The organism is Niastella soli, from assembly GCF_017742245.1.
In the GTDB taxonomy this organism is placed as follows: domain Bacteria; phylum Bacteroidota; class Bacteroidia; order Chitinophagales; family Chitinophagaceae; genus Niastella; species Niastella soli.
Genome location: NZ_JAGHKO010000001.1, coordinates 2885263 through 2942933, shown reverse-complemented (window position 1 = coordinate 2942933; position 57671 = coordinate 2885263). Strand labels below are relative to the sequence as shown.

The window sequence follows — 57671 nt, the reverse complement described above, 5'->3', positions numbered from 1 at the left end:
CTGATCATCGCTGTTCAGTTCGTTGCCAAAACTTCTGGTGATCAAATCGTCCAATTGCTCGCTATTCTTCATGTTCTGATGATATTACGTTTTAGAGAACACTTACCGTGACACGCGCACCTTACTTTTTTTTAAATAATTATATTGTTGATTATCATTATTATGAAATAGCCGCTCGATAAATAAGCGGCCAGCCGGATACGTAATTTTTTCAGGGCGCGCCCCATTTGGGTCTCTACCGTGTTTACCGATACATTCAGTTGCCGGGCAATCTCAGCATACTTCAACCCTTCGTACCGGCTCAGTTCAAAAATGGTACGCATTTGTTCGGGCAGTTCCGAGATCGCCGTATCAATGTCATCCTGTAATTTCTTTGAATCGTAATTCTCCTGGGGAGTGGGGGGACCGGCATTTTCGTTTCGTTGTTGAACGAAGTGTTGGAACCGTTCACGCACTTTGGCGTGGCGCAAGATATCGAGGCTGGTATTACTAATTACTTTATGCAAAAAGGCCTTTATCGGCATTTCGGGTGGTAGCGTAGCCCGGACCTTCCATAGTTTTATAAAAGCGGTATGCACTACTTCTTTGGCGATATCGCTATCGAACTCATATTTATGCTGACACCACGTACATAAGGAAGCGAAGTGTTGTTTGAAATATTGTTCAAAGGCAGCCGCATCGTTCTTTATGGCAAACATGGAGGCATCGTTGCTATCAAGATTAAATGTCTGATCAGCGTACATGTCACCCCTCACTTTTAGCAGTTAGGTTTAAAACAGTTTGTGCTTACTGATCCTAAAATAGGCATTTAAATTTGAATAGTATCCTGTGCCGTCCTTATAACGACAAAAACGCATTAAATGCAGCGGTTTACCGTTCGAGTTTAAAACCCGGTTCCAGCCGTGGCCGGTTGGCAGCATTGGCTACGGCAAAACCGGTGGCATACATCCAACGGGTCATCCTGGTGAGTTTTTCTATATTAATGGTGGCGGCTTCATCACCGGGGGTATGATACAATGGGTGTGGCAACGTACTGAAAAATACCGCGGGGATATTTTTTTTCGCATAGGGGAAATGATCGCTGCGGAAATACCAGCCCTCATGATGCGAAGCTTTATCCCAGGCTGTATCCAATTTGAATTTCGGTCCTTTTGCATTCTCCTGCAAGGCTATCTTCACCAGGTCGCTGGAATTGAGGTGCGGTGGTATAACGCCTAACAATGCGGCACTGTCTGGTGCATTCATCCCTATCATATCGCCATTCAATACTGCTACCAGCGACTCACGGGGCACTGTAGGATGTTCGGCATACCAGGTTGAACCAAACAAACCCCGCTCTTCCGATCCGTGCCATACAAACAGGGCGCTGCGTTTACCCGGTTGCTGATGAAAGGCCCGGCCAATGGCCAGCAGGGCCACACTAACGGTGGCATTATCATCGGCCCCATTCATAATTGAATCCTTTACCCCTTCAATATTTCGAACGCCATCATGGTCCTGATGACCGCTGAACAATACATATTCTTTTGCGAGAGCCGGATCGGTACCTTTTACTTTTGCCACCACATTCACGGAAGGATAAGTAAACGATTCGGAATAGATCTGTGCATCCAGGCGTTGCCCGGGTGTACGTACCAGCCCAAGCGCTTCTTTTCGTACCCAGATAATAGGAATGTCTTTCAATAAGCGACGGTTGGGAAACAGGCTGCCTTCTATTTGGTAGGAACCGCGGTTGGAATATTGCGCATAACGCGGCCATGCCTGCTCAGCCAGCTCATCGGACACAAACAAAATAGCCTTTACTCCTTTGGCGGCCAGCTTACGTGCCCAGGCCGAGACCACAAAACCACTATAACGCCAGGCAATGGTCTTGCGCGGGTCGGTTATCCCTTGCGGTGTAAACTGCAGGGCCACTACCTTGCCTTTTACTGTTTCTTCCGCAACGGTATCGGGGTTTTCTATAAATACGATCGGTGCTGCTACGGTGGCAAAGGCGGGTTCGTACACCACTACATCTTTCCACAAATTGAAAGACCGTTCGCCGATCTTTATCGTGCTGCGATCACTTATCCGTTCCCGGTTGAGGGAAAAGAATTGGAAGTAGGTACCATCATCGCCGGCTGGTTCCAACCCGGCTTTGCGCGCTTCTTCTGCAAGCCAGGTGGAAGCTTTTAACTCATCCAGTGTACCGGCTTCCCGCCCTCTGAAATAATCGTCGGCCAGGCGGAACAGGTCACGTTTCAGATCAGCTTGTTTAATAGCCTCGATAGGCGCTTTTTTAGTTTGTGCAACACTTATTGCGCATATCAAACTAACAGCGAACAGGGCGGCGAAGTATCTCATGTAATTAATTATTAGGTAAATATATAAAAAAGAAAGGTGAGCCAACGGGGGCTCACCTTTAAACGCGTTTCCAAAAAGGTGGGCCATCCGCTAGCCAGCGGATGACTCACCTTTGATGCTTATTATTTTAGTTCTTCAAGATCTTGAATTCAACACGACGGTTCAACTGACGGCCCTCATCGGTTTCGTTAGTGGCCACCGGCATGCTTTCACCATATCCTTTCGAAGTGATCCTGCTGGCAGGTATACCTTTCGAGATGATGTATTCCACGCACGATTTAGCACGGTTATCAGAAAGCCTGAAGTTATATTCGTCAGAACCTTTACTATCTGTATGCGCGCTTAACTCAATTTCAATGGCTGGGTTATCTTTCAACAATTTAACTACGCGGTCCAGCTCAACATTTGATTCCGGACGCAGGTCCCACTTGTCGAAATCGAAGAACACGTTGTTCAACCGAACCACCTGTCCAATTTCAATGGGCACCAGGTACAGGTCTTTATGAATTTCCTTGAAGCCCGCCTTTACCATAGAGTCGAGGTTCAGGTTCTCGGAAATAGCAAAGAATTTATCGGCGCTGGCTCGAATACTATAGTTCTTATCGTAGGGCAATACAACTTTGAATGCCCCATCCCTTGGGCTCGATAAACCACTGCCTGCTTCTATCCCATCGGGCAGGGTTTCATAGATAAGCGAAGCACTGAGCGGTTGTTTTGTTTTGGCATTATACACATTGCCACTTACTAACAGCACCGGGTTTGGTTTTTCTTTTTCTAACAGTTTTACCCGTACGATATCACTTTCACCATAAGAATCTTTATAACTTGTCAGGTAGGCATACTCTCCACCGGCGTCCAGTGTAAAAAAGGCATCCCAGCCTTCGGTGTTGATAGGTTCCCCTAAATTCACCGGCGTGCTCCATTTGGTCCAGCTTTTATCAAGACGCTTGGTCATATAAATATCGTTATCACCAAAACCGCCGGGGCGGTCGCTGCTATAATACATAGTCACCCCATCTGCTGCGATGTAAGGAGTCATTTCGTTGCCAGGTAAATTTATTTCTTTACCCAGGCTTTTGGGCTCCGTCCAGCTGCCATCGGGCTCGCGAAAACAAACAAAAAGATCGTTATTGGGACTACCCGGCTCGGGCGACATATACAACACCAATGCTTTCATATCTGGTGAAAGCGTAGCACCCGACACCTGGCCCTTGTCGTATTTGTCATACTTTTTTATATATAACATTTCCGGGTCGCTCCAGCGGCCATCGGCCTGGCGTGTACAAATACTCACCCCCTTTCCAAAAAAGGCGCCACCGTTACCAAATGCACCACGAATAAGAATCCGGTTCTTATCGGGCGAGATCCAATACACCGCATTATACTGAGAGGTATTCAGGGGAAATTTTAAATGACGTGCTTCCTTCCACACCCCATTTGAATCGCGTTCTGCATACCAGATATCCTGTGAATTGGGCACCGAATTATACTTGGTATTGGCGGGGTGGTTCTCACAAATAAAAAATAACAGATTACCATCTGCCGATACGGTAGGACGCAATTCGGGCAGATCGGAGTTGATGTTCTCGCCTAAATTCTCGATCTTAATGATCGTATTCTGCGTAATGATATTATCCTTTTGCGCTATTAACTTGCCAGTATCACTTGGGTTTGACATCTGGGCAGTAGCCTGTTTCAGACACAAGGCCAGGATTAAAAAGGGTACTACTCTTCTCACTAGGTTTGGATTTAATTACTTAATAACGTACAATTTAGCTATGGATTGCATAGTTTGGCCCCAGATAAAATATTTTATGGCCCAATTGCCCGCTTTTCCAAAGATATCAGGGTTAAAACACCAAACAAACAGAATAAAATTCTAAAGTGTATAATTTATACTGAATTTTATTCTAACAATAATTACCTTTACAGAACAAGGCATCGCCAACAGCAGTCCGAAGCTGTTCCTAATAACCAACACATCAACCAATTATAAATGACCCAATCAGCTGCTATACCGGCCATGCCGGTTAAAAGTAAACGCCTTCATTCCATTGACCTGCTACGGGGAACCGTTATGATCATTATGGCGTTAGATCATGTGCGCGATTATTTTCATGCAAGCGCTTTTTTATATGATCCTACTGATCTGTCCCGCACCGATGTGCCGTTGTTCTTTACCCGGTGGATCACCCATTTTTGCGCGCCTATATTTACTTTCCTCGCCGGTACTTCCGCTTTTTTGAATGGGACCAAAAAAACAAAAAACGAATTGGCCTTCTTTCTTTTTACCAGGGGTTTGTGGCTGGTTATTGCCGAAGTATTGATCGTTACTATGGGTTGGACATTCAACCCGGCATACCCCGTACTGATCCTGCAGGTAATTTGGGCCCTTGGCGTAAGTATGATGGTACTTTCAGCATTGATCTATTTGCCGTTAACGGCTATTTTAATTATTGGGCTGGCATTGATTGGCGCGCATAACCTGCTCGATGCGCCACCAAGTGCACATCCTACTTTCCTAACGGCTGCATTGCACGAACAACGCATTCTTACCATTAAGCCACTTACCATTATGATGGGTTATCCTGTTACGCCCTGGATAGGCATTATGCTGGTTGGTTATGTTTTTGGGCAATTATATCTGCCAACCTATGATGCCGGCAAAAGAAGAAAAAACCTTATAGCCTTAGGACTCGGAGCCATTGCCCTCTTCATCATCATTCGCTTTATTAATATGTATGGCGATCCGCATCCCTGGTCGGCACAAAAAACACCGGTGTTCACGCTGCTTTCATTTTTAAATACCACCAAGTATCCGCCTTCCTTATTATATATTTTAATGACGATAGGTCCTGGCATGTTGTTCCTGGCGTTTGCAGAAAGACCGTTGAACAAACTTTCAGAAAAAGTAGTGGTGTTCGGCCGGGTGCCCATGTTCTATTACCTGTTGCATATTTACTTAATACATATACTGGCTGTAATAGCTGCGGCGATCTCCGGTTTTAACTGGAGCGACATGGTATTAACAGGCTGGGTAAGTATGAATGCCCAGTTACAGGGCTATGGTTATAGCCTTGCATTTGTATATGTGTTATGGATAATTATCTTGATAGGCGTTTATCCGCTTTGTAAATGGTACGATAACTATAAGCAAGCCAACCGTTCAAAATGGTGGCTGAGTTATATATAATTTATTGTTTTAGAATAACAATTACCGCTGGGGCGGAAGGCAGGTGCAGCAAAGACCGGCTTTCCGCCCTTTTTGTTTTCACTCTATTGTAATCTCACCGTCAACATTCGGCTGCCAATGCAGCAGTTGCAAACAAGTGTTTGTCATATAAGTGATCTCCGCTCCCCCAAGCAAAAAATCACCAGACTGACGAAGTATCCAGGCTCAACTTATTTCGCACTTCAACTGCGATCCTGCCCTGCACATTCATACCCGAAAAAGAGACCCTGATTTAGGTAATGGAATAGCTATTTACAGCACATTTCATTACCAGGGATACCTTATTGTTTAACCAAACATAATACTAATCATGAGAAAACTCTTAGCACTTCTTCTTATGACCAGTATGCTTGCTACAGCATACGGACAAACGAAATCAGTAAGCGGTAAAATTACTGATCCGTCGGGCACACCGCTACCAAGCATTTCTGTCACCATTAAAGGAACGTCATCAGGTACTACTACGGGCGCCGATGGTTCGTTTAAACTGAGTGTTCCTGAAAATGCCACGTTGGTCTTTTCAGGCATTGGTTATGAATCAACTGAAATGAGCGTTCGAAACCGCACCGTTTTTGATATACAATTGTCAGCTGAAATAAAATCCCTCAGCGAAATAGTAGTGACTGGTACCGGGGTTGCTACAGAAAAGAAAAAGCTTTCCATAGATGTAGCAAGCGTGGGCAATAAGGATATGGCAAAATCAGCTATATTATCAATTGACCAGGCTCTGATTGGCAAGGTGGCCGGCGCTAATATTCAAAGCCTTTCAGGTGAACCCGGTCAAAAACCCAATATCATTCTTCGTGGTATTAATTCCCTGGGTTCTACTAATCCCATTATATTGGTTGATGGGGTTCAGGTAACAGACATCAACGGACTGGATGTAAGCAATGTTGAAAAAGTTGAAGTGGCCAAGGGACCTTCAGCCGGTATGCTGTATGGCGCACAGGGCGCTAATGGCGTTATACAGATCTTTACCAAGAAAGGCAGTAAAAACAAACCTTTATCCATTACCCTTGCATCAAAAGTAAGTATTGATAATGTTATACTTGGTGAAGACAAAACCCTGAGTGCAAAACTCCATCACTTTCAGCAGGATGCCAATGGCAATATCCTTGACCGCAATGGAGATGTTTTAAAACCCGACTCAAATGGCATGTGGCCCGAACCTGCAGAAGAAGATTTCAATACCGATTTTAGTTTAAAGAACAACAAAACCTATCCTGCTAACTTACCGTTGTACGACCACCTTGAACAGGCTTACCAAACAGCCACCTCAACCATCAATTCATTAGGAATTTCCGGAGGCGGTAATAAAACAGATTATTCATTCACCCTTTCGCATATTGACCAGGAGAATGTCTTGAATAACCACCTTCGCCGCACCAATCTTTCGGCCAATCTGGGGTTTGAATTATTCAAAGGATTTACAGCCCGCAATAATACACAGCTTATTCTACAGGATGAAAATCTGTTGTCGGGTACTTATAATGTTACGTCGCGAATGTTATTTAATGTAGATGATCTGTTTAAAGGGACGAACAACAATCGATTTGAAATGATCAACTCCTATCCCTGGATAGACTTTACAGCCAAATACCCGGGTAGCGATCTGGTGGTGGTACGGCCAAGAGATGAAAACCAGTTAAATGTTTTGTCAGAACCCGACTGGCACTCCCGATACAGTAAGGACAACCGCGTTATCAACAACAGTAACCTGAATTATAAATTCCCCCGCTTTGTTGAACTGGACTTTAAATACGGAATTGAATTATGGAATTCAGAATTTCAGGACCTCTACAAAAACCAGGAAGCATCTCCACAGGTGGACCTTGGTTTCTGGGGTAATACAGCACTTGGTTCCGTTCGGGACGACCATGCGAAATCAACTTATCAAAACGCCTTATCTACTATTTATGTAAGATTGGATTTCAACAAGGATTTCAAGATAGACCTTCCCATCACCACTACTACCCAGTTTTCTTACGACTGGCGTAAACTGGAATACAATTCTTTCTTTTCCCAGGGTGTTAACCTGCCACAATACCCTCCCGCCAATATTTCGGCCGCAGGCGTAAAAACCAGTGGCGATGGCAGCCTTGAGTACATCACATTTGGTTACCTGGTAAATCAAACCATCGATTTCGGAAACCTGTTTGGGGCAACAGGTGGTTTACGCAGTGATTATAACTCACAATTTGGTGATCAAAAGAGCCCATTCACTTTTGGCCGTGCAACGGCTTACTTCAGACCATCAGAATTGCTGAAAATAAATGTACTGAACGATTGGAAAGTACGTGCAGCCTATGGTGCAGCCGGTATCCCACCCAATGAATTTGATGGCAATTATTATTCGCGTCAAACAACCCTTAGTTCTCAGCAACTAGGCAGTGGCGTTGGTTTATACCTGCCGAATATTCCAGGAAACCCCAAACTGCAGGTACAGGAAGTAAAAGAGATGGAATTAGGTACCGATGTAACCATCTTGCCAGGCACCAAGGACTGGTTCAATAGGATCAGTTTGTCGGCCACTTACTGGAAAAAGAACAACAATAACAATATTCAATATGTTGACCAACCTGCTTCATCAGGTTTCCAACAGACCGTGGAAAATCTGATTGATCTGACCGTTAAAGGCGCCGATATAAGTCTGGATGCCAATATGTACAGCAGTAAAAAAGTTGACTGGACAATGGCCGTTCGCTTTGGTACCTTTAAAACAAAAGTTGACCGGGTAGCCAATGGCCGCGACTTTGTAAATGGGTTGTTCATAGTAAAAGAAGGGGAATCGCTGGGTAATTTTTATACCTCCAATCCTTTAACCAGTATTGACCAAACCCGGCAGTCAGACAAATCAAGGTATATACCTGAAGCCAATGCCTCACAATACGAAGTTGCCAATGGTGTTGTCGTAAACAAGACCACCAAGCGGTCCGTTCTTACCGATGCCAATGATCAGTACATAACTGGTAATGCCTATCCTAAATTCACCATGTCATTTACCAATAATGTTATGCTGTGGCAAAAGTTATCAGTTTCTATGCAGTGGGACTGGTCGCATGGCAATGACATTTATAACCTTACCAAGCAATGGATGTATCGCGACAGGCTACACAAGGATTTTGACAAGTCGCTCACCATAAACGGAGAAACAGGCTCCTTTGTAAATTTCTATAATAGCATGTACAATAGTGTTCAACGGACGGGATGGTTTGTTGAAGATGGATCATATTGGCGGATGAGAGACCTTACATTGATCTATCAATTGGGCGATCTAATTAAGGACAAAGCTTCCTGGGTTAAAGGGATAGCAGTTACTGTCTCGGGCAGAAACCTGTTAACCATTACCGATTATTCAGGATTGGACCCCGAGGCCACATCGGCACAGGATAGCCAGGGGAACCGCTCTGTAGGAGCAGGTTCAAATATTGGGGCCGATTATTTCTCTGTCCCCAACCTGCGTTCATTTCAGTTTGGCCTCAATCTTCAATTCTAACAACAAACTACTAATTATGAAACGATACCTCATATATATAATAACAATTGCTTTCGTATCGGGGGCTTGTAAAAAATCTTCCCTGGAATTGAACAACCCCAATCAGCCTTTACCCCAACAAGCATTGACAACGCAGGCGGGGTTACAGAATTTTTCATTGGGGATCTTGCAGAAAATGATCGCAGATGTACCCGGAGAAGGCAAGACCAATATTTTTCACATTGCCCTCACCAACCACAGCATTATGGGCGATGAAGCCTATGTCCCCTATGGCAATTATGGATTTCGTTGGGTGAACCAGGTGTATAAGATCACCCTGCCCAGCGGCACAGTAATAACCAACCCCAATACAGTTGATCAAAAAACACAACTACAGGGGTTTGATTCAAGAGGGTCGGGTGAACTTAACGCTTTTCAATATGAGTGGTCGAGTTGTTACTACATTATTTCCCAGGCCAACTTCCTGCTGGCGTCTTTGAACGACCCGTTACTGAAACTTAGCGGTGATGCCGACAATAAGAAAAACATTTTCAAAGCCTGGGGATTGTGGTGGAAAGCATATGCCTATTCCCGTATCGGCTCTATGTACCTGGCCGGTGTTATTGTAGATACAGCAGGCAAAACAAATGGTACTTTTGTAGATCATACGGTTATTTTGAGCGAAGCCGATAAAGCGCTGAACGATTGCTTAACTACCTTAGATGCCATTCAAGTCACCGACGACTATAATGCCATTATGGAGGCGATCATAGCCTCTTTTAACGAGAATGAAAACATAGTAACGCCCGACATGTGGAAGCGGCAGATCTATTCATTAAAGGCGCGCAATTTAATGGTCAATAAGAAAATTACAGAAATGACCACTACCGACTGGCAACAGGTAACCACCCTTGCCAATCAGGGTATTCAGGCCAATGATAATATCTTCAGGTATGGCATGGACCCCAGTGGCTCCAACGATGTTTCCCTCGGCCAATTCCATCCTTATCTATATCTGGGTGAAGTGGTGCAGTTCTCCTTTGTAAGTGAACGACTGATCCAGGACTTTAAACCAGGTGATAACCGGTTAGCAATTGGGTTCAAGCTTTTTTCACCACCAAAAGTAAATGAAAGAGGCCGGGGATTACAATTTGGTACCCGATACAATCCCATATTTATTGAGGATGGTGGCTTGTATGCAACAGGAACCAGTAGTGGAACAATTCCCTGGGCCTGCAGCTATGAAGAAACTCAACTGATGAAGGCAGAAGCATTACTGCGTACCGGTAGCCCCAACGCGGGCTTGCTGTTGGTAGATGCTGTACGTGATTTTCAAAATTCCGGCTTACCACATGTGTCTGGTACCGGTTTAAATGCCACCCAGGCGCTGGAAGAATTCAGAAAAGAAAGAAGAGTAGCGCTTTTTCTGTGGGGAACTGCGTTTTATGACGCCCGCCGCTGGGGTGTTACCAAACCCGCCTCGCAAGGTGGTGGCCGTTCAGGCGCCATTGTTATTGTTCCGGGAAATCTGTTAACTCCACAGCAAGCAGGCTCTGTTCCCACACCGTGTTTTATGGAATATAATTACATGGACTATTGGGATGTGCCACAAAATGAAATTGATTTCAATACACCAGGAAGCACAAGTCCGCCATTGAAGAATTAAAAAATAATGGTTTTTGCGAAGGTTGGCTCTCCCACCCGCCCTTATAAGGGGGCGAATAGTGGGAGAGCTTTTTTATTATTACAGGTTGTAATTACTTTATTATAACAGCTTCCACACTGAAAATAGCCAGCACATCATCTATCTTCCTGATGATCTCCGGATATTGTCCATTCTCGGCCATCAGTATAATGCTGTTATTTTCTGCGGCTGGTTGTACGCGTCTTAAAAGGCCTTGCAGGTTTACATCAATGATGTAATAATAATATCCAGCATTCAAAATCTTTGTGAAACGAAGTTTTTTCAAAGCAATCCAGCTACCGCTTTTAAACTTGGGTTCCATGCTATCACCGGTGACGGGTATCACACAATCAACATTCCCTATAACAGGCGCATCAATACGCCAGCCAACCAGCATAGGTTTATCGTTTAATATAATAGTACCGGGAACGGCATTGCCATCTGCTAAAGGAACCGCTTCTTCATCGTGGGAAAGATGAATACCGGTGAATAACGCAGGCGTTAGCAGTTTAGGTTGTTTAGTATTATTCGATTGGGGCTCCTCGTATACATAATCAGGAGAGTTTTCTATTTTATCGAGATACTCAACCAGTTTATTATACAAGGAAAAGTCACTGGGCTTGGTACCCTTCTCCCATTTATACAGGTTTTCCTTTGAAATGCCGGTTGCTTTCGCAATCGCAGGCATTTTTATATTCTTCTTTTTTCGGACGTCTTTTAACCTATCGCCAATTTGCATTGATATCAGTCAATTAAGTGAGAAGAAGTAAGAAATTACACTTTCAAATCATCTAAAATGTAATATTTTCCATTACCTTTATATAGCAAAATTACTGTACCAAATTAAGAAATAATGAAACTCAGCCAAAAAGCATTAAAGGCTATTAATACTCCAGGTACCCGTCGCAGGCTAATGGATGTGCTTGGCTGTACCGAATTCACCATTGCCAGGTACATTCAAAAGAACAGCGACAACCTAACCAAAGCAGCTGCATTACAGGTTATTAGAGAGGTAACCGGGCTACCTGACGAAGAAATACTGGAGGCAGCGAACAAATAGAAAACATCACAGAACCGGCCTTCAATCTAATCCAAAACAAGGCCTATTAAGCTTGTTTTATAATTTATTCCACTTTCAGCATTAAAAGAATAAACAGGCCCATGTATCCGGGCCTGTTCTTCTTATATAAACGAAAAATTACACTTAAGAGGTAATGCACAACGGTTACACCGTACCAGAGCAATGAAGCATAAGTGACCTCGAAAAGGATTTCCTTTCCTCAACTTTAAAAACAATCAAGCAATCCTGCTGTACTAAAAAGGACAGAAAAAAATTTAAGCTATTGGCAAAAAGAATGGAAATGTGCCAATAAAGAAGCCCAATCTTATTAAATTGTTATATATTTTATAATTTCCATATTCCCGCAATTACACGGAAGATGGCTTCAATGTGGTCCCATTGGCGTTGTATAGGTGGGAATTTATCCTGATTGGGATTATCTGATACCAGTCGTAAACTGTTTTCTGTTTGGCCTTCGTATACTCTTCGAACACTACCCTGCCAGTTTTTATCGATTATATAGTAATGCGCTCCCCAGTCAAGAATGCGGTAATTGTTGAGGCGAAAAATTACGACCCGACATCCGCTGGAGAAGGTGGGCGCCATGCTTTCGCCATTTACTTCTATAGCGCCTTCAAGAGGCCCCAGGAACGGGGCGTTCAACCGGTCTACGATAAGCTCGGGCTCATTATTAAAGAAGAAGATGGTGCCGGAGGCGAATTTACCATCAGTTTGAGGAACGGGTAACCGGTTTGGGCTTAAAGGAAGCCGCAAAGTGGTTGGCATTTGATAATCCTGTTCCAGCAGTTCCTCATCCACCTGCCCCTCCATTTTATTGAGGTAGGACTTCAATCTGAAATAATCATTGATATCACTGGGCTTGGTGCCCTTTTCCCATTTATACAGGGTTTCCTTGGCAATACCAGTTTGAGCTGCTATCGCAGGCATTTTGATCTTTGATTTCTCCCTGAATGCCTTTAGCCTTTGTCCAATGTGGTTATCCATTGATTCAAATCAAAAAATGATAATAGTTTACAATAAAGAGTTCAAATGTGCACCGAGTGGAATTCAATTCATTAACTTTATCCTATTCCACTAAATTATATAAATATTATAATAAATTCCATTTTCAGACTATTATTTGACCACGATCATTTAGACTTATCCTGCTTTATTAAATCTCAAAAAACACCTTTTATGAATACGATTACCGTAACTGTACATTTCCCAAAAGGGAAGCGCATTTCTGTTTACCAGAAGAACAAGCTCACCCAGGCCATTCTAAATACCTTTCAGCAGCAGGAAAACACCACCCGCAAACGGAGCACCCGGCAGACTGTAAAGAAAGCTGACTGTGAAAATAAAAAGCTTACAATTGTACTTGTATACTAAAATCCTCACCAGGTGACAATCTCATTATTGAAGCTATAAAGTCAAATGCTTATAATTACTTTATTGAAAATGAAAAAATAGTATACCGGTGAAGCATATCCATGGATTGCTGCTGTACTTTTAATATTTTATTAAAGATCTGACCTTTACCGTTAGGATAAAAAAAACTACATTTGGCCACTAGCAACTCCTCACTTCCATTTCTGTCCGTCTATTTAAACATAGCATTATTGGTATTTTTGGGTATAGCGCAATGATCCATGCATAGCGTTCAATATGCAACAACATAAACCTTTATCTTAAAATTATCTTATGAGCCAGAAACGCTTGAGGAGAACATTCCTGGAGGCCATACATTCCGTTAAAGACTACATTGATCAACATCCGCTGGAAATTAAAACTATTGAGGAGCTCGTTCTAAAAACCCATTCACAGATCGGCATCAATTTGCTCCATCAGGGCTTCCGCCAATTGTTCGGCGCCCGCATCAAAGAATATGAGATCAGAAAACGATTAGAAGCAGCCGCCTTATTATTGCAAAAAGACGAACTGACCATGCAGGAGATCACTGAGAAATGTGGTTACAGTTCGCAAAGCTCATTTGTACGGGCGTTTAAAGAGGTGCATGGCATTACGCCCGGTCAATGGCGTAATCAGCATGTTCCGCTATTACTCCAGGGGAATTCACGTGCCTAAATTAAGCGACTGGAAAACGCAGAAAAAGCAACCTGTTGAATTAAATTTGTATACCAGGGCGGGCCGAAAACCTGTAACAGAGTAGGCATATCATTAACCATTGAAACCTTATCTTAATGTTACCTATACAAGCTGCGCCAGCCGCTACAGCGATCTTGTCATTGATGGCATTTTATAAACTGCCATCACCTATATGCTCACTTGTAGATCTCCATTTATTTATCCAGTGCAAACAGAAGAAACAAACGTGGGATTTTGTATAAAAAAAATGCAAACAGCGAAAATATACGACCGTAAATTGCATACAGATAATTGATATCGGAGTTAAGTAGAGCAACACACAAATACGGAATTTTCATCAGGAGAATTAATCAATAACCAACGGCCTTTCTTGATCTATTATAGAAGGTTTTTAACAGTGGCTTGCTGTGCTGCCTTTTTTGTCTAATTGAGGCACCCTGCAGTAAGCAATTACAGAAACTGATTTGCACCTGGAGCGTACTGTCTTGCTTACAATAGAATGATTTAGCGTTCAGGGCACCATAACCAGGATTTGCTTTTATGGATTCTTAAGATCCTTTGATGCATCAGGCGCCTGTTCTTATAAAAATTGTTATCCTTAAAAAAACAGTGCTGCCGTCATCATTACATAAAGCGTTATCCAAATACTTCTACGCAATCATTTCCGACAGCACCGTGTTTTAATCTATATCATGTATATATTTTATCTGCATCGCATATAATTATACGAGCAAATAAGACATTTTGTACCAGTAGTAATGCTGCCCTTTGAGGATTAAATATTTCCTTCACTTCTATCATTCACTTCCAGCACATTCAACAATGTCAACACTTCTTAACCGAAAAACAATATTACGGTAATCGTTATAGAAACGCATGGCAGGTTAGTTTGTCCTAAGAGATTTTAATATATTTTTTTTCGATATGCTTACCGGTCTAAGCTGGCCAGCACCAGGCAAAAGAAAACAGCCCCTTTCTGTGAGCATGGATGCTTCCCGGATCTTGATGACCAATGCCTGTAACTACTTAAAGATCATGCAACAAGCAGACAACCTGAACCTGGAAACTTCAAACAGAAAGAGCTACCCCATTACAGAATAGCTCTTGATTTATAAAAAACAAAACACAATTATCATTTAACCACCCGTAATGGCGAAGGCTTACCGGCCGCCCTTGCTATCCTCCTTTTCCTTCGTCCTTCATGTCTTTCTATAACATGGCGGGGTATAAATCCTTCATACTTTTCTTTGTCTACACACCAGTTCTTCTTCCGTTTCTTGGCACGTGGTACTATCACTCGTTTCTTTTTAAACCCTGAGGTTTTGATTTTTTTCATTCTTGATTTACGCATAGCAATCGTGTTTAATCCGCCGGAAGCCTTTGGCATAGGCGGATTTCTTTTAAAAATACGTTTGATCTTACCTAAGTTCGGTTATCTAACGCTATCCACCAATACATTTAACAATTATACCAGTTTTCATTTTGTACGTACGGGTATACCCTTTATAGGGTATTGCATTACAACCCGGCTTTTTTTCTTATATTTATGCAGCCTGCATTCATGAAAAACCATTGGTTAATGGCTTCCTTCCCCAAAACAATAAGAAAGTACCAGGTAATGCTGTAATAGCATACCTGCTGTTCATTAAACAAAACCTTGGTTATTTCATGATACACAACGTACCAACTTGTGTTAACGGGAAGCGTCCGTTAGCCACTATCGCCTATATGGCGTTGCTTTCCCTGTTAATGGGAGCCTGCAGAAAAAAGGATGAAAAAGGCGTTACAGAAAGATTGATGAATCGCTGGACCGTTGTTCAGTTCAACGACACCTCGTTTGTTTTAAACTCGCCGTCTGTTCCGAGCAAATATGAGGGAATAAAGGAGGACTATATGGACTTCCGAAAAGATGGTAAATTATATTCTTCTATCAATAATGCGCTGGATACGGCACAATACACCTACAGTGAGCAAAATCTAAAAGTGAACGTACAGAATCTCCAATACAGGATCCTGTATTTAACAGACAACTCCATGGTGCTGTGGGACCCGCATATTGCTTCATCGCCTAACGCCACCAGCTACATCTCGCATAAAGTAACATTAAAGAGATAATAAAGGCAGACGGTCTCGGCTCAGCCGAGAGCAGACGGCAAACGGTCTCGGCTCAGCCGAGAGCAGACGGCAGACGCAGATGGCAGTTGGCGGATGGCTCACCTTGATACCAACAAAGGTGAGCCCCTCTGAAAGAGTGACCCACCTTACAAATCCCAGTTACTGGCGTAAGCGTCCGCTTGTGTCCGTTAATTTGATTCATTAATAGCCAGGAGCTTCTTCAAGGCTTCCTTTAATAACGCTGCCGCATTGGCCGTTGACAGTGTTTGCCGCCAGGCCACAAATCCATCGGGACGAACAAGCATTACCTCTCCCGCCTGCATGCGCGAAATCTCTTTCCAAGGACCATAAGCAGGGTCCTCCTGGTGAATAATATGGACCCGTAATGGGATTTGGAGCTGTTCTGCAACCTCCTTAGCAGCCAACTCCCAGGTTAAACCGGCTTCGTCTGAAATAAGCGTTAGGTGCTTCGTGGCGAGGTCGAGGGTAGAAACAGGTTGTGGTCCCTTTTGTAACCATACATGCGGTATTCGTGTTCCCGGTTGTCCGCTCAGTAAAGCGGGGACTTCCTCCTGCTCATTGTTAATAATAGCAGAAGAAGCATACCGGAAGTCTGGCAATCCTACCATGGTTACCATTTTGTCGAGATTGTATTCATTGGGTGAGGAAGAAACCAACTTCATAAATCGAGGAATGTCCAACAAACCTTTATCGTCTGCCAGCAAGCCCGACATTTCTGCCACCTGCATGCCTACTGGCTGCCGTTCGTTTGAATAGGTTTGTAACAGCTCCGCCCCTGCCTGCTTTTGTAATACCATCGCCAGTTTCCAGGCCAGGTTTTGTACGTCCTGTACCCCGGTGGCAGCGCCTTTTCCGCCATAAGGCGTCATTTGATGCGCCGCATCACCGGCCAGCAATATTCGCCCATGCTGCATCTCGTTCACCACGCTAACTGTAGGTTGCCACGGCAACACACTGATAATACGCACCTTTATTTGCGGCATTCCCAGCATTTGCTGTATCAGCTTTTCCAGCCGTGCTGACGTATAATCTTCCGGCCGCTCCCCTTTTGCCGGATCGTAATACAAATGAAACACCCATTTATCGCTGTTATTAATAGAAGTAAGAATGCCATGAATGTCCGGTTGTTCAATACGGCAGATACTGAACTCACGGCCCTTTACCACAGCCCCGAGGTCGGCGTCAAAGTAAATATTCAATAAATGTCCGTACGACCCATGGCCGCTGGTAGCAGCCTGCAATGTCTTGCGTATGGGGCTGCCAGCTCCATCTGCCGCAATCATATACTGACAGGTAATTATTTCTTCCTGGCCTGTTACGGTGTCCTGTACCTGAGCGATAATGTCACCCTCTGATTGGGTAAACAAAAGCAGTTTGGTGTTGAACCGGATATCAGCACCCCGCTCCTGGGCAGCCTGTAACAAAATGGGTTCAGAAAGGTCCTGGGTACAACGGGCGCCGGCGACCGGGCTCATGGCCGCCAGTTTTTCCAGTCCCGGAAAGTTTATAGGATGGTTCACTTTCATTTTAGCAGGATCAATATCCTTTACTATTTGCACCAACGATTCCCCCTGGTACAATCCCCAGGCCGGCGCCAGGGCTTTGCCCGCTTCTACAATTGCCTGGTGCAGCTGCAATTCTCTGAACAACTCCATCGTTCTTACATCGAACCCGCGTGCACGTGGATGGATGGAAGTAGTAGCGCGCCGTTCTATCAGCAATGATCTAACGCCATGTTTTAATAAGAACAAGGCGGCCGTTAACCCTGTTAATCCACCGCCCACTATGAGTACAGGAATTGATTTATTCTGCATACTTTTAATTTTATACAAAACTCCTGGGTTCTCTAAAGGATGGATGGCATATTCAGGAGTAATTTGTACCATAAATGCAGCTGTATGCTGCAGACCGTAAACACATACAGTGAGGCAGAAAATATATTCCGGTTATAATCGTCAATCAAGGTTATGAAAGAGGATAATGAGTTCAAACGTAAGGAAGACTTCAACCCGTTCTTTCAACTGGCAGATGGGGTGGTAAGAGAATACGCCCTGCCTTTTCCAGACCGTACCGGTACGGTGAAAATAACCGCTGCTGGTGGCATTGGCATCGTCGATAGCGTTAATTATACTACCACCATAACGGCGCCCTGGCAGCATTTTAATGCCCTGCCCTTTGTAGAAATGAATTTTATGCTGCAGGGTAACATGTATCAAACCCATGAAGGTGTGCTGGACCGTTGTTTGTATGCAAAAGACTATCACAATATACTGTTCAACCCTTATTCGTTTGAAAAGAACGAATTGATCGGCAGCGGCTCTTATCGCATGTTTGGGATCCATATACAACCAGAAAAGATGATCAATCTGCTGTTGGGTTATATTCCTGAACTGGCTGCAACAGCTGATAATATTGCCAGTGGCAGCTCCTTTGTAATGCAGGCGCCCGCCCAACAGTTGACCGCGCCCATGCGATATATTTTCGATACGATCTGGCAATGTCCAGACTCACCCGGTTTAAGATCACTTTTTATTGAATCGCAGATACTCACGCTGCTTAGCCTGCAATGTGAAGTGTTATTGAAACCTTCATCACCTGTTGCCAGGCCTGTTAAGCTGCATGCTTCAGATAAAGAAAAGATCTATCATGCCCGGGATATTCTTATGGCTCGTTGCGACGATCCTCCTTCCTTAGGGGAACTGTCCAGGCTCTGTGGGATCAATGAGTTTAAATTGAAGAAAGGATTCCGGCAATTATTTCAAAACAGCGTGATAGCTTTTGTAAATGAACACCGGCTTAATGAAGCCAAACGGCTCATTTATGAGGGCGAGAAGAATATGAGTACCATTGCCTACGAACTCGGCTATACCCATCCGCAACACTTTCAACGGGCGTTTAAGAAGCGGTTTGGCGTTACCCCGGGGAGTCTGTTAAAATGAGAAAGTGAATGGTGAGACGTGAATTGGCAGTTGTGAGTTGTCAGTTGTGAGTGGGTCCCGACAACGCTTCGCGTGTCGGGATGCCGACCGCAAGCGACGGCACTCGCGAATTGGCGGAGATAAAAAATAATAGCGAAACTACTCACCTGGTCGCCTTCGGCTCGAGCATTCTTTCGATTTCTCGCCTACAGCTCGACGCACTAATTCTCTGCGCATCAACCCATCAATTTATTACTTCCTCCCCCTTATCAACCTTATCACCCCATCAACTCTATCAACCTGTCAACGTATCAACTTCCTACCTCTTACATCCTTTATCAACCCTATCTACCCCGCAAGGCGGGGCAGGCTCTGCCTTTCTGATCAACTGGTCAACTGGTTTAACTGATCAACTTACTTGTCAACCTGTCAACGTGCTAACGAGTTAACTTCCTACCTCTTACCTCCTCCCCTCTATCCCCTTTCAACCAGTTACCCCCCACATATACCAAAAATACATTATAAACGTTATTATTAATAGGACCATCTGTAAACCCATAATTTTTTGATATACAGTTGGCGTTTACCCTTTAAAAAAGCACCCAATGAACTATCAGCAACTCGTATCAGTATGCACTTACTCCGGTATAGTAATTTTACTAGTCGCATGCCGGCCAACCCACACCATTGTTTATACCAGTGAACCGCCGCCACCTCAAACCAAGATCATTGTTGTTAAAGAACCGCCGCGTGTCGTAGAAAAAGTGGTTATCATTAAAGAACAACCGCAGCAACAACCGGTAGTAGTAAACAACCCACAAAACACCTATAATCATACAAGAAACAATACAACCAATAATACTACCTATAATAACACTACTACTAACAATAATTCAACAACCAATATAACCACTGGAAATAATACCCAGCAACAAGCCAATACGCACGTACCACACAGACCAGGATACCCTAATAATTATCCTTCCAATGTCCAGAAAGAAAAAGAACGTTTAGAAAAAGAACGTTTAGAGAAAGAGCGTTTAGAGAAAGAACGTTTAGAGAAAGAACGCATTGAAAAAGAACAGAAAGAGCGGGAAGAAAAAGAACGCCAGGATAAAATAAAACATATTGGCTTTAACCAGGGTCACTTTGGACAAAATAACCAGGCGGCCGAAAAAGAACGCATCGAGAAAGAAAGACTCGAGAAAGAAAAGAAGGACAAGGAGGAAAAAGACCGGATAGCTAAAGAACAAAAAGATAAAGAAGACAAGGACCGCGCCGACAAGGAAAAGAAAGACAAAGATGAAAAAGACCGCATAGCTAAAGAACAGAAAGATAAAGAAGACAAGGACCGCGCTGACAAGGAAAAGAAAGACAAAGATGAAAAAGACCGCATAGCTAAAGAGCAGAAAGATAAAGAAGACAAGGACCGCGCCGACAAGGAAAAGAAAGACAAAGATGAAAAAGACCGCATAGCTAAAGAGCAGAAAGAGAAAGAAGACAAAGACCGCGCTGACAAAGAAAAGAAAGACAAAGATGAAAAAGACCGCATAGCTAAAGAGCAGAAAGAGAAAGAAGACAAGGACCGCGCTGACAAAGAAAAGAAAGACAAGGAAGAAAAAGACCGCATAGCCAAAGAGCAGAAAGATAAAGAAGACAAAGACCGCGCTGACAAGGAAAAGAAAGACAAAGATGAAAAAGACCGCATAGCTAAAGAGCAGAAAGATAAAGAAGACAAAGATCGCGCTGACAAGGAAAAGAAAGACCAGGAAGAAAAAGACCGGATAGCTAAAGAGCAGAAAGAGAAAGAAGACAAAGACCGCGCTGAAAAGGAAAAGAAAGACAAAGATGAAAAAGACCGCATAGCTAAAGAGCAGAAAGATAAAGAAGACAAGGACCGCGCTGACAAGGAAAAGAAAGACCAGGAAGAAAAAGATCGCATAGCTAAAGAGCAGAAAGAGAAAGAAGATAAAGACCGAGCTGACAAGGAAAAGAAAGACCAGGAAGAAAAAGACCGGCTAGCTAAAGAGCAGAAAGAGAAAGAAGACAAGGACCGCGCTGACAAGGAAAAGAAAGACCAGGAAGAAAAAGACCGCGTAGCTAAAGAGCAAAAGGAGAAAGAAGATAAGGAGCGCGCAGAGAAAGAAAAGAAAGACCAGGAAGAAAAAGACCGCTTAGCTAAAGAGCAAAAGGAGAAAGAAGACAAGGACCGCGCTGACAAGGAAAAGAAAGACCAGGAAGAAAAAGACCGTGTAGCCAAAGAGCAGAAGGATAAAGAAGATAAGGAGCGCGCAGAGAAAGAAAAGAAAGATCAGGAAGAAAAAGACCGTGTAGCCAAAGAGCAAAAGGAGAAAGAAGATAAGGAGCGCGCAGAGAAAGAAAAGAAAGACCAGGAAGAAAAAGAAGCCAAAGAGAAAAAGGAAAATGAGGAAAAGGGCAAAGGCGGAGAAGGCGGTGGAGGAAACGGAAAGAAGGATTAGTTACAATAAAAAACCCCGACAGCTTATGCTCGTCGGGGTTTTTAATAAGTTGTATATAGGTTAATCTTGTTCCGGCTGTACCATGCTCATGATGCTTTTCATTATTGCCGGATCTGGTTTAAGCATCTGATATAATATTTTAGTCGATTCCTTTTCAGAGTTCACCAGGTCGTGAAGCGTTACTTTATCCAGTAATTGGTCAAGGGTATACTGAATCATTTGCCACAACGAACGGGCCGAACAATCCACCGAATTGGTACATAACTTCATGGTACCGGAATGTGAACCACAAAAGTTATTGTTGAACATTGGTCCACCCAGGGCTTTTAACGCATCATTGATCACAATTTCCTTTGCAGACCTTGCCAGCTCATAGCCGCCTTTATTACCCGGCTTACTTTTTATAAACCCTTTCATCCGCAGAATACGGGTAAGCTTGGCCACATAAGTGCCAGTGATCCCTTCCGCTTCACTCAACTGCGGAATACTCATTCCATTCGGGTCCTTGCATGCCGCAAGGCGGATCAATATACGCAAGCCGTATTCTTCCTGTGCAGTTATTTTCATGTAATCTTTTTTGTCGTGAAACGTGAAAAAATCGCTTTATTCAATCAGTCTCACTATTTGTCAGATTATCCTTTCGGGTTTTTCTTTGCCGTCTCATCCGCTAGCTGGCGGACCGATTGCCGATTAAAGAAATCCTAGTTGTAATTGTGCTGCTTCCGACATCATGCTTTTGTCCCAGGCCGGAGTCCAGGTTACAGCCACATGTACATCGTTCACACCTTCTATTTCGCGTACCTTCTGATCAACTTCCACGGGTAACGACTGGGCAGCCGGGCAACCGGGCGCCGTTAATGTCATCACTATCTGAATGTTGTTAATAGGTAACACATTTATTTCGTAAATCAAACCCAGTTCCCAAATACTTACCGGTATTTCAGGATCAAAAATGGTTTGCAATACCTCAGTTACTTTTTGTTTCAGCGCTTCGTTCTCCATGCGTCGTCGAGTTTTTTATTTTATAGGCCAGTGCAAAATTCTTCATCTGCTTAACCATCGACAGCAGCCCGTTTGCCCGGGTTTGCGCCAAATGGGTTGTCATGCCAATTTTTTGAATAAATCCCAGGTTAGTCTCAATGATCTCATCAGGCGTATGGCCACTCAGCACCCTGATCAACATACTGATCAATCCTTTCACAATCACCGCATCACTATCGGCCTTGAAGTATATTACGCCATCTTTATATTCACTCACCAGCCACACTGTACTTTGACAGCCACGCACCTTGTTTTCATCGAGCTTGTGTTTGTCTTCCAGTAAGGGTAGCTTCTTCCCCATGTCGATAATGTACTCATACTTATCTTCCCAGGAATCGAACAGCGAAAACTCTTCTACTATTTCATCTTCTGTCTGCTGTATGGTCTTATGCTCGCTCATTTTTATAACAACATTTTTAAAGCCTTATGCAATCCTTCTATCAGCTTATCCACTTCTTCTTTGGTATTGTACATGGCAAAGGATGCCCTGATGGTGCCTGGTATACCATAGCAATGCATCAAAGGTTGTGCGCAATGGTGACCGGTCCTTACAGCAATACCACGGTTATCGAGCAAAATGCCAACATCCTGTGGATGCACTTTATCGATCACAAAGGAAGCCACACTCACTTTATTGGCAGCCGTACCAATGATCCTTAACCCTGGCAATTGCACCAGTTGTTCGGTAGCATATGCCAGTAATTCATTCTCATGGTTACGGATCTTTTCCTTACCGATCTTATTCACAAACTCAAGCGCTGCCTTTAATACAGCCGCATCGCCAATATTAGGTGTACCGGCTTCAAATTTGTAAGGCAGGTCGGCATACGTGGTTTTTTGCAACGTAACTTCCTTGATCATTTCACCCCCACCCTGAAACGGCGGCATGGCTTCCAGCAAATGCTTTTTACCATATAACACACCTATACCAGTTGGGCCATATACTTTATGAGAGGAGAATGCGAAGAAATCGCAATCCATGGCCTGCACATCTATATCAAGGTGAACGGTTGACTGGGCGCCATCTATCATAACCAATGCGCCCGCCTGATGCGCCAGCCTGATGATCTCTTCTACCGGGTTCACGGTCCCTAATGCGTTGGATACATGCACTACGGATACCAGTTTTGTTTTTGAACTCAGCAGCTTTTTATATTCATCCAGCAATAACTCCCCGTTTTGTTGGGGAATCATTTTCAGCACGGCGCCTTTTTCTTCACACAGCATTTGCCAGGGAACAATATTGGAGTGGTGCTCCATTTCTGTGATTATGATCTCGTCCCCTGCTTTTATATTTTGACGTCCCCAGGTATAAGCTACCAGGTTGATACCTTCGGTAGTACCCCGGGTAAAAATGATCTCTTCCCTTGAAGCAGCATTAATAAATTGTTGGGCGGCATTGCGACTGGCTTCAAAAGCAGCGGTTGCTTCTTCAGCCAGCGTATGTATACCCCGATGCACGTTTGCATTATAGTTGCTGTAATAATCAACCAGTGCATCAATCACCACTTGCGGCTTCTGAGTCGTAGCGGCATTATCAAAATATACTAATGGATGTCCTTTCACCTGCCGGTCCAGCGCCGGGAACTGTTGCCGTATGGCCTGTACATCCAGTCCCTTTTTAATGGTGTTGCTTTCTATCATGCTAAATCAAATTCCAAACGTTCTGAAATCAGTTTATCAACATACTCGCGAATGGGTGCCAGTTTGATCTGCTCCAAAATGTCAACTGCAAACCCATGTAATAACAATGACTTGGCAGTGGCTTCTGTAATACCTCTTGAACGCAGGTAGAACAAACTTTCCTCATCCAAACGACCAATGGTACAACCGTGCGAACATTTTACATCATCTGCAAATATCTCCAGCTGCGGTTTGGTGTTTACACTTGCTCCTTCAGACAGTAATACATTTTTATTGCTTTGGTAGGCATTGGTCTTTTGTGCATCCTGTCTTACAAAGATCTTACCATTGAATACACCGGTACTTTGATCATCTAACATGCCTTTGTACAGCTCATTGCTTTCGCAATGTGGTTTGGCATGGTCAACCACCGTATGGTTATCAATGTGGCTTTGTCCATGTTGTAAATAGATACCGTATAAATGCGCTTCGCAATATTCCTCGTCAAGCACAATGTTCAGGTTGTTACGGACCAATCCTTCATTCAGGGAAACCGTAACAGTATGCGTAACGCATTTACCTATTTGTTGAATATGGGTAGTCGCTACCTGGCTGGCATGCGAGGCATCAGTTTGTAATTTATAATATTCCGTAATGGCGTCTTTTTCCACCACGATCTCGATCACGCGGTTGGTAAAGCTTTCCTGGTTACCCAGGGTGTTGAATGTCTCAACAAACTTCACCTGTGCATTCTCGCCAACATAAACCAGCGTACGGGGTTGTGCCAGTACATTGGCCTGACGAGCATCAGTGATATTATAAATGTATATGGGATGTTCAATGATCTGGCCTTTTTTGATGTGTACGAATACGCCATCCTGTACAAAAGCAGTGCTCAGGGCAATGATGCCATCTTTTAAATAATTGCTGCTGTGACCCAGGTGTTTTGAAACAATATCCTTGTATTCGTTCTTTGAGGCTTCCTGTAATGACTGTACAGTGAGACCTTTTGAACGGATCACAGACAATTCGGGAGAATAGTGTCCGTTTATATAGAATAACTCATTCGCCTGCTCATAGGCTGGCAAACGTACAGGCGCCAGGTCGGCCTCGCTAAACGTACCGGCAGTATGGTATTTATATTCTTTATTGAAGAAACTGCCAATACGGGTATACTTCCATTCTTCATGACGGGTGGTAGGAATACCCATTTTATTTAACGCATCAAATGCTTTTTGACGAATAACGCCCAAACCATTCTGCTCGTTTACAGTAGGAAGTTGACTAAACCGTTCTTTTATATATTCTAAATTGTTCATTGTGTAAATTTTGTGCCGGCTAACAGGCTCTGCCTGTTGAGCGTTTACGCTTCTGCCTTAAACTGTTCTTTGATAAAATCGTAGCCTCTTTCTTCCAGCTCAAGCGCCAGTTCCTTAGGGCCTGATTTTACGATTTGACCATTGTACAATACATGTATAACATCTGGAACGATATAATCCAGCAGGCGCTGATAGTGGGTAACTAACAGTACTGCGTTATCCTTGCTGCGTAATTTATTCACCCCATTGGCTACTATGCGGATGGCATCGATATCGAGACCTGAATCGGTTTCATCGAGAATGGCGAGTTTAGGTTGCAACATAGCCATCTGGAACACTTCATTTCTTTTCTTTTCACCACCAGAGAACCCCTCGTTCAGCGAACGGCTCAGCAACGTTTGATCGATGTTCGTCATTGCCATTTTCTCTTTCATGAGCTTTAAAAAAGCAACTGCATCCAGCGCTTCTTCGCCCCGGTACTTGCGTACTTCATTCACCGCAGTTTTTATAAAATTGGTGGTACTTAAACCTGGTATTTCAACAGGGTATTGAAATGCGAGGAACAAGCCTTCACCGGCTCTTTCTTCAGGAGATAATTCCAGCAGGTCTTTCCCATTAAAGGTAACGGAGCCATCTGTTACTGTATAATCTTCACGGCCGGCCAGTACCGACGCCAGGGTGCTTTTACCAGATCCATTCGGTCCCATGATGGCATGCACTTCACCTGGTTTAATTTCGAGGTTAATACCTTTCAAAATTCTCTTTTCGTCAATACTTGCATGCAAGTTGTGAATTGATAACATAATAAATGATATAATTTAATCGTGAATCGCTTTTTTAATCGGCAATCGGTAATCCTGAATCGGCAATATGCCTAATTTCTTTGCCTCGCCACTAACTTGTTAACTCGTCAACTTTTAACCAACACTGCCTTCTAAGCTAATCGCCAGCAGTTTTTGAGCCTCAACGGCAAACTCCATTGGTAACTGGTTCATTACTTCTTTGGCAAAACCATTAATGATCAGGGCAACGGCAGTTTCGGTATCAATACCGCGCTGGTTGCAATAGAAGATCTGGTCTTCACCAATTTTTGAAGTAGTAGCTTCATGCTCCACTACGGCTGTATTGTTCTTCACTTCAATATAAGGGAAGGTATGGGCACCGCATTTGTCGCCTAATAATAAGGAGTCGCATTGGGAGAAGTTACGTGCATTGGCCGCGTTCTTACCAACATGCACCAGACCGCGGTAACTGTTGTTACTTACACCCGCCGAAATACCTTTCGATACAATACGGCTACGGGTATTTTTACCCAGGTGCATCATTTTAGTACCGGTATCTGCCTGTTGGTGGTTATTGGTAACAGCTACTGAGTAAAACTCACCTACTGAATAATCACCTTTCAGGATCACACTGGGATATTTCCAGGTAATAGAAGAACCGGTTTCAACCTGCGTCCAGGAGATCTTGGCGTGAGCTCCCTGGCAAATTCCGCGTTTGGTCACAAAGTTGTAAATACCGCCTTTGCCATCTTTATCGCCAGGATACCAGTTTTGTACAGTTGAATATTTGATCTCCGCATTCTCATGGGCAATCAATTCAACCACCGCAGCGTGTAACTGATTTTCATCACGAATGGGTGCAGTACAACCTTCGAGGTAGCTAACATAGCTGCCTTCGTCGGCAATCAGCAGGGTGCGCTCAAACTGACCTGTACCTTCTGCATTTATGCGGAAGTAGGTTGACAATTCCATGGGGCAACGCACGCCTTTCGGAATATAACAGAATGAACCATCGCTGAAAACAGCTGAGTTTAATGCCGAAAAATAGTTATCGGTAATAGGAACAACAGATCCGATGTATTTCTTTACCAGTTCAGGGTGTTCCTGAATAGCTTCGCTGATAGAGCAGAAGATGATGCCCAGTTCAGCCAGTTGTTCTTTAAAAGTAGTACCTATAGATACGCTGTCGATCACCGCATCGATGGCCACACCGGAAAGGCGCTTTTGCTCATCGAGCGAAATACCCAGCTTTTCGAATGTTTTGCGTAATTCAGGATCTATTTCATCGAGGCTGTTGACCTTCTTTTTCTGTTTGGGGGCAGAATAATATTTAATGTCCTGATAATTAATAGGGTCATATTTAATATTGGCCCAGTTAGGCTCCTGCATTTTAAGCCAGTGGTTATAAGCTTTCAGGCGCCATTCCAACATCCACTCCGGTTCGTTTTTTTTGGCAGAAATAAAACGGATGGTGTCTTCATTTAGTCCGGGAGGTGCTTCATCCACTTCAATTTCCGTTACAAAACCGTATTTGTAATCGGTGAGAACCGTTTTTTCAATTGCACTAAGCTCATTATTCATCTGAAAAATATTTAATTTTTGGGGCCGGATGGAACTCGTCACGACAAAATTTTCATAACCAAATACTATAATGAAAATTTTGTAGCGTCTCGTTTCATAGCAAATCTTTTAAATTGACCTATTTCTGTTTAGGGCCACAAAGGTACGACAATCTATACTAAAAAGTATAAACAGGGATATATCATTTCTTTTTATTGTGGGATAGTTATTATTTATCAAAAACAAACGCTGATTATCAATTGGTTTGAATTAAAATGCGCCCTCGTACACGGGCTTCTTATGATAAGTCGGTCCAGCGGGTGAAATATTGTAAGGACAGCGGTTTGCGCCGCAAAGGTAGGTCAGAAATGGTTTTCTGCCTCATATTAAGGAATATTTGGGTTGTTTTTCACACCAGCACTTTATCAGTTGACTTTTCAACCGGGATATTTTCTTTTTTGGCACCAATGATCACGCGCATTACAGCATCGTAGCTGAGGTAATTCCAGATCCAGTTTACAAATACCATCAGGCGGTTCTTAAACCCTATAATTGAGAACAAATGCACAAACAACCATATGAACCAGGCGAAGACTCCCTGGGTACGAATTTCTTTATTAAAGATCTTTACATCGGCCACAGCCTTTTTACGGCCTATCGTTGCCAGGGCGCCCTTATCGGCATATACAAAAGGTTTTAGTGGTTTACCTGCGATCAGTTTTGGTAAATTATCTCCCAGTAAACGCCCCTGTTGAAGCGCAGGCTGGGCCAGCATTGGATAGCCTTCAGGTTTTTCAGCAGTAGCCATTTCGGCAATATCCCCAATGGCAAAAATGTTCTCATACCCGGTTAATCTGTTATATTCATCTACCTTCAGGCGGTTGCCGCTGGTAATACATTCCTCACTCAATCCTTTAATAGGCGCCCCCGTTACCCCGGCAGCCCAAATGAGCGTACGGCTGCATAACTTTTCACCATTATCTAACGTCACCGTGTAGCCATCGAATGATTTAACACGCCGGTTCAGCCATACCTGTACACCCGCCGCCTTAAGAAAATGCAATGCCTCCGTAGAAGCTTCCTTCGACATACCCTTTAAGATATGATCACCACTTTGAATAAGGTGGATATCCATTTTAATAAAATCCAGCTCCTTGTAATCTTTGGGGAATACATGTTTACGCAACTCGCTTAATGCACCCGCAATTTCAACCCCGGTAGGGCCGCCGCCTACAATTACAAAATCCATCAAACTGTTTAGCTGTTCTTCGTCTCCTATTTGCAAGGCTTTTTCGAAATTGCAGAGGATGGTATTACGTAACATCAGTGCATCTTCAACACTCTTCATAGCTATGGCATGGCGTTCTATCTGTTCATTGCCATAATAGTTGGTAGTGGCGCCGGTAGCAATTACCAGGTAATCATAGTGCACCAGACCAATACTCGTTTCTATGATGCGTTTAACCGGGTCAACCGATTCTACTTCTGCCAGCCGGAAGAAAGTATCCTCTCCTTTTTCAAGAATTTTGCGATAAGGATATACAATAGAAGGTGCATTTAACCCTGCGGTTGCTACCTGATATAACAAAGGCTGGAACGTATAATAATTGTTTTTGTCGATAAGTACTACCTGCAATGGAGCTTTTGATAATTTTTTAGCCAGTTCAGTTCCCGCAAATCCGCCACCCACAATTACAACACGGGGATTTTTTGATACAGGTAATTTTGCCAGGGTTGTTGTCACAGTATTGGTTTTTAACATTCAAAAGGTAGAGCTGCAAGATACACGACAAAAAGCAAGCTTACTACTCTTTACAACAATCCCTGTAGCACCCGCCACACATTTCCGGCTACGATCTTATGTCCCTGGGGGTTAGGATGTATGCCATCGGCCTGGTTCAAATGACTGATGCCGCCGACATTTTCCAACAGAAAGGGGATCAGGTCCACATGATTATTAGCGGCCAGCTGCTGAAATGCCACCCTGAACGCAGAAGCATAATTACGTCCCATATTGGGCGGCACCTGCATACCCGCCAGTATTATTTTAACGTTGGGATATTTTTCCCTTACCCTGTCTATAATGGCTTGCAGGTTCTTCGCCGTTTCTGCAACAGGGATACCGCGTAATCCATCATTGCCACCCAGCTCCAACACAAAAATATCAACGGGTTGCCTAAGGATCCAGTCAATCCTGCTTTTACCACCAGCTGTAGTTTCCCCACTCAACCCGGAGTTTATTACTTTATAAGGTAATTCCAGGGAATCTATTTTTTCCTGCACCAGCGCCGGGAAGGCCTCTGACGGATCTACGCCATAACCAGCGGTTAAACTGTTTCCAAAAAATACGATCGTTTTGGCCTTTTCCTTTCCGGCTTCCCGGGGCAATTGTTCCCGCTTTTGTTTGTTTGAATTTGATGTTTTATCCTCATTATTGCCACAACTGCCCAGTACTGACAACAACAGTATGCCAACAATTAAATATTTACCGCTCATATAAATACCATTAAACTTTTTCATGGGATCCCCTTTTTTAATCGTGAAACGGCAATCGGCAGTCGGCAAACCGCGACGCGTTGCAATTGATTTCTCGCCTACGGCTCGAAAATCTGTAATTCGAGACTCCCGCCACCTGATTGCCCGCGAGAATTCAAGAACTCAAAAACTAAAGAACTAATAAACTGATTGCTGGTATTGCCTCATCAACAGGTCAACTGGTTAACTTCTAACTTCTTTCCGCCTGTAAGTTTACCCTCAAAATAACATTAATTTAAACAACATTATCACCTAATAATTGTAATAAAAAGTTTAAAGGTGTAACTTATTCCTGGCATCAATTTGCAATTTCAACATTCGTCATGGAAACCATCCTCAACGTAAAGAACGTAAGTAAAATGTACCAGGGTGCCGGTGAAACCCTGACGGTGCTCAATGATGTGAATTTTTCGGTAGAAGCCGGTTCTACCCTGTCTATTGTAGGCCCCTCGGGCAGTGGAAAAACAACACTGCTGGGTTTATGCGCCGGTCTCGACCGCTCCAGCAAGGGTTCGGTGGAACTGAATAACATTAAGCTCGATCAGCTAAGCGAAGATGAGCGGGCACAGGTACGCAATCGTTATGTTGGGTTCATTTTCCAGAACTTTCAATTGTTGCCCACCCTTACAGCACTTGAAAATGTGATGGTGCCCCTGGAGTTGCGCGGCGAAAAGAACATACGCGCACGATCGATCAGCCTGCTCGATAAAGTAGGACTGCGTAACCGTATGCATCACTACCCGGCCCAATTATCGGGTGGTGAACAACAACGGGTATCACTGGCCCGGGCTTTTTCCAATAGTCCCCGGATATTATTTGCCGATGAACCAACCGGCAACCTCGATGTGGAAACCAGTGATAAAGTGATAAAATTGCTGTTCGACCTAAACCAGGAAGCCGGCACTACTTTAATAATTGTAACACATAACCTGGAACTGGCTTCTCAAACCAAACGTATTATCAAGATCAAAGGCGGCCATCTTGTAGCAGACGAACTCAATTAATTGCTGATTTTGAGATTTCGGGATTTTGAGATTTGAAGGCAGTCCCGGATAAATGAAACCCCGAAATCAAAAAATCCCAAAATCAGAAATACCAGCATGGATATAGAAAGGTTCAAATACAAAAGACGACTCCGTTTCAGGTGGCTATTGAAAATGGCCTGGCGCGACAGCCGGCGTAACCGGTCGCGTTTGTTTCTGTTTATATCCTCCATTGTGCTGGGGATTGCTGCATTGGTGGCTATTTTTTCATTAGGAGATAATGTGCGAAGCGATATCGACTCGCAGGCAAAAAGCCTGGTGGGCGCCGATCTGGTCATTGAAAGCAATAAAAAAATCAGTTCCCGGATAAGACCGCTACTCGACTCCCTGGGTGACCAGCGTTCCGTTGAACGCACGTTCGCCTCCATGATCTACTTTACCAAAAACGATGGTACCCGTCTGGTACAGGTAAGGGCCCTCGAAGGCGATTACCCTTATTATGGTACTATTGAGACCACGCCGGCGCGCGCTGCCAAAACATTTCGTACAAACCGCCAGGCGCTGCTTGATAAAACTTTAATGCTCCAATACAATGCGCAGGTAGGAGATTCCATACAAATTGGGGATGTAACATTTGCCATTGCCGGCGTTATCACAAAAGCACCGGGACGAACCGGTATTTCCACCACTGTTGCGCCACCGGTATATATTCCACTCAAATACCTCGATTCAACCGGCCTCATTCAAAAAGGCAGTCGCATTGCCACTTCATATTACTATAAATACAATCACCCCGCTGAAATTGAAAGCGTAATTTCGGATATAGAGCCCCGTTTAGAAAAAGAAGGGCTCGATTATGATACTGTTGCTGAAAGAAAAAGAAATACCGGCCGCGCATTTGAAGATTTCAACCAGTTCCTGACCCTCATCAGCTTTATTGCGTTGTTATTAGGTTGTATAGGTGTGGCCAGCGCCATTCATATTTACATCCGGGAAAAGATTGCGTCTATTGCCATCCTCCGTTGCCTGGGGGGCAATTCGGTACAGGCGTTCCTGATCTATTTAATACAGATCGTTGGCATTGGGTTAATAGGTTCGGTGCTGGGCGCGGTGCTGGGTATTGCCATTCAACAACAACTCCCCGCCGTGCTGAAAGATTTTCTACCAGTGACAGTAACCACTACCATTTCCTGGAAAGCTATTATCCAGGGCATTATTTCAGGCGTGGTAATATCTTTATTATTTGCCTTGCTGCCCCTGGTTAGTGTACGGAATATTTCGCCATTGTATACCCTGCGACTGTCCGTTGAACACATAAAATTGCGCGACCCGCTTAAATGGCTGGTCTATGGCCTCATCCTGTTTTTTGTAGCCGGTTTCACCTGGTGGCAGATCCATGACTGGAGGCAATCCATCATCTTCACGGGTAGCATTCTGGTAGCCTTTCTGTTATTATCGTCGGTAGCCCTTACCCTGCGTTGGCTGGTACGCCGTTTTTTCCCCGCCTCCTGGAATTACCTTTGGCGGCAGGGGTTCGCCAATTTGTACCGCCCCAACAACCAAACCCTTATATTGATCGTGACCATTGGGTTGGGCGCAGCGTTTATCGGAACATTATATTTTATTCAGGACATCCTCATCAGCAGAGTAACCTTATCGGGCAGCGGCAATCAGCCCAACATGGTATTGTTCGATATTCAAAACAGCCAGAAAGACAGTGTAGCTGCATTGGCCAAAAATTATAACCTGCCCGTAATGCAACAGGTGCCTATTGTTACTATGCGGGTAGAAGAGATCAACCACCAAACAGCTGCACAGGTAAAATCAGATTCCGGAACAGGTTTTCGTACCGAAGCTTATGAGTGGGAATTTCGCGTAACCTACCGGGATACCTTAACCAGCACCGAAACACTGACCTCAGGTAAATTATACGGACCGGTTACCTCACCAGACGATGTGATCTATATTTCCATGGAAGACAGGTATGCCAAACGCATCCATGTTAACCTGGGCGACCATATTATTTTTAACGTGCAGGGCACCCTCATCCCCACTGTAGTTGGTAGCCTGCGGCAGGTTGACTGGCAGCGGGTGCAAACCAATTTCAGAGTGGTATTTCCTACAGGCGTGCTGGAAGAAGCACCCCAATTCCATGTACTGGTTACCCGGGTGCCATCGCCCGAAGTGTCTGCCCGGTTTCAGCAGGCGGTAGTAAAAAAATATCCCAACGTATCAATCATCGATCTTAACTTAATACTTACGGTACTTGATGAAGTGCTCGACAAGATCGGCTTTGTGATAAGATTTATGGCCGGGTTCAGTATTATTACCGGTTTAATTGTGTTGATCGCTTCAGTGCTCATCAGCAAATTTCAACGCATCCAGGAGAGCATTTTATTGCGTACGCTGGGCGCCAGCCGAAAGCAGATCTTATTTATTACTGCACTTGAATATTTCTTTTTAGGCGCCCTGGCAGCCGCCACCGGCATTTTATTATCGATGGCAGCCAGTTGGGCATTGGCAAAATACAGTTTTAAGGCGCCCTTTACGCCACATTGGTTACCTGTTGTAATTCTATTTGCCGCCATTTCGCTTTTAACAGTGATCATTGGCCTGCTCAATAGCAGGAGCATCTTAAATAAACCACCTTTAGAAGTATTGCGCAAAGAAGTTTAACAATACCTGCATTATTTTATATTATATACCAATCGAATACCGGCGGGTACAGCGACAGTTACGTGGGTATGTTTATCAGAGGTAATCGCCCTTATGGGAATGATAAAACTAAAACCATTACCATACTCACTACCGGGTTCATTATACAGGTTTTCTTCTCTATAGTGAAGCCCCACTCCTATATAAAACTCCAGGTACCAACGACCGTTCTGGGTAATAGACTCTTTTCCTCCAAATGTGATTTGTCCGCCTGACACCCGCTTTTGTATCTGAAATTTTTTATACTCTTGAAATGTTGGCACATTATTCACCACATCTTTATCAAGCCAGCCATTTACGGTATAGCGAACACCTTTATAGTGAAACTGGAGGTCAATAAACGTATTCCTGTATTGACCCAAAGTCAACCTGATGCCCGGACGAAATATAATGCCGCTGGTCTTTTGGATCCTGGGTAAATATGCTGAGTAACAAATATAACCGGCATCCATTATCACAGACAATCTTTTGTTCAATGCAATTTCGCCCCCAATGGAAACATTCCCGTCGTACAGATCCGCTAAACCCAAAAAATTCATTCTGAGCTTTACTTTCCCGGTGTCGCCAAAATATGTTTTAGACTTATATTTTTGTGCATTACCAATTACTGTTACCAGCAAAAGCAACAGGCATAAAAAACAGGTACGGTACATTATTTAATTTTTGTAATTAGGGTAGGTTCCAAACGCTTAGTAATATCAAACAGGTTCATTCCATCCTGCATCTGGCAAATAAGCGTATTGTTGAATGGGATTACATCCATATACCATTCATTCGGGATCTGTTTAACCAGTTGGGGGGCAAAGGCTTTCTGAATATTAAAAACATACAGTCCATAACGGTCACACACATACAAAGCAGTATCGGCATATCCGAGTCCATAAGGTTCAGAAACCGGAAAGGTTGCCTGCTGTATTGGATTGGTAACGTCTTTTATGTCATAGGCAGCAAGTACGCTTTGCGTACCCCCACACATAGAGTTGGTACGCAGGGTGGCATAAGCTACCGTATCTTTTGCCACTACCGGATCGCAACGGCGGATAACCTCGGGCGAAATGGCCGTGCTTAATTTCCGGGGTTCTTCGGGATTATCTACTGAAAAGATATGCACCACACTGGTTGACCCAATAAACAGTTTATCTTTAAAAGGATAGATCGTTTCAATCTCAAACCCAACATGCACAGTGTTTTTTAATACCGGGTCAGCCACATTTGAAATATTGAACATCTTCAGGTTTTCCCGATCAACCGTATACAAATAGTTGCCCAGAATGGCAAAACGGGCGGTTGAACCGCCACTACCAGCATTGGTTGTACTGGAAGTAGACGACTTCTGGCATTGGATAGCCCCAATAATCACGGCAAGCAGCAGTATATAAAGTAATGATTTTTTCATGTTACTATTTTTAGCGTTTGCAGTTAGGGGATTTAACCATTTGCAATTCCCAATCTATCACCATGCCTTTTTCAGGATCGGGGCAAACAAAATAACCAGGTTGCGGCGGGTATTTTTGTTCAACATAGGGGAAGGCATCTTCCATCCGTTTTACCACCACCGGATGCTTCACATCATGTATATCTACCACTACCAGGTCGTTCCCATTGTTGGCGTAGATAAAACTGCCCTTTACGGCAAATTCGGTATTGAAGGGAATGTTCAGAAAGGCGATCTTTTGCGGGTGCAACCGGTCGGAATTATCTATAACGTGAATGCCTTTGTTCTGGTCGTTCTGAAAGATGTAATTGCCCCAGGCATATATTTTACCCGCGTTAGTGGTTGATCGTGCATCGGAAACAGTGATCTCGCTTTTTTCAACGTCCGACTTATACACCGGCACATAGGCTTGGGTTTCACCGCTAGGGGGGCTCTCGTACTGCGGGTTGCAGCTATTCAGGCACACGAATAGCCCTATGCCGGCAGCAGTTAGCAATGGTAGTTTCATGAGTTTAATTTTCAAGGGTGTTGACATCGGTTTTTTACCGGTTGTTGCAGCCATGAAGATACAGCGCTGGTGTTTAGGAATTCCTTAACGTTTTGAAAAGGCAGCAGGGGCAGGGCAATAGGCAATGGCAATCAATGTCATTTTAGTTAAGCGAATAGGAGAGCTAAATCCTCCCGATGCATCGGGAGGCCGCAGCGTGCCGCACATAAAGACTGATGATAGGGATGGGTATTAATTTGATTAATCTAGAATAAACCCACCCCTACCCCTCCCAGGAGGGGACTCCTTAAAACACGCATTAACTAAACGACATTGAATAGGCAATGGGCAATAAGGGCCTCGTGAATGGGCAGATGGTAGATGGTAGATGGCAGACGGCAAGGGACTTTCGCTATCCACCAAAGGCGGACACGCGCTCAGGTCAATGGTAAACGTGTTTTTTAAAAAGAAGATATGGGCTGTCCTGGCAAAACCTGCCTGTAACACCATAAGAAACCATTCTGGCCCTTATTTTACCTTAACAAACCCAACATCATTTGGCGTAACCAAAGGCTTTTTATGCCTTTTATCGATTAGATGCTACCGGTAGAGGTGTAAAACCATACTATGACAAGGCTAATTGGTAGTGAAGTCCTGGTCATCCTCCTGTTTACTTCCAGTCAGATTCTCTCCAGATGTAGTCCTACAGGCCATTTCCCGCCTGAAAACGCCACCAAAACGCCACCGAAATGCCACCAAAAGGCCACTGCTCAGTGGCATTTTAATGGGGTATTTCTTGCCTATTGGTGGGATATGTAGTATATAAGTGATATATATCACTAGAGTCTGCACTATGTCTGACTAGGGGCTTGCCCGGCTTTTATTACGCTTTTACCACCATATCAAACAGTTATGTTTAAACCCCAACTTTTGTGATTTTTACAGCTGTCAACCATATTCCGTAACAATATCCGCTTTTGTCAAACTTTTTCAGTGTAAGACACTCCACAGCAGGCACATTTGCAACAAGGAACGCTCAAGAAAAGATGGAAACCAAAAACTAAAAAACAACGAACCAATCCTAATCAAGACACTGATATGTAAAGTTTTAGCAGTATACATGTAAAGCTATAACCGTAAATTGAAAATGTAAAGCCATATCCGTATCATTGTAAAACGCTGTAAAGTCAATTCTGTATTTATTCTCCCACCTGTAAGGTTTTTTCAGTATAAGACATGCCTGTTCTGTTCGGGATTGCTCCGGTCTTGCTGCGCATTTGGTTCGGGTGTTGTTCGGACTTTGTTCGGACTCTCCCTGGGAATGTTCGGGTGTACACAGGGAAAACCCGAACAAAGTCCGAACAAAGTCGGGCGCAAACCCAGCTCTATACCGAAGCAATCCCATACAAACCAATGATTTAAGCACAAAAGCAGCTGACTGTTGTAACATAATGATGTGAAAATGGCGGGGATAGGTAGCAAACTGGTCGCCAGACAGCCTGGATATTGCCTTAGAGTACTCTAAGGGTGCTCTGGAGACTCTAGTCCGCCTGAGCACTCCCTGACCACTCTTAGACCATTACCAGACCATTGCCTGAGCATTCCACGGCAACTGCACATACAGTTTCACACACATTCACCAGCACGATTGCGGCGTGCACATGAACGTCCGGAAACAACCAATAAAAACACAGTATAATTTTAAAAGATAGCAGACTACAAAGGATCGTGGTCCTTTGCCTTGATCTTGTAATCATTGAACATGGGAAGTGGTTCCGTTTTGAACAGCCTGGCAGGAGCATTGAGGGCAATCGTTTCTTTTTCGGCAGCCGTGTTACGGATCTCAGCAATTACTTCTTCGTTCTTATAAACCATTCTCAGCGTTGTGGATTCAATGGCGGCCGGAAGGGAACTGAGTTGTTTATTATTCCTTTTCATGAAATGTGCATTTAGTAAGTTATCAGGGCGTTACATAGTATAAAAAACAGACCACATTTTTTCATACCAGGCAGCTCATCATTTGCACTTACTATGTTGCTATTTTTCCTCAGATGTAGAAAAATAAAAACAAGGCAACGGTCACTAATCAGGCAATAGTTCCACAGCTCCTTTTTCGTGTATAGTTATAGTATTACCAACGCTTATTATTCCATTGCCTTTATACAACAGGTTCTGACCAAACAGCACCTTGTTGTTCTTCATACGATAGGTGCTAAGTGTTTTCAGCGGTTCTTTAGCCTTTGCCCCTGATTGCTGATCGATTGTTGTAATTACACAACGGGCGCAAGGTTTCGCCCCAAAGAAGGTGATGCCATTGATGGTGAATTGTTTCATATCGTCTTCCATAAAAGCAGTTCCACCGGTAAATACCAGATTGGGTCGAAATCTGTTCATGGGCAATGGGTCCGTTAACCGGTTGTTAAGATCATCAAGCGAAGCCTGGCCTATCAACAGTAACGGGAACGCATCTGAAAAACTGGTAATTTCTTTATTGTGTGCATACCGGCCGTCAACAAACCGGTTGGTGCTGTTGGGCATATACATCAGTTTGCAGGACATGCCCAGTTGTTTGCTGAACCAGGTATCGGCTTCGGCACTTACCCGTTGGGCCCGGCAATGATTGCTCCAAACCGTAACCATGGAAGTTTCGTTGGTAGTGGGTTCAAAAGGGACCAGCAACTCCTCTCCTTTAACCCGGCTATTCTGTATTAAAAGTCCCTGTTCGGTGATCTGCACTTTCAACAAAGCCATGGCATTTACTTCCCGCTGGGTAATGAACTGGTTATTGTCGTCAACCAGCATCCATCTTCTATCATATTCAAAGCCACGATCGGTCAATGTGGCGCTGTTCAGGGAAATGCCGCCCAATGATTTTATGGGGTAGATATATAATTCGCTCACTGTAAGCATACTGCTAAGGTAAAATAAAAATCCCGACGGTGACCGTCGGGATCCTGACACTTGTCAGCAGATATTTTGATGGATCGATACTCCAGTTAGGCGATACTAACCGAAAGTGTCCATGAATATTCTGTAGATTTCATGAATACCTCCTTTTCTTTGGTGAACTGTAAATATACGCAAAAAACGTCATTTACTTTTAGCAAAAACAGGTGCCATTTCATAAAAATTGTTTGTGGCTGATCTTGTTGCTGTTGCCTGCCTTTTCATAGTAAAAAATTTCTGGTATTAACTTTGCATTATCAGAAAACCTGATATTAAAATACTAGTGCGATCCGGATAACATTGGTAAAAGTCTGAATTTCTATTGCAGAATTCTACGCAAACTCTTTTCTATGATTATTTCGCCTTCGGCAAAGAACATTTGCAACACCTGTGGTGTTCGGTATGGCACTTCAATTATTCCTTCCATTTGCGAGATCTGTGCAGACGACCGGCAATACCTGGGTTTTACCGGCCAGGTTTGGACGAGTTACAATGAACTGGCCACTAAAAGTACCATCCGGTTTTCCCGCTTACTATCAACAATATACGATTTAAGGATAATCCCTTCATTCGCCATAGCACAAAAAGCGCATCTGGTGTTATCCTCTTCGGGCAATGTATTGTGGGACTGTCTTCCATTTATCGATGACCAAACCATTGCTTTTATCAGGTCGCTGGGAGGTATCAGCGCCATTGCCATTTCGCACCCGCATTATTATAGCCTGATGCAGGACTGGGCTACCGCTTTTGATTGCCCTATTTATTTACATGCCAATGATAAAGAATGGATTAAAGATCCCGGTGGATATATTGAATTATGGAATGGCGCTTCCAAAAAGTTATGGGACAATATCAGCATTGTTCATGTAGGCGGGCACTTTCCGGGAAGCACCGTATTACATTTACCCGATCATGGCAGAGCGGGTTGTTTACTAACCGGCGACAGTATTTACATAGCGCCCAGCCGCCGGCATATGTCTTTCATGTATAGTTATCCTAATCATATACCCCTGCCCCAAAAGGATATTGAGTTTATTTATGAACGGGTACATCCCCTTCCATTCGATGGCATGTACGGCGCCTTTGAATGGATGAATATTGCCGAGGGCGCCCGCGCCATCTTCGAAAAATCCATCAGCCGACATCTTTCCATCTTCTGACCGCCCATTTTTTACCATTTCCTGACAAAAGCCCCCTACCGTGCTTTCACTGGAAAAATCAGTTAAACCATTTATTGGCAATTAGAGGAAACACTTAAGTCAATTTTTAATATATTTTTGTAAACTTGCATCCCGCCGTTAGTTGCTTCCGGGATGAAGCGGGTAACGTGCAATTCTGGTTCCACGAACTGCCCTGATTTTAGCAACCTCCGTTATTTTGAAACTGGATAGTTATTCCTGTACCATTAGCAATTTATTGATAGTCATTAACCTTATCATTTATTGACCTTCGGTAAACACCGGCAAGGTGGTTAGACATATGTTGCCATATCGGTCCCCGATACAGATGATCATAAATTGAAACCAGATGAAGAAGAAATTATTAGAAAAGGATGATTGGCTCGCAGCATTTAATCAAGGGAACAATGATGCTTTTCGAACAATTTTCGAAAGCTACAACAAGATACTTTTTTCCAGCACCATGCAACTGGTAAAGGACAAAGAGCAGGCTGAAGATATTGTTTCTGAGGCCTTTACAAAACTCTGGCAAAGGCATGAGAACTTTCAGACCGAAGATCACATAAAAGCATTCCTGTTTGTTGCCACCCGCAACGCCAGCCTAAATTACCTCAGGCATATTCAAAGAAGAACTGCATCCCAAAGCGAATTGTCTTATTTGCAAAAAGACAAAGACGATCAGGATATAATAACAGATATAATAGAAGGCGAACTGTTGCGAAAAATATATCCTTTGATCGAAACCCTCCCCAACAAATGCAAAACCATTTTTAAACTCATTTATTTCGAAGACGCCAGTACCGATGAGGTGGCAGAAAAACTACACATTACACCCCGGAATGTCTTAAACCAGAAAAGGCGGGCCATTCAATTGCTGAAAAAGAGATTACTGGTGGCTGTGTTTATTAGCCTTTGCCTCAACGGGTCTATTGCTTTTAAGGTGAGATCTGAACACATCGCCGAAAACATAACGGCTTTTTTACATATACTCTAACCACAAGTACCTTTATTTATTTTCATCATTTTTTTTGTCAAAAATACCCCTTCGTTGTTTTTATATAAGTGGGTTTAAAAGGCTCAGTGAGCTTGGCGCTTCCATGTGAAATAAAGGCCTTGTTCTCAAGTTTTAAATACCATAATTATGCAGGAAAAGGTAAATAGGATCACAAGTCTGATAGAGAAGTTCCTGGAAGAGAAGATAAGTGCGGAAGAAGAAAAGGAGCTTAACGCATGGCGGGCAGAATCCGAACATAATGATGCATTTTTCAAGCAGATCACTGATAAAAATGAACTGCGGGAAAAATTAAAGCACTATGCAAGTGCTGATAGTGAAGCAATGTGGAAAAAAACGGTGCAACGGATCAACAGTGGCGCCAAACTGATAGATCTCTATCCGGAAAAGAAAACGACCAGATTACCATTTTTCAAAATTGCGGCTGCTGCGGCTGCCATCTTGCTTGTGTTGGCTGGCACCTGGTATTTTACCATCCAGAAAACATCCAACCAAACAGCCAATACTGACAACAAAAACAACAATTCCAATAGTAGCAAAAAATCCAGGATCGTTCCTGGTGGTAATAAAGCCACACTGACGCTGGCCAATGGCGAAACGATCATGCTGAATACTGTGCAGAACGGGAGCCTGGCCGATCAGGGGCACATGCAGATAACCAAGACTGATGGACGGTTAATATATAACAGGAAGCCGGATTCTGATGGACTTAACAATGGAACCGATTTATATAATACGGTTACTACCCCGAGAGGAGGACAATATACGATCACTTTACCTGACGGAAGTAAAGTATGGTTGAATGCGGCTTCATCATTGCGTTTTCCTATAGCCTTCGCCGGGAACGAGCGAATTGTTGAGCTCACCGGCGAAGCTTATTTTGAAGTGAACCCTCAGATCCAGCCTGGCGTAAAACAGGAAAAAGGTAAACCAGCCAAAACTCCGTTTATCGTTAAAATAAACACTCCTGCCGGAAACAGAAACGAAGTGGAAGTACTGGGCACACATTTTAACGTAATGGCGTATACAGAAGAAGGCGCTATCAAAACAACCCTGGTTGAAGGGAAGGTAAAAGTAACATCCGGCAACAGTTATCAAACTATACACCCCGGTGAACAGGCAAAACTGGGTGCAGGCAACATCTCAGTTCAACATGTTGATGCAGAAGATATAATTGGATGGACAAACGGTTATATTCCGGTTGGCGGCCACGACCTCGAATACACTATGCGACAAATAGCCCGCTGGTATGATGTAAATATTGTATATCAGGGAAAAAAGCCTGAGATCGCGTTTGAAGGAAAACTACCCCGTGGCGGTAGTATTGAAAGCATAATCAGGCTGCTCAATCTCAATAATATAAAAGCCAGATTGAACGAAAAAGAAAGAACGATCATAGTAACGTCATAGTCAACGTATTAACAACACCTATAATAGGGTAAAAATAATTGCTCTCCCGTTAATCATTAAACCACATCTAACGCTGTTCTTCCATTTAACGAAATGGCCAGCGTTGAGCCCAAAAGCTACCCTGCGACCATGAGCTTACTCGCTCATGGTTCGCAGTAAGGTGGCTTAATTTTTTTATATATTAACCGCGCTTTCAATATGAATTTATAATTTCATCAATCGGATATTGTAGGTAGTTACCCATAAGGGGAAATGCTATATTTAGTCAACTTTTCTCGGTTTATTCGAGCAATTGGTTGACTATTTTTATTTTTACACAAAATAAAGGTGGCAACGAAAAGTGTATTTCTGACGGCATTTCGCAATTGGAGGAGGTTCTGATTATGAAACACATAACTGCTTTTCTGATCCTTGCTTATGTGCTTACAAGTGTACCCGCACTTGCTCAGATCACCTTTTCCAAAAAACATGTAACCATTAGTGAGCTGCGTAAGGTATTGGAAAAACAGGCAGGCTATACCATCTTCAACACCAACTCCATTTCCTCACAAATAAAGCCTGTAAATATTCACCTTACCAACGTCACCGTTGAACAACTGCTTGATGAATTTTTCAGGTACCAGACCTGTACCTATACCATTATCGACAAAATAGTAACTGTTATTCCAAGAGGCAGACAAACCGCCATTGGTAAAAGACTCGCCAATATTAAGGGCAAAATATTAAATGAACAGGGAGAACCTATACCGGGTGCAACCATTACCATAAAAGGCAGAAACCAGCAAACCAGTACCAACGAAAACGGTGAGTTCAAATTAAACGGGATAGATGAAATTGAATTGAACATTGTTGTTACCAGCATCAATTACGAATCGGAGGAAGTGAACTGGCAGGGTGAATCAGAATTGAATGTCAGGTTAAAACAACACGTAAGTGAATTAAACAAAGTGCAGGTAGTTTCAACCGGTTACCAGAAAATCTCAAAAGATAAAACGCCCGGCTCTTTCGTAAAAATAGATAACGAACTCTTCAATCGACGGGTATCTACCAACATTGTTGACCGGCTGGAGGGCATTACCAGTGGGCTGGTGTTCAATAAAAATGTAAATACTACTACCAACCAGACAAACATTGCGATCCGGGGAAGAAGCACCATTTATGCCAACGCCAACCCCCTGATTGTAATTGACAACTTCCCTTATGCCGGGGATATCAACAATATTAACCCCAATGATGTTGAAAGCATAACGGTATTAAAAGATGCAGATGCCGCCTCTATCTGGGGCGCCTATTCAGGCAACGGCGTTATTGTAATTTCCAGTAAAAAGGGCAAATATAACCAGCCACTAAAACTTTCCTTCAACAGCAATGTAACGGTAGGGCAAAAACCTGATCTGTTTTATAGACCTATTTTGAGCCCCGCTGATTATGTAGATGTGGAACATTTCTTATTTGACAGCGGATTTTACAATTTTCAGGAATCAAACCAGCTTCGCCCCGTGCTATCGCCGGTGGTGGAAATACTCATTAAAGAACGAGACAAAGTGATTTCCCACAGCGAGGCTGAAAGACAGTTAAATGAATTAAAAGGTCAGGATACCCGAAAAGATCTTGACAAATATTTTTACCGGTCCAGCGTAAACCAGCAGTATGCGCTTAATGCCAGCGGCGGCAGCGCTAACAACAATTATTATCTTTCATTGGGCTATGATAAAAACCTGGCAAACCTGATCAGGAACGATTATGATCGTTTAACCCTAACCGCCAACAATTCATTTACCTGGTTAAAAAAGAAGCTCGAGTTTAACACTGGAATCATATATACTGATACAAGAGTACAAAATAATAATACGGGATTGCCTAACCTTATTCTCCCCTATCTCGATCTGGTAAATAAAGATGGAAATGCGGTAACAGTACCTGCAGATATCAGGCAGGCATTTAAAGACACCGCAGGCAGATCGTACCCGGATCAACCGTATCTATTAGATTGGGACTATAAGCCCTACAACGAGCTGAAGTACAGCAATAACTTAACCAAAACAACGGATTATCGCATTAATGCTGATATAAAATACGCGCTATTTAAAGGACTCAATGCTGCCGTACTGTACCAGTACAATAAAGGATTTGTTGACCAGGAAAATTATAATAGTCAGCAATCTTATTTTACCCGTAATCTTATAAACCAGTTCACAGAGTTTGATACCGCAGGACAAGTGATCAGACACATTCCCTTAGGAGGGATCTTAGACCAGAATACAGTTAAGTACGAGGCGCATAATGTTCGTACCCAGTTTAACTATAATACTAACTGGTATAACCGCAACCATACCACCTATCACCAGATCACAGCATTAGCAGGTGCAGAAGTAAGGGGTACTAAAACATTCTATGAGGGCCTTCGCACCTATGGGTATAATATAAACCTGCCAGCACTTTCGCCTGTGGATTATGAGAATCCCTTTCCCTTATACTATGCACCTTTTGCCACTAAAAAAATTGAGTACCGGAACAGCAGCCGTACCCAGACAGATAACTATGTTTCCTACTACCTGAATGCTAAATATATTTTCCAAAGAAGGTATATTTTATCAGGCAGTATCCGGAAGGATGAATCAAACCTCTTTGGCGTAAAAACCAATCAGAAAGGGGTACCACTTTGGTCGGTTGGCGCCAGTTGGGAAATTAACCAGGAACAGTTTTATCAAATAACCTGGTTACCCTATTTAAAATTGCGGATCACCAATGGTTACAAGGGAAATGTTGACAGAACTGTATCCGCCTATACAACAGCAAGCATAGATGCAGTTAATTATTATAACATATTGTCTGCTTCTATTGACAATCCTCCCAACCCTTCACTTCGCTGGGAAAAGAATCATATGATCAATTACGGGGTCGATTTTGCCACCAAAAAAGGTATACTTGAGGGTAGCCTGGAGTATTACACCCGCAAAGGAATTGACTTGATTGGTAACAGCCCGCTTGACCCTACCACCGGCGTTACAACGTTCAGGGGCAATACAGCTGACATGAAGGGCAAAGGCGTTGACATTATGCTGCGCTCAAAAAACATCAATAAGCAGTTCAAATGGATCAGTACCTTGCTGCTAAGTTATACAGTAGACAAGGTAACAGATTATAAAGTACAACAAAGCGCGGTTTGGTATTATTGCGAACCGCAATATATGAGCCCGCTAAAAGATAAGCCCCTTTATTCTATATACAGCTTAAGATGGATGGGGCTTGACCCCAGTACAGGTGACCCACGTGGTTACCACAACAAGGAGCTCAGTACTAAGTACAGCGATATAACTTTATCATCAGATCTATCTGAACTCATCTATAGAGGACCTGCAAACCCGGTTTATTTTGGGAGCCTGCGAAATAATTTTAGCTATAAACAAGTAGAACTCTCGTTTAATATTTCCTGGAAATTGGGCTATTATTTTAGAAGACCTTCCATAAATTATACAGACCTGTTCAATGGCCGAAGCCGAGGTAATCCGGATTTTGAACAACGCTGGCAAAAACCGGGGGATGAAAATTTCACCTCAGTACCCTCTATGGTATTTAATGAAAGCGCATATAGAAGTAATTTTTACGCATATTCGGATGTATTGATTGAAAAGGGCGATCATTTCCGGTTACAGGACATTCAACTTAGTTATCAGGTAAATAAAAGCGAGACCCGGTGGTTGCCTATAAACCAGTTCAGAATATATCTATATGCCAATAATTTGGGGATCCTTTGGAAAGCCAATCACGCAGGTATTGACCCGGATTATATTTCAGGGATACCGGCACCCAGGACCATTGCAGCAGGAGTAAAAATAGATTTCTAGTCAATTAATTCCTTTTCCAATGAAAGTAAAAAATATTTGCGGCTGTCTTTTTATACTTTATTTGGGCATCATCAGTTGCAACAAAAAGGAATTTCTGGATGAGAAACCCAATTCAAATGTAGTTGTACCAACCACCCTTGACGATTTTCAGCAATTGTTGGATAATGAGGTGCTGTTGGGTTTGACACCAGCATTGGGCGAACTCTCTGCAGATAATTTTTATATTATGCCTGGTTACTGGCAATTACTCAGTAAAAAAGAAAAAAATGGGTACATCTGGGCAGCTGATATCTATGAAGGAGAAGGGAAAGTAACAGACTGGAATACACCATACGAACAGGTCTTATATGCCAATGTGGTACTGGATGGGTTGAAAAACGTTGATATTACCCCCGATAACCAACAGCAGTGGAATTTCCTGAAAGGGTCTGCGTTGTTTATCAGGGCGTATGCTTTTTATAACCTTGCCCAGATTTTTGCGTTACCATACAGAGCTGAAACGGCCACATCAGATCTGGGTATACCGTTAAAACTAACGCCGAATGTTGACGAAGTTATTAAACGATCAACCCTGGAGGAAACTTATTCGCAAATATTGAATGATCTGAGTGCGGCCAAAGATCTTTTACCTATACCGGTAACCAGTTATCTAAACCGGCCAAACAAACCAGCTGTCAATGCCCTGCTGGCCCGGGTTTATTTAACCATGCGAAAATTCGATGAAGCAGGTGCCGCTGCAGACAACTGTTTACAACTCTTTAATGGAATTATTGACTACAATATAAAGGACCCTTCTGCACCAAGACCCTTTGAACGCAATAATGTAGAAACCATGTATCAAAGCAGGTTTGTTGAAACCAACGTGGTAAAACCCAGTAGCACTTGTATTGTAGATACTAACCTTTATAGTCTGTATGCCCCGAACGACCTGCGGCGGACGCTGTTTTTTACCGTAAACTCAGCCGGCAGGGTCAATTTTAAAGGCGGTTATAATTCAACCAGCTTTGGTTTTACCGGGTTGGCCACCGATGAAATGTATCTGACAAGAGCTGAATGCCGGGCCCGGGCAGGGGATGTTATCAATGCCATGAATGATCTTAACACCCTGCTAAAACAACGTTGGAAAACCGGCACCTTTGTTCCCTATACTGCCACCACAAAAGAAGAAGCATTAATTAAAATACTTATTGAAAGAAGAAAAGAAATGCCCTTGCGCGGTATACGCTGGACAGACATCAGGCGGTTGAATGTGGGAAATGCAAACATTGTTCCTAAAAGGATCTTAAATAACCGGCTGGATTCTTTACCTGTTAACAGTCCATTATATGCGTTGCCCATTCCACCCGATGCCATCCTGATGGGGCATTATGAACAAAATGTCAGGTAATAGTTTCATCATATAAAAAAACCAGTCATACTAAAATGACTGGTTTCCAGGAATGTCTTTTACTTTCTAATTGATGTCAGGATACAAGGTGAGTATATACCCACATCAATTAAACAGAGCATTAACTAACCATTACAGCGGGAACCATGACCCTTCGTGGCAGGGTGCATAAACGTTTGGCTGACCAATTGGATCGGGGATCCAATAGGTACAAATACCTCCGGCCACAAAGCAATCCCAATCTTCTCCATATAAGCCTACACGCATATAACCAGCTCCGGTCCAGATATACTGTGGTGAATTTTCACATTGTACGCAAGTGGTACCAAAGGCACCACCAACGCCTGCAAATATTGCAAACGCAATAAAAGCCACTTTAACTTTGTTCATACTTGTTCTTTTTCTAAATGGTTAATTTTAACTTTGCCTACTCTATTATGCAGGTTTTCGGCTACGCCTGACCTGTTATTCCCGCACACACCTACTCCGGAATAAGTGCTACAGCAATTAAAACAGGAAAAAGTTATGTATTTGACTAGTGTATTTATGCTTCAACAGCACGTACCGCAGCTACTGGTTCCCGCTTTTTAAGCCAGATACCCAGTATTGAGATCCCAACAAAAAACAGATTAAAGACTAGGTGTTGTGGCCAGGTGAGCTTTTTTATTACGCCCCCACAGGAACAGGGAATATACAGGAACGCATGACATAATACAGCCACTGTGTAGATTGTAAAGGCCATCATCAGAACTAATGATGCATACAAGGCAGGCACTCTGGTTTTCTCGAATATCAATCCAATTGCAATAAGTACTTCAATAAATGGAATACTCCATACCAGGTAGGGAGTCATCCAGTTAGGGAACGGCTGGTTATTCATATCGCCAATAAAAGTCCTAAAAGCAAGCCATTTGCTTACACTGGCGTACAAAAAAAGCAATATCAATAAGGAAGATATTATTTCAATAATAATCTTTCTTTTCATAATATAAATGGGTATTAAGGGCGCAAGGCATTATTGACGAATGGAAGCATTCCAAAATCACTGATTCCTGCTATACGTTAGATGTAGATTAGAATAAGGCGTTCTGAGGGATAAGGCAGGTCGGGAAGCGATAGAACTAAAGTTATATACTAATAGACTATGTTCAAAAATTTATATCAGTTATTTTTAGATTATTTAAGTGCCTGCATGTAGCTTTTGTTCTCAGCTCATATACCTATTACATATTTTTATTGTTCGTTTCATTTCCATTACTGATCATTAATTCTGCTAAGTGTAATGAGATATAAATGAAACCACTTAAACAACCCATCTCACTTAAACCATTTCATTTCAACCATCAAACTACATAAAATAAGCAGGTGAATAATATCAAATAAGATTTATTAATAAATAATTCATCATAAATTATTCAAATAAAAACTTTGTATAATAAAGGTAAGTCTCACGATTATTAAAAAAACAGGCTATGCATCAATGATAGTAATTATCACTGAAAGTACACAATGCAAAATCATGCAAAATGTTAGACTGATAGCCAAAGTAATGGTTTCCCATTATGCACGGCTACATATTTCGGGCTATACCGTTATATAACCCGTTAAAACACGGTATTTACAGAAAGCCTATTGTATGGTTGGTACATATACTCCCTGGCGGGCTGGCAAATATTGCAGGGGATGGCCTACCGGATCGGGCTGGTAATAGGTACAGGTATCTGTAGAGTCGTGGCAATTGTAGTTAACCCCCAACTCTCCAGCTGGTTTAAAAGAGTTATTAACGGGGATGTATTGAGGCTGGTCATTGTCGTTCAGATAAAAGCGGGTGGCGAGGGCGCCCGCAATGGCAATTGTAATGGCTGTAACATTCAAAGCAATTTTGATCTTTTTCATACTCAGGTGTTTAATGGTTAACAGTAATTCAGTGATGCAGGGATCATATGCAAGCATATAATGCTTGTATATAACGAGTATTCGAATACCCCACGTATTCAAACATGCGATTATATAATCTGCCTACCTTAAAATTAGTATTGCAAAAAGCTTTACAGTTGGAGAGTCACGTTAGTCAGAAACCGGCAGACTACCCATATGAGTTATGAATACAATCAGGCCGAATACCTGCTTTGAGGTCTTGAAGTGTTACCAGGGAATCTGAATAAAAATAAAGAAGAAAAAGATCTTATTCAAATAAAATCACCAAACAATGTTCTTTTCAAATCATTGTAAACGTTATATATCTGTAGTATACAGGCCTTCATTAAATTAATGCAGTATGCTAGGAGTTTTGTTCTTCCTCATCGTTATTATGCAATTGCTTTATTATGGCATTCATGATAGGAAAACGTATTAACCGGCTTCTGGTTACCCAAACAATAATACCCAGTAACATATAAATACCGGCCACAATTAAAAAACCTGCATAGGGTTTTCCTATCCAGTCGCTCAAGGCCCAGGCGCCCGCAATGCTTCCAAAAACCAACACAAATAAAAAGAACAGGGTCACTATAGTAACAGCGATTATCTGGCTAACAACCCGCGATGTTTTTTCAGCAATCGCTAGTTTGGCTAATTCAACTCTTATATTGATATACTCTTTTACATGGTCAGTTAACCCTTCCCATTTTTTGAATGACTCACTCATAAGACCAGTATTAATGTAAATTATCCGATTATGCAAAATCCTCCTGTTGCTGCTCCATATCATCTTTTACCGCATTCATTTTTTCTTTCATTTCATTGAACTTATTCTTAATGGCATCGGACATCTTTTTACCTTCTTCATTAATTTTTTTCCGGGTTTCGGTGCCTTTGTCAGGGGCAAACAAGATACCTAATACAGCACCTGCAGCAGCTCCAATAATAAAGGCGGTAAGAATTTTACTACTGTTATTCATAACTAAACATTAGATTAAAAATAAATTAGAATGGTCACTCCATTACAAAGTTAACTGCCTGTGGCTTACCTTGAACTGATTGATATCACTCTTCTTACCTCAATGCACCCCATTTTTTGCCAGGTTTGTAGAAGCCAAGGGGGGTACAATAGAACTGACTGTAGTACAGCTCTTTACATAATAGCCAACCTCCAACTCCTGTTGGCATAAAATTTTAAAACCATATATTATACGTTACTCTCGAATATGAAATCAAAAGAAATGCCGCAGTTAAAAAGAACAAATAATGACCCCGAATTGTCGTCACTGCCCCAGGCAGTTCCCGAAAACAGTTCGTACCCCGAAGGCACAGGCGGCTTTAAAAAAACGAAAAACTTAGTTGAAACGGTTCCCCAAACAACAAATGCAGCTAAAGAAATAGAGGCGCAATATCAACAACTCATTCAGGCTTTGCCTGCTGCCATTTATATCTGTGACGCCAACGGCTTTATTCGCACCTATAATAAAGCAGCTGTTGAATTATGGGGGCGGGAACCCGAAATAGGAAAGGATACCTGGTGCGGGGCGCAGAAAATATATACTATAGATGGAAAATCGCTGCCAATGGATCAATGCCCCATGGCCATTGCAATAAAAGAGGGCCGGGAAATTCAGGATGCAGAGATCATTTTCGAACGTCCTGATGGCAGTAAGCGAATTATAATGCCACATCCCAAACCTTTTTTTAATACCGACGGAAAAGTGACCGGCGCGGTGAATATGCTGGTTGATATTACCGGCTATAAAAGTAATGAAGAAAGTAACGGCCATTTTGCAGCCATTATTGAATCCTCTGACGACGCCATTATCAGTAAAACGCTGGAAAGCATTGTCACCAGTTGGAATAGCAGCGCAGAAAGGATCTTTGGCTATACGGCCCAGGAAATGATCGGGATTTCTATAACCAAAATTGTTCCTCCCGACAGGCTGGATGAAGAACCTAAAATACTGGAACGCTTAAAAAGAGGTGAACGCATCGAGCACTTTGAAACCAAACGCCTAACAAAAGATGGCAGGCTGCTCGATATCTCGCTCAGTATTTCACCAGTTAAAAACAGTAAAGGGACCATCATAGGCGCTTCAAAGATCGCCCGTGATATTACACAACAAAAAAGAGCTGAGCAACAGATCAGAGAAAGTGAAGAACGGTTGCGGCTGGCCATAGAAAGCGCCGACCTTGGTTCTTTTACCTGGAATATGCTCAATAAAGAATTTAATTTTTCAGAACGGCTGGCAAACATTTACGGGTATTCGACCTCCACTGTTCTCTCCTATAATGACCTGCTGGCAGCCATAGATTTTGAAGACCGGCCTATCGCTGACAAATCGTTCGAAAAAGCATTACAAACAAGTCTGCTGAAATATGAAGTACGTATTGTATTGCCTAATGCCACCAATCCCATTCGATGGGTTCGCCTGAATGCAAAAATATTGTTCGATGAAAAACAGGCACCTGTAAAAATGCAGGGCATTGTACTGGATATTACCGAACAAAAAGAAGCCGAACAACGCATAAAGGATAGTGAAGAACGGTTACGGCTGGCGGTAACAGCTGCAGAAATAGGCCTGTGGGACCTTGATCTTACAACAGGTTTAACCATTACGTCGCCCGAGCACAGGAAAATAGTAGGGCACTCATTAGTACTATGGAGCCGGGAATTGTTTATGAAATCGGTTCATCCGCTCGATCGCGGCTGGGTAGAACGGTCATTCCAGGTTGGATTGATAACTGGCAGCCTGGCATATGAGACCCGCATCATCAGGGAAGACAAGTCAGAACGATGGATCAGGATAAATGGAACAACTGTTTATGATAAAAAACAAAATCCAGTGCGTATGCTCGGCACGGTACTCGATATTACCGACCAAAAGAAAGCCAATGATGACCTGGAAAAAATGGTACTTGCCCGTACCAGTGAGCTGCTCACGTCCAACTCAGAACTTGAAAAATCGAATCATGAGCTGGAACAGTTTGCCTATATCGCCAGTCATGATCTGCAGGAACCGTTGCGCAAAATTCAAACTTTCGCCGACCTGGTAAAGGAACATCTCAACGACCGTGAGGTGATCGAAAAATATTTTACCAAAATATCTTCCTCTGCCAAACGCATGTCAACCCTTATCAATGACGTGCTCAACTATTCCCGGCTTACCAAAACCGGTGAACAATTTCAAAAAACAGACCTTAATCAGGTATTGAACGACGTACTTTCTGATTATGAGTTACTCATTGAACAAAAACAGGCATCAGTAACCTATAATAACCTGCCGGTCATTAAAGGCATTCCATTACAGTTACACCAACTGTTTGCGAACCTGGTCAGTAATTCACTAAAGTTTTCAGAAAACAAACCAATTATTAACATTAGCTCGAAAATATTGCCGCCTTCAGAAGTACATAATTATCCGAAATTGCATGAAGGCAACGAATATGTTCAAATCTCTTTTAGCGACAATGGCATTGGCTTTGAACAACAATATGCAGAACAGATCTTCATTATATTCCAAAGATTGAATAACATGCGATCTTACAGTGGTACTGGAATAGGCCTGGCATTATGTAAAAAAATTGTTGACCACCACGATGGAGCTATTACCACGAAAAGTGCACCAGGTATGGGGGCCACCTTTACCATTATATTGCCAGTTAACCACTAGGTAGACCCTCTTACTATTAATTTTGCATCGAGCTCTATTTCTGTTTTGGTCATTTTATTTTCCGGACTTTCACAGAAATCCATCAACAACGCTACTGCTTTTTTAGCAATGGCTTCAACCGGTTGCTGAATGCTGGTAATTCCAGGTGGGTAGATGCGGAAGATATCGTGATCGTCAAAGCTTATAACGGCAATATCCTCAGGCATATTCATTTTTAACCGGTTGATGCTCTCCAGCCCCAGTATTGCGAGGTAGTTGGTAGCAAAAAACAGGGCATCCAACTGAGGATTATCTTTCAACAAGCCAGCTATCAAATCAACCGATTCATCGCGATTATGTGTATAGGGAATTTTCAGGATGATATCCTTATTCAACCGGATGCCTTCTTTTGACAGGGCGCCAAGATAGCCATCCAGCCGCTGCTCCATTTGTATAACGTCGAGGTCTACCGTAACAAACCCTATCTCGCGATACCCGCGGGAAAATAAATGTGCCATTCCCTGCGCCACCGCCTCGGTATTGTTCACCAACACATGTGACGCTTCCACTGTAGGCAAATAGCGGTCAATTAAAACAACAGGCCGGTTTAGCTGAACCAGTTGTTGAATATCATCTTCCATATGCGGCGCGGGGGTTATCAGGTAACCATCCACCTGCCGTTGCGACAACATATTGATCAACTCTTTACCTTTTGATGCATTGTTCTCCGTACTACAATACACTACCCGGTAACCATATTGCTCCGCTTCTTCTTCAATTGTTTTTGCTAAGGTGGCAAAAAATGGATTGCCAATGTTCTCTACTATCAGCCCCAGCGTTTTTGATTTGCCGGTTCGCAGGCTAATGGCCAATTGGTTGGGGTAATACCCTGCATTACGGGCTACTTCAATCACCCGTTTTTCAACCGTTTCGCTGATGCGCATTTTGCGGGCTTTACCGTTCAATACAAATGATACGGTTGACGATGCCACGCCCGCCATTTGAGCAATATCTTTTATGGATACTTTTTTCATATGGTAATTGTATTATCGGGCCAAAGCCTGGGATACTGAAAATGGAAATGCCGCCGGTGTTGTTCCCCGGGTATAAGAAGGCTTGTTCTTCACATCGTATATCAATGTGCCGCCTTTTTGTAATTGACTGTGGTCGATCCAGTTCTTTGTATGTGCAACTCCGTTCAGTGAAATATTATGAATATAAAAGGTGTTTTTGTCTGTTGCAGGCGCCTGTATTATCAGCTTTTTACCATTTTCAAACGTGAGCGTCATTTTGCGGAAGAGCGGTGTTCCAAAAACGTATTGGGTTGTACCAGGACAAACCGGGTAAAAGCCCATGGCTGAAAAAACATACCAGGCAGAAGTTTGTCCATTGTCTTCATCGCCACAATAACCATCAGGTGCCGCATGGTATAATTTATTCATCACCTGCCGTATCCAGTATTGTGTTTTCCAGGGTTCGCCGGCATAGTTGTACAAATAGATCATATGCTGAATAGGCTGGTTACCGTGGGCATATTGTCCCATGTTCATGATCTGCATTTCGCGGATCTCATGTATAACGCCCCCGTAATAGCTTTCATCAAAAACCGGTGGCAGAGCAAATACGGTGTCCAGCATTTTGGTGAACATTTTTGAACCACCCATAAGGTTTGCCAATCCCTGCACATCATGAAAAACACTCCAGGTATAATGATAGCTGTTGCCTTCGGTAAATGCATCGCCCCATTTAAACGGATTGAATGGTGATTGAAAACTACCGTCCTTATTCTTTCCACGCATCAACAGCGTTGTAGGATCGAACAGGTTACGGTAATTCATGCTCCGATGGGCAAAACGATCAACTTCTTCCTTTGGCTTGTTTAATGCTTTGGCAAGTTGGCTGATCGTAAAGTCGTCATAAGCATATTCGAGCGTACGGGCTGCATTCTCATTGATCTTAACATCATATGGTACATACCCCAATTCATTGTAATACTTAACACCTTTTCTTCCTACCGAAGTAAGCGGACCTTCATTTTCAGTATTCTTTAATATTGCCTCATACAATGTATTGATATCGTAACCACGTATTCCTTTTATATATGAATCTGCGATCAAAGAGGCTGAGTTGGAACCGACCATACAATCACGGTGGCCAGGGCTCGCCCACTCGGGCAACCAGCCGCTTTCTTTATAGGTATTTGCCAGCCCCTGCATGATCTGACTGTTCAGGCTGGGATACATTAAAGTAAAAAATGGAAACACGGCCCTGAAGGTATCCCAAAAGCCATTGTCGGTAAACATATAGCCAGGCAATACCTGTCCGTTGTATGGGCTATAATGCACTACTTCATTAGCCTTGTTGTACTCATAGAATTTACGGGGAAATAAAAGGACCCGGTACAAGCAGGAATAAAAGGTTTGCAGTTGATCAGGCGCACCGCCTTCTGCAAGCAACCGGCCTAATTCATTGTTCCAGGCCTGGCGCCCTTTTTTACAAATATTATCAAAGGACTCATTGCCTAATTCGCGTTGCGCATTTAATTCGGCTTGTTCAAAACTGATAAATGATGAGGCTGTCCTTACATGCACCTGCTCGCCTTTGGCGGTCTTGAAACCAACAATGGCACCAGTATGGCTGGACTGGTATTCCAGTGTATCCTTTGCCAGTGTTTTATCATGCCAGGCATGAGCTACCGTAAAATCTTTATCGAAATAAACTACAAAGTAATTTTTGAAACCGGCAGGAACGCCACCACTATTGGCTGATGAGTAGCCAATTATTTTTCTTTCACCAGGAATGATCTTTATATAAGAGCCTTTATTAAAAGCATCTATTACTATAAATGAACTATCGCAGGCGGGAAATGTAAATCGTAACTGGGCTGCACGTTCAGTGGGCGTAATTTCAGTGGTTACATCTGCATCCGCCAGATAAATACTATAATAGTAGGGTGTTGATTTTTCTGTTTTATGGGAGAACCAGCTGGCGCGTTTGTCCTGGTCGAAATTCATTTTTCGGGTAACCGGCATAATGCTAAACTGGCCGTAATCATTTATCCAGGGCGAGGGCTGATGGGTTTGTTTGAACCCTCTGATCTTTTCGGCGCTGTACTGATAGGTCCAGCCGTCACCCATCTTGTTCGTTTGAGGTACCCAAAAGTTCATTCCCCAGGGAAGCGCAATGGCTGGGTATGTATTTCCGTTGGAAAGCTCAACCCTTGAATCGCTGCCCATCAACGGATTTACATAATCCACGGGTTCAAGCTGGTTTTGAGTCATTTGAGCAAAGGAACCAACGTAACAAAACGTCAATAGCATGCATACAATCGTTCTCATGTAATCAGTTAATTTAAATATACCCATAAAGTGTCGGTATGAGTAAACAGGTAACAATAATACATATCTAAAACGATTTTGCAAAATTAAAAAAGCAAGACCGGCAGATATTTTTTTCCTGGATCAGGTTGGGAGCGGAAGAAAACGGAGTATTCTTGTTTTTGGAACAAATATATAAGGTCTACATCATCAATTAGTATGATGACCTTGCCTATGCAAACAGAAGAAAAAGTGTTTCTTCCTGCTATTTCAATTTTTCACACATCGAAATCCGGTATGTTCGAGGCCGGTATCGGGTGAAGTTTTCATCCTTGCCGATACCCGGTAACTGGCGCAATAAGAGGCATGACACAAAAAAGAGCCTCCACGTACTACCCTTTTGGGGACCGTGGGTTCGTCCGGATCGTAACTGGCAGCAGGCCCTATCGGGTTCACTGACTGTTTTGATGCAGCTTGCGTGTAATAATCAGAGCGGTACCAGTCAGCACACCATTCCCACACGTTGCCGGCCATATCATACAAGCCATAGGCGTTGGCTGCAAATGATCGTATCGGGGCTACACGCGCAAAGCCATCGGCCACTGTATTTTGATCGGGAAAATGTCCCTGCCAGATATTTGCTTTAGGTTGTCCCTTTTCAACAGCCTCATTGCCCCAGGTATAGGGTTGATTGGTTAACCCCGCACGGGCGGCCCACTCCCACTCTGCCTCCGTCGGTAATCGCTTGCCGGCCCATTTGGCGTAGGCCATTGCATCGTCCCACGAAACCTGTACTACAGGGTAATTCTCTTTTCCTTTAAGGTTGCTGCCGGGTCCCTCAGGATGTTTCCAGTCGGCGCCTTTCACCCATTGCCACCACTGGCTTACATCATTCAACGCCACAGGTTTTACAGGGGGAGTAAAAACTAATGAAGCGGCCACCAGCAGGCTATCGGCTGGTTTGGGCGTTCCTGGCGGCAATTGTTTTTTTAATTCCTCCCAATCGGGTGTGCGTTCTGCAGTTGTGATATATCCTGTGGCTTTTACAAACTCCAAAAACTGGGCATTGGTCACTTCGGT

Annotated in this window: 49 protein-coding genes (2 of these 49 only partly in view); 18 read left to right on the top strand and 31 right to left on the bottom strand. The window is 43.1% G+C overall.

The genetic code is table 11. The features are described from left to right. The 4 genes from J7I42_RS12085 to J7I42_RS35560 all read right to left on the bottom strand — a co-directional run. Positions 1-72: the 5' portion of a FecR family protein gene (locus J7I42_RS12085; RefSeq protein WP_209139039.1), read on the bottom strand. Its footprint begins 1047 nt before the window's first position; only the first 72 of its 1119 coding nucleotides appear in the window; the start codon lies at positions 70-72; the stop codon falls past the left edge of the window. Positions 73-131: 59 nt separating this feature from the next. Next, entirely contained in the window at positions 132-743 is a 612-nt protein-coding gene (locus tag J7I42_RS12080) for an RNA polymerase sigma-70 factor (protein WP_209139038.1), read from the bottom strand. 127 nt (positions 744-870) lie between these two features. Beyond that, positions 871-2343: a M28 family metallopeptidase gene (locus J7I42_RS12075; protein WP_209139037.1), complete on the bottom strand. Its 1473-nt coding sequence runs from the start codon at positions 2341-2343 to the stop codon at positions 871-873. A 127-nt stretch (positions 2344-2470) separates the two neighbouring features. Then, positions 2471-4081: an OmpA family protein gene (locus J7I42_RS35560; protein WP_209139036.1), complete on the bottom strand. Its 1611-nt coding sequence runs from the start codon at positions 4079-4081 to the stop codon at positions 2471-2473. 258 nt (positions 4082-4339) lie between these two features. Here J7I42_RS35560 and J7I42_RS12065 point away from each other — a divergent pair, with 258 nt between their 5' ends. The 3 genes from J7I42_RS12065 to J7I42_RS12055 all read left to right on the top strand — a co-directional run bounded on the left by J7I42_RS12065 (position 4340) and on the right by J7I42_RS12055 (position 10716). Further along, positions 4340-5536 (top strand): DUF1624 domain-containing protein, encoded by a 1197-nt coding sequence (locus tag J7I42_RS12065; protein WP_209139035.1) that lies wholly within the window; start codon positions 4340-4342, stop codon positions 5534-5536. A gap of 349 nt (positions 5537-5885) precedes the next feature. Next, positions 5886-9071, top strand: coding sequence for a SusC/RagA family TonB-linked outer membrane protein (locus J7I42_RS12060; protein ID WP_209139034.1), 3186 nt, complete (start codon positions 5886-5888; stop codon positions 9069-9071). A gap of 16 nt (positions 9072-9087) precedes the next feature. Then, a complete protein-coding gene (locus tag J7I42_RS12055) occupies positions 9088-10716 on the top strand; it encodes a RagB/SusD family nutrient uptake outer membrane protein (protein ID WP_209139033.1) in 1629 nt (542 codons plus the stop codon). Positions 10717-10807: 91 nt separating this feature from the next. Here the strand turns inward: J7I42_RS12055 and J7I42_RS12050 are convergent, their stop codons facing one another. Beyond that, the gene (locus tag J7I42_RS12050) at positions 10808-11473 is read right to left on the bottom strand and encodes an XRE family transcriptional regulator (protein WP_209139032.1); all 666 of its coding nucleotides are present in this window, start codon (positions 11471-11473) and stop codon (positions 10808-10810) included. A 114-nt stretch (positions 11474-11587) separates the two neighbouring features. Between J7I42_RS12050 and J7I42_RS12045 the strand changes: the two genes are divergently transcribed. Beyond that, entirely contained in the window at positions 11588-11794 is a 207-nt protein-coding gene (locus tag J7I42_RS12045) for a hypothetical protein (protein WP_209139031.1), read from the top strand. A gap of 345 nt (positions 11795-12139) precedes the next feature. Here J7I42_RS12045 and J7I42_RS12040 read toward each other — a convergent pair whose 3' ends face one another. Next, entirely contained in the window at positions 12140-12799 is a 660-nt protein-coding gene (locus tag J7I42_RS12040) for a LexA family transcriptional regulator (protein ID WP_209139030.1), read from the bottom strand. 192 nt (positions 12800-12991) lie between these two features. Here J7I42_RS12040 and J7I42_RS12035 point away from each other — a divergent pair, with 192 nt between their 5' ends. From J7I42_RS12035 to J7I42_RS12025, 3 genes are all read left to right on the top strand, one after another. Next, positions 12992-13186 carry a hypothetical protein gene (locus J7I42_RS12035; protein ID WP_209139029.1) on the top strand — a complete coding sequence of 65 codons (195 nt, stop codon included), beginning with the start codon at positions 12992-12994 and terminating at the stop codon, positions 13184-13186. A gap of 312 nt (positions 13187-13498) precedes the next feature. Further along, complete coding sequence (locus J7I42_RS12030) at positions 13499-13882, top strand: helix-turn-helix transcriptional regulator (protein ID WP_209139028.1); 384 nt, start codon at positions 13499-13501, stop codon at positions 13880-13882. Between the two features lie 945 nt (positions 13883-14827). Beyond that, positions 14828-15004 (top strand): hypothetical protein, encoded by a 177-nt coding sequence (locus tag J7I42_RS12025; protein WP_209139027.1) that lies wholly within the window; start codon positions 14828-14830, stop codon positions 15002-15004. Between the two features lie 31 nt (positions 15005-15035). Here J7I42_RS12025 and J7I42_RS12020 read toward each other — a convergent pair whose 3' ends face one another. Further along, positions 15036-15239: a hypothetical protein gene (locus tag J7I42_RS12020; RefSeq protein ID WP_209139026.1), complete on the bottom strand. Its 204-nt coding sequence runs from the start codon at positions 15237-15239 to the stop codon at positions 15036-15038. A 332-nt stretch (positions 15240-15571) separates the two neighbouring features. On the opposite strand from J7I42_RS12020, the gene J7I42_RS12015 reads away from it, so the two are divergent. Beyond that, the gene (locus tag J7I42_RS12015; protein ID WP_209139025.1) at positions 15572-16018 is read left to right on the top strand and encodes a hypothetical protein; all 447 of its coding nucleotides are present in this window, start codon (positions 15572-15574) and stop codon (positions 16016-16018) included. Positions 16019-16206: 188 nt separating this feature from the next. Here the strand turns inward: J7I42_RS12015 and J7I42_RS12010 are convergent, their stop codons facing one another. Beyond that, positions 16207-17853, bottom strand: a complete 1647-nt coding sequence (locus tag J7I42_RS12010; RefSeq protein WP_209139024.1) for an FAD-dependent monooxygenase — start codon at positions 17851-17853, stop codon at positions 16207-16209. Between the two features lie 153 nt (positions 17854-18006). Here J7I42_RS12010 and J7I42_RS12005 point away from each other — a divergent pair, with 153 nt between their 5' ends. Both J7I42_RS12005 and J7I42_RS12000 read left to right on the top strand, forming a co-directional pair. After that, positions 18007-18978, top strand: coding sequence for a helix-turn-helix transcriptional regulator (locus J7I42_RS12005; RefSeq protein ID WP_209139023.1), 972 nt, complete (start codon positions 18007-18009; stop codon positions 18976-18978). A gap of 584 nt (positions 18979-19562) precedes the next feature. Continuing rightward, positions 19563-21437 (top strand): hypothetical protein, encoded by a 1875-nt coding sequence (locus tag J7I42_RS12000; RefSeq protein ID WP_209139022.1) that lies wholly within the window; start codon positions 19563-19565, stop codon positions 21435-21437. Positions 21438-21497: 60 nt separating this feature from the next. On the opposite strand, the gene J7I42_RS11995 is transcribed toward J7I42_RS12000, so the two are convergent. The 9 genes from J7I42_RS11995 to J7I42_RS11955 form a co-directional block, all read right to left on the bottom strand. Then, positions 21498-22004, bottom strand: coding sequence for an RrF2 family transcriptional regulator (locus J7I42_RS11995; RefSeq protein ID WP_209139021.1), 507 nt, complete (start codon positions 22002-22004; stop codon positions 21498-21500). Positions 22005-22127: 123 nt separating this feature from the next. Further along, positions 22128-22439 carry an iron-sulfur cluster assembly protein gene (locus J7I42_RS11990; protein ID WP_209139020.1) on the bottom strand — a complete coding sequence of 104 codons (312 nt, stop codon included), beginning with the start codon at positions 22437-22439 and terminating at the stop codon, positions 22128-22130. Further along, positions 22405-22878 (bottom strand): SufE family protein, encoded by a 474-nt coding sequence (locus J7I42_RS11985; RefSeq protein ID WP_209139019.1) that lies wholly within the window; start codon positions 22876-22878, stop codon positions 22405-22407. The genes J7I42_RS11990 and J7I42_RS11985 overlap by 35 nt, the downstream gene beginning before the upstream one ends. 2 nt (positions 22879-22880) lie before the next feature. Then, entirely contained in the window at positions 22881-24122 is a 1242-nt protein-coding gene (locus J7I42_RS11980; RefSeq protein WP_236065416.1) for a cysteine desulfurase, read from the bottom strand. After that, positions 24119-25420: a Fe-S cluster assembly protein SufD gene (gene sufD / locus J7I42_RS11975; RefSeq protein WP_209139018.1), complete on the bottom strand. Its 1302-nt coding sequence runs from the start codon at positions 25418-25420 to the stop codon at positions 24119-24121. The genes J7I42_RS11980 and sufD overlap by 4 nt, the downstream gene beginning before the upstream one ends. 44 nt (positions 25421-25464) lie before the next feature. Beyond that, entirely contained in the window at positions 25465-26223 is a 759-nt protein-coding gene (gene sufC / locus J7I42_RS11970; protein ID WP_209139017.1) for a Fe-S cluster assembly ATPase SufC, read from the bottom strand. Between the two features lie 114 nt (positions 26224-26337). Then, complete coding sequence (gene sufB, locus J7I42_RS11965) at positions 26338-27783, bottom strand: Fe-S cluster assembly protein SufB (protein ID WP_209139016.1); 1446 nt, start codon at positions 27781-27783, stop codon at positions 26338-26340. A 388-nt stretch (positions 27784-28171) separates the two neighbouring features. Beyond that, positions 28172-29506, bottom strand: coding sequence for an NAD(P)/FAD-dependent oxidoreductase (locus J7I42_RS11960; protein ID WP_209139015.1), 1335 nt, complete (start codon positions 29504-29506; stop codon positions 28172-28174). Positions 29507-29574: 68 nt separating this feature from the next. Then, positions 29575-30282, bottom strand: a complete 708-nt coding sequence (locus tag J7I42_RS11955) for an arylesterase (RefSeq protein ID WP_209139014.1) — start codon at positions 30280-30282, stop codon at positions 29575-29577. A 338-nt stretch (positions 30283-30620) separates the two neighbouring features. Here J7I42_RS11955 and J7I42_RS11950 point away from each other — a divergent pair, with 338 nt between their 5' ends. Both J7I42_RS11950 and J7I42_RS11945 read left to right on the top strand, forming a co-directional pair. Beyond that, positions 30621-31301, top strand: coding sequence for an ABC transporter ATP-binding protein (locus J7I42_RS11950; protein WP_209139013.1), 681 nt, complete (start codon positions 30621-30623; stop codon positions 31299-31301). A gap of 96 nt (positions 31302-31397) precedes the next feature. Further along, positions 31398-33956, top strand: coding sequence for an ABC transporter permease (locus J7I42_RS11945; RefSeq protein WP_209139012.1), 2559 nt, complete (start codon positions 31398-31400; stop codon positions 33954-33956). A gap of 11 nt (positions 33957-33967) precedes the next feature. On the opposite strand, the gene J7I42_RS11940 is transcribed toward J7I42_RS11945, so the two are convergent. The 5 genes from J7I42_RS11940 to J7I42_RS11920 all read right to left on the bottom strand — a co-directional run bounded on the left by J7I42_RS11940 (position 33968) and on the right by J7I42_RS11920 (position 38827). Further along, positions 33968-34648, bottom strand: a complete 681-nt coding sequence (locus tag J7I42_RS11940) for a DUF3575 domain-containing protein (RefSeq protein ID WP_209139011.1) — start codon at positions 34646-34648, stop codon at positions 33968-33970. Beyond that, the gene (locus J7I42_RS11935; protein ID WP_209139010.1) at positions 34648-35391 is read right to left on the bottom strand and encodes an LVIVD repeat-containing protein; all 744 of its coding nucleotides are present in this window, start codon (positions 35389-35391) and stop codon (positions 34648-34650) included. Before J7I42_RS11935 ends, J7I42_RS11940 begins: the two co-directional genes overlap by 1 nt. Before the next feature lie 10 nt (positions 35392-35401). Beyond that, positions 35402-35938 carry an LVIVD repeat-containing protein gene (locus J7I42_RS11930; protein WP_209139009.1) on the bottom strand — a complete coding sequence of 179 codons (537 nt, stop codon included), beginning with the start codon at positions 35936-35938 and terminating at the stop codon, positions 35402-35404. Between the two features lie 1695 nt (positions 35939-37633). Continuing rightward, positions 37634-37855, bottom strand: coding sequence for a hypothetical protein (locus tag J7I42_RS11925; RefSeq protein WP_209139008.1), 222 nt, complete (start codon positions 37853-37855; stop codon positions 37634-37636). 144 nt (positions 37856-37999) lie between these two features. Continuing rightward, complete coding sequence (locus J7I42_RS11920; protein ID WP_209139007.1) at positions 38000-38827, bottom strand: MOSC domain-containing protein; 828 nt, start codon at positions 38825-38827, stop codon at positions 38000-38002. 386 nt (positions 38828-39213) lie between these two features. Between J7I42_RS11920 and J7I42_RS11915 the strand changes: the two genes are divergently transcribed. The 3 genes from J7I42_RS11915 to J7I42_RS11905 all read left to right on the top strand — a co-directional run bounded on the left by J7I42_RS11915 (position 39214) and on the right by J7I42_RS11905 (position 42463). Further along, the gene (locus J7I42_RS11915; protein ID WP_209139006.1) at positions 39214-40023 is read left to right on the top strand and encodes an MBL fold metallo-hydrolase; all 810 of its coding nucleotides are present in this window, start codon (positions 39214-39216) and stop codon (positions 40021-40023) included. Between the two features lie 367 nt (positions 40024-40390). Next, on the top strand, positions 40391-41035 hold the full coding sequence (locus J7I42_RS11910) for an RNA polymerase sigma-70 factor (protein WP_209139005.1): 645 nt from the start codon (positions 40391-40393) through the stop codon (positions 41033-41035). Positions 41036-41182: 147 nt separating this feature from the next. Next, positions 41183-42463, top strand: coding sequence for a FecR family protein (locus J7I42_RS11905; RefSeq protein WP_209139004.1), 1281 nt, complete (start codon positions 41183-41185; stop codon positions 42461-42463). A gap of 236 nt (positions 42464-42699) precedes the next feature. On the opposite strand, the gene J7I42_RS35675 is transcribed toward J7I42_RS11905, so the two are convergent. After that, positions 42700-42933, bottom strand: a complete 234-nt coding sequence (locus J7I42_RS35675) for a hypothetical protein (protein WP_378571065.1) — start codon at positions 42931-42933, stop codon at positions 42700-42702. Here J7I42_RS35675 and J7I42_RS11900 point away from each other — a divergent pair. Together J7I42_RS11900 and J7I42_RS11895 are read left to right on the top strand one after the other, a co-directional pair. After that, positions 42847-46311, top strand: a complete 3465-nt coding sequence (locus tag J7I42_RS11900; RefSeq protein ID WP_209139003.1) for a SusC/RagA family TonB-linked outer membrane protein — start codon at positions 42847-42849, stop codon at positions 46309-46311. The two genes, J7I42_RS35675 and J7I42_RS11900, sit on opposite strands and share 87 nt — an antisense overlap. A 19-nt stretch (positions 46312-46330) precedes the next feature. Next, entirely contained in the window at positions 46331-47698 is a 1368-nt protein-coding gene (locus J7I42_RS11895) for a RagB/SusD family nutrient uptake outer membrane protein (RefSeq protein ID WP_209139002.1), read from the top strand. A 132-nt stretch (positions 47699-47830) separates the two neighbouring features. On the opposite strand, the gene J7I42_RS11890 is transcribed toward J7I42_RS11895, so the two are convergent. The 5 genes from J7I42_RS11890 to J7I42_RS11870 form a co-directional block, all read right to left on the bottom strand. Continuing rightward, entirely contained in the window at positions 47831-48088 is a 258-nt protein-coding gene (locus J7I42_RS11890) for a hypothetical protein (RefSeq protein WP_209139001.1), read from the bottom strand. Between the two features lie 154 nt (positions 48089-48242). Beyond that, the gene (locus tag J7I42_RS11885) at positions 48243-48683 is read right to left on the bottom strand and encodes a MauE/DoxX family redox-associated membrane protein (protein WP_209139000.1); all 441 of its coding nucleotides are present in this window, start codon (positions 48681-48683) and stop codon (positions 48243-48245) included. 644 nt (positions 48684-49327) lie between these two features. Then, on the bottom strand, positions 49328-49594 hold the full coding sequence (locus tag J7I42_RS11880) for a DUF6520 family protein (protein WP_209138999.1): 267 nt from the start codon (positions 49592-49594) through the stop codon (positions 49328-49330). Between the two features lie 385 nt (positions 49595-49979). Then, complete coding sequence (locus J7I42_RS11875) at positions 49980-50345, bottom strand: phage holin family protein (protein ID WP_209138998.1); 366 nt, start codon at positions 50343-50345, stop codon at positions 49980-49982. Positions 50346-50373: 28 nt separating this feature from the next. After that, positions 50374-50598, bottom strand: coding sequence for a YtxH domain-containing protein (locus J7I42_RS11870; RefSeq protein ID WP_209138997.1), 225 nt, complete (start codon positions 50596-50598; stop codon positions 50374-50376). Between the two features lie 246 nt (positions 50599-50844). On the opposite strand from J7I42_RS11870, the gene J7I42_RS11865 reads away from it, so the two are divergent. Further along, positions 50845-53295, top strand: a complete 2451-nt coding sequence (locus J7I42_RS11865; protein ID WP_209138996.1) for a PAS domain S-box protein — start codon at positions 50845-50847, stop codon at positions 53293-53295. On the opposite strand, the gene J7I42_RS11860 is transcribed toward J7I42_RS11865, so the two are convergent. The 3 genes from J7I42_RS11860 to J7I42_RS11850 form a co-directional block, all read right to left on the bottom strand. Continuing rightward, positions 53292-54308 (bottom strand): LacI family DNA-binding transcriptional regulator, encoded by a 1017-nt coding sequence (locus tag J7I42_RS11860; protein ID WP_209138995.1) that lies wholly within the window; start codon positions 54306-54308, stop codon positions 53292-53294. The two genes, J7I42_RS11865 and J7I42_RS11860, sit on opposite strands and share 4 nt — an antisense overlap. 12 nt (positions 54309-54320) lie before the next feature. Continuing rightward, positions 54321-56612 (bottom strand): GH92 family glycosyl hydrolase, encoded by a 2292-nt coding sequence (locus J7I42_RS11855; protein ID WP_209138994.1) that lies wholly within the window; start codon positions 56610-56612, stop codon positions 54321-54323. Positions 56613-56861: 249 nt separating this feature from the next. Then, positions 56862-57671, bottom strand: partial view of a formylglycine-generating enzyme family protein gene (locus J7I42_RS11850; RefSeq protein WP_209138993.1) — the 3' portion only. Its footprint extends 342 nt past the window's final position; 810 of the gene's 1152 nt are visible here — the last part of the coding sequence; its start codon lies beyond the right edge, outside the window; its stop codon occupies positions 56862-56864.

Coding starts and splice junctions, on each gene's coding strand:
- J7I42_RS11860 (WP_209138995.1), bottom strand. CDS start 54,308: ATGAAAAAAGTATCCATAAAAGATATTGCTCAAATGGCGGGCGTGGCA.
- J7I42_RS11990 (WP_209139020.1), bottom strand. CDS start 22,439: ATGGAGAACGAAGCGCTGAAACAAAAAGTAACTGAGGTATTGCAAACC.
- J7I42_RS11920 (WP_209139007.1), bottom strand. CDS start 38,827: ATGCTTACAGTGAGCGAATTATATATCTACCCCATAAAATCATTGGGC.
- J7I42_RS11935 (WP_209139010.1), bottom strand. CDS start 35,391: ATGAAAAAATCATTACTTTATATACTGCTGCTTGCCGTGATTATTGGG.
- sufC (WP_209139017.1), bottom strand. CDS start 26,223: ATGTTATCAATTCACAACTTGCATGCAAGTATTGACGAAAAGAGAATT.
- sufD (WP_209139018.1), bottom strand. CDS start 25,420: ATGAACAATTTAGAATATATAAAAGAACGGTTTAGTCAACTTCCTACT.
- J7I42_RS12060 (WP_209139034.1), top strand. CDS start 5,886: ATGAGAAAACTCTTAGCACTTCTTCTTATGACCAGTATGCTTGCTACA.
- J7I42_RS11870 (WP_209138997.1), bottom strand. CDS start 50,598: ATGAATAACAGTAGTAAAATTCTTACCGCCTTTATTATTGGAGCTGCT.
- J7I42_RS11900 (WP_209139003.1), top strand. CDS start 42,847: ATGAAACACATAACTGCTTTTCTGATCCTTGCTTATGTGCTTACAAGT.
- J7I42_RS11995 (WP_209139021.1), bottom strand. CDS start 22,004: ATGAAAATAACTGCACAGGAAGAATACGGCTTGCGTATATTGATCCGC.
- J7I42_RS11985 (WP_209139019.1), bottom strand. CDS start 22,878: ATGAGCGAGCATAAGACCATACAGCAGACAGAAGATGAAATAGTAGAA.
- J7I42_RS12040 (WP_209139030.1), bottom strand. CDS start 12,799: ATGGATAACCACATTGGACAAAGGCTAAAGGCATTCAGGGAGAAATCA.
- J7I42_RS11875 (WP_209138998.1), bottom strand. CDS start 50,345: ATGAGTGAGTCATTCAAAAAATGGGAAGGGTTAACTGACCATGTAAAA.
- J7I42_RS12010 (WP_209139024.1), bottom strand. CDS start 17,853: ATGCAGAATAAATCAATTCCTGTACTCATAGTGGGCGGTGGATTAACA.
- J7I42_RS11945 (WP_209139012.1), top strand. CDS start 31,398: ATGGATATAGAAAGGTTCAAATACAAAAGACGACTCCGTTTCAGGTGG.
- J7I42_RS12035 (WP_209139029.1), top strand. CDS start 12,992: ATGAATACGATTACCGTAACTGTACATTTCCCAAAAGGGAAGCGCATT.
- J7I42_RS12065 (WP_209139035.1), top strand. CDS start 4,340: ATGACCCAATCAGCTGCTATACCGGCCATGCCGGTTAAAAGTAAACGC.
- J7I42_RS11955 (WP_209139014.1), bottom strand. CDS start 30,282: ATGAAAAAGTTTAATGGTATTTATATGAGCGGTAAATATTTAATTGTT.
- J7I42_RS11890 (WP_209139001.1), bottom strand. CDS start 48,088: ATGAACAAAGTTAAAGTGGCTTTTATTGCGTTTGCAATATTTGCAGGC.
- J7I42_RS11915 (WP_209139006.1), top strand. CDS start 39,214: ATGATTATTTCGCCTTCGGCAAAGAACATTTGCAACACCTGTGGTGTT.
- J7I42_RS11980 (WP_236065416.1), bottom strand. CDS start 24,122: ATGATAGAAAGCAACACCATTAAAAAGGGACTGGATGTACAGGCCATA.
- J7I42_RS11930 (WP_209139009.1), bottom strand. CDS start 35,938: ATGAAACTACCATTGCTAACTGCTGCCGGCATAGGGCTATTCGTGTGC.
- J7I42_RS11855 (WP_209138994.1), bottom strand. CDS start 56,612: ATGAGAACGATTGTATGCATGCTATTGACGTTTTGTTACGTTGGTTCC.
- J7I42_RS11865 (WP_209138996.1), top strand. CDS start 50,845: ATGAAATCAAAAGAAATGCCGCAGTTAAAAAGAACAAATAATGACCCC.
- J7I42_RS35675 (WP_378571065.1), bottom strand. CDS start 42,933: ATGTTTTTTGGAAAAGGTGATCTGAGCAAGTGCGGGTACACTTGTAAG.
- J7I42_RS12050 (WP_209139032.1), bottom strand. CDS start 11,473: ATGCAAATTGGCGATAGGTTAAAAGACGTCCGAAAAAAGAAGAATATA.
- J7I42_RS11910 (WP_209139005.1), top strand. CDS start 40,391: ATGAAGAAGAAATTATTAGAAAAGGATGATTGGCTCGCAGCATTTAAT.
- J7I42_RS12075 (WP_209139037.1), bottom strand. CDS start 2,343: ATGAGATACTTCGCCGCCCTGTTCGCTGTTAGTTTGATATGCGCAATA.
- J7I42_RS12055 (WP_209139033.1), top strand. CDS start 9,088: ATGAAACGATACCTCATATATATAATAACAATTGCTTTCGTATCGGGG.
- J7I42_RS11880 (WP_209138999.1), bottom strand. CDS start 49,594: ATGAAAAAGATCAAAATTGCTTTGAATGTTACAGCCATTACAATTGCC.
- J7I42_RS11940 (WP_209139011.1), bottom strand. CDS start 34,648: ATGTACCGTACCTGTTTTTTATGCCTGTTGCTTTTGCTGGTAACAGTA.
- J7I42_RS11895 (WP_209139002.1), top strand. CDS start 46,331: ATGAAAGTAAAAAATATTTGCGGCTGTCTTTTTATACTTTATTTGGGC.
- J7I42_RS12020 (WP_209139026.1), bottom strand. CDS start 15,239: ATGAAAAAAATCAAAACCTCAGGGTTTAAAAAGAAACGAGTGATAGTA.
- J7I42_RS11925 (WP_209139008.1), bottom strand. CDS start 37,855: ATGAAAAGGAATAATAAACAACTCAGTTCCCTTCCGGCCGCCATTGAA.
- J7I42_RS12045 (WP_209139031.1), top strand. CDS start 11,588: ATGAAACTCAGCCAAAAAGCATTAAAGGCTATTAATACTCCAGGTACC.
- J7I42_RS11905 (WP_209139004.1), top strand. CDS start 41,183: ATGCAGGAAAAGGTAAATAGGATCACAAGTCTGATAGAGAAGTTCCTG.
- J7I42_RS12025 (WP_209139027.1), top strand. CDS start 14,828: ATGCTTACCGGTCTAAGCTGGCCAGCACCAGGCAAAAGAAAACAGCCC.
- J7I42_RS12005 (WP_209139023.1), top strand. CDS start 18,007: ATGAAAGAGGATAATGAGTTCAAACGTAAGGAAGACTTCAACCCGTTC.
- J7I42_RS11885 (WP_209139000.1), bottom strand. CDS start 48,683: ATGAAAAGAAAGATTATTATTGAAATAATATCTTCCTTATTGATATTG.
- sufB (WP_209139016.1), bottom strand. CDS start 27,783: ATGAATAATGAGCTTAGTGCAATTGAAAAAACGGTTCTCACCGATTAC.
- J7I42_RS12000 (WP_209139022.1), top strand. CDS start 19,563: ATGAACTATCAGCAACTCGTATCAGTATGCACTTACTCCGGTATAGTA.
- J7I42_RS12015 (WP_209139025.1), top strand. CDS start 15,572: ATGATACACAACGTACCAACTTGTGTTAACGGGAAGCGTCCGTTAGCC.
- J7I42_RS11950 (WP_209139013.1), top strand. CDS start 30,621: ATGGAAACCATCCTCAACGTAAAGAACGTAAGTAAAATGTACCAGGGT.
- J7I42_RS12030 (WP_209139028.1), top strand. CDS start 13,499: ATGAGCCAGAAACGCTTGAGGAGAACATTCCTGGAGGCCATACATTCC.
- J7I42_RS12080 (WP_209139038.1), bottom strand. CDS start 743: ATGTACGCTGATCAGACATTTAATCTTGATAGCAACGATGCCTCCATG.